Here is a 55331-nt window from a genome sequence, read left to right on the forward strand (position 1 = left end):
CACGGAAGTATCGCTTCACGTCCATCCATACGGAGCCGCTGAGGCCCCGTCCCTCCTGCCACAGTGAGGCACAACGCCCTCGGGAGGGCTGGTCGTGCGTTGCGTACGGTGTATTACTGGCCCGAATAAAGAACTGCCTTCGGACGGTACCCCAGCATTGTCACCCGGCGCCTGCGCCGAGGGTGAACACGAAGCCGAGGATTCCGTTCTCCCTGCTCCAACGGCGGGCGGCCCCGAAGGGTTCCCGCCGCCGCGCGGCAGCCGGTTCCGGGCCCCGTCCGGCCACGCCGGCCGGACGGGCACGGGCAGTGCCCTCAGCCGCCGTAGACGTGCGGCGCGAGAGTACCGACGAACGGCAGATTGCGGTACTTCTCCGCGAAGTCCAGGCCGTACCCGACCACGAACTCGTTGGGGATGTCGAAGCCGATCCACTTCACGTCGATGGCGACCTTGGCCGCGTCCGGCTTGCGCAGCAGCGTGCAGACCTCCAGCGAGGCCGGCTCGCGCGAGCCGAGGTTCGACAGCAGCCACGACAGCGTCAGACCGGAGTCGATGATGTCCTCGACAATCAGGACGTGCTTGCCCTTGATGTCGGTGTCGAGGTCCTTGAGGATGCGGACCACGCCGGAGGACTGGGTGCCCGCGCCGTACGACGACACGGCCATCCAGTCCATCGTGACGGGGGTGGACAGCGCGCGCGCCAGGTCCGCCATCACCATCACGGCACCCTTGAGGACGCCGACGATGAGCAGGTCCTTGCCCGCGTACTCCGCGTCGATCTTCGCCGCCAGCTCCGCCAGCTTCGCGTCGATCTCTTCTTTGCTGATGAGTACCGACTGAAGGTCGGAACCCATGTCCTTGTCGTCCACCCGTGCCACTCTCGCTCTGTTCGGTGTTCGCGTCAGTCGTGAGACTTCGGTGCGGGGCAGCGTCTGCGGCTCAGCCCTGCCGAATCACCAGTCTGCCACCCTGCCGTCGCACACCTACTCGCCCGGGGAGGTTGATGGCCCCCTGACCCCGCCAGGCCGTGATCAGCCGGTCGACTTCCTCGATGTGGCGGGCGAAGAGCGAACCGGCCGGTGATCCGGCGGCGATGACGGCCCGGCGCAGCACCCGGCGGCGCACGGCGGGGGGCAGGGCGAAGAGGGCGGCGATGTCGAGGGTGCCGGCGTCGTCGAGGACCGCGCCCTCCGCGTCGGCGGCCCAGGCGTCCAGGGCGTCGGCATCGTCGCGGGAGAGCTGGGCGGTACGGGCCAGGGCCTCGACGACGCCCTTGCCGAGGGCCTTCTCCAGGGCGGGCAGGCCCTCGTGGCGGAGCCGTGAGCGGGTGTAGGCGGGGTCGGCGTTGTGCGGGTCGTCCCAGACGGGCAGCGACTGGATCAGGCAGGCCTTGCGGGCGGTCTGGCGGTCCACGTCGAGGAAGGGCCGGCGGTAGCGGCCGTCCCTGCCGCTGGTCGCGGCCATGCCGGAGAGCGAGCGGGTCCCCGAGCCGCGGGCGAGACCGAGCAGCACCGTCTCCGCCTGGTCGTCGCGGGTGTGGCCGAGGAGGACCGCGGCGGCGCCGTATCGCTCGGCGGTGGCGTCCAGGGCGGCGTACCGGGCGTCGCGGGCGGCGGCTTCCGGCCCGCCGGCCGGCCGCCCGCCGCCACCGCGGTGCACGGCGCCGTGCGCCACCGGGTGGGAGCTGCCGACGTGGACGGCGACGACCTCGACCGGGTCCAGCCGCAGGGCCCGCAGCCGCAGGGCGACCTCGGCGGCGCGGAGGTCCGAGCCCTCCTGGAGGCCGTGGTCGATGGTGACGCCCCCGGCGCGGACCCCGAGCTTGGGGGCCTCGAAGGCGAGAGCGGAGGCGAGCGCCATCGAATCGGCGCCGCCGGAGCACGCGACGAGCACGAGCGGGGGCTCGTGCCGGTCCTGCGCGCAGTGGTGGGTGAGGACGTCGTGGAGTACGCGGCGGACCGCCAGGCGTATCGCGGCGACCGCTGGATGGGGACCCATGTCCGTTTCCAATCGTTCAGCTGGGAGCCTCGGGCCGGTGAGGGCTCTTCGTCACACAGAGTGCCTAGATGGTGACAGAGGCGAGCGGTTCCCCGAGCATTGCACGCCTATCCATCCGTAACGGTCCCTCAGACGGGTGATTGAAGGGGCGCGCTACTGCCACCCGGCGTGCCCAGCTCACGCCGTTCGCTTACGGTGCCCCGTCCGCCTTGCGGTGCACCCGCGCGATCCAGTCCGCCGGTTTCGCGATCTCCTGTTTGGTCGGGAGGGTGTTCGGCGAGGTCCACACGCGGTTGAAGCCGTCCATGCCGACCTCGTCGACGACGGCGCTGACGAACCGCTCGCCGTCGCGGTACTGCCGCAGCTTGGCGTCCAGGCCCAGCAGCCTGCGCAGCGCCTGGTCCAGCCGCCCGGCGCCGCTGGCCCGGCGCCTTTGGAACTTCTCGCGGATCTCGGCGACCGACGGCACGACCTCCGGCCCCACGCCGTCCATCACGAAGTCGGCGTGGCCCTCCAGCAGGGACATCACCGCGGTCAGCCGGCCCAGGATCTCGCGCTGGGCGGGCGTCTGGACGAGATCGACGAGGGAGCGGCCGCCGTCGTCCTCGCCCTCCTCGCCCTCGGGCTTGGCACCGGCCAGCGACTGGGCGGCCTCGCGCAGCCGCTCCAGGAGGGCGCCCGGATCGATGTCCGTCTCGCCGAGGAACGCCTGGATCTCGCCCTCGATGTGGTCGCGCAGCCACGGGACGGCGGTGAACTGGGTGCGGTGGGTCTCCTCGTGGAGGCACACCCACAGCCGGAAGTCATGCGGCTCGACCTCCAGCTCGCGCTCCACGTGCACGATGTTCGGCGCGACCAGCAGCAGCCGCCCGCCCTGCGCCGCGGCCGGCAGGTCCCGGGAGGCCGGTGCGAAGGTCTCGTACTGGCCGAGGACCCGCGAGGCCAGGAACGACAGCAGCATGCCCAGCTCCACGCCGGTGACCTTGCCGCCCACCGCGCCGAGCACCGCGCCGCCGGGCACCGCCGAGCGGCGGTCCTCCATCTTGGCCAGCAGCGGCTTGAGCACGGCCCGGAAGCCGGCGACGTTCGCCTTGATCCAGCCGGGCCGGTCCACGACGAGGACCGGGGTGTCGTGCGGCACGTCGCCGGTCTCGTCGGACTGTGCCATCCGCGTGAAGGCACGGACGTGCGCCTCGGAGGACTTGGCGTGCCTGCGCAGCTCGGCGACGATCGCGCGCGCCTCGTCCCGGCTCACCTCCGGGCCCGGCCGCACGAAACGGGTCGCGGTCGCGACCGCGAGATTCCAGTCGACCATCTCGGTTCCACCGATGCTCGTCATGAGTTCACCGTACGTGGGCGCATGCCCCGGGGGTAGCCGGTTCGCTGCGCTTTGCCTCCGCCCCCACATGCTCGGCTTTCCCGCCGTGGGAGTTGTCCGCCGTCGCGCCTGCGGCGGGCCGGGCCGCTGCGCGGGGCTGTCGGCGTGCGGTGACGGGCCTCCGGGGCAGGGGGTCCGGACTGCTTCGCTTTACGTCCGGACCCCCTGCCCCTCCGGCCCGTCCCCTCCCGTGGTGGGTGGGGAAAAGCGTGGTGGTGGGACCCCTCGGTGGGCCGGTTGGCCCCTTGGCGGCCGGGGTCTCTCCGGTCCTAGCGGCACCCGCAATTGGCTACCGCCGAGGCAAGTTTGTCCAAGGCGTTCTGGGCCCCCTGGGGGTCACTCGTGCCGGTGGTCATGAAGGAGAAGACGAGGAGGCGGCCGTCGGCGTCGACGACGGTGCCGGCCAGGGTGTTCACGCCGGTGAGGGTGCCGGTCTTGGCGCGTACGGCGCCGGCGCCGGCGCTCTGGCCCCGGTAGCGGTTGCTGAGGGTGCCGGTGAAGGCGGCGACGGGGAGGCCGGTGACCACGGGGCGCAGGGCGGGCAGGTCGGGTGAGGAGGCCCGCAGCAGGAGGTGGGAGAGCAGCGAGGCGGTGACCTTGTCGTCGCGGTCCAGGCCGCTGCCGTCCTCGAACACGGCGCCGGTCAGGGGCAGGTGCTGGCGGGCGAGGGCGGCGCGGACGGCCTTTCCGGCGCCGGCGAAGCTGGCGGGCTGCCGCGCGGCGAGGGCGGTCTGGCGGGCCAGGGCCTCGGCGATGTCGTTGTCGCTGTAGGTGAGCATCCGCTCGACGAGCGCGGACAGCGGCAGGGAGCGGACAGTGGCGAGCCGGTCGGCCTTCTTCGGTGCCTTGGCGGCGGCCGGGTCGCCGTCGACGGTGATGCCTCGGGCGTGGAGCAGGCCGGCGAAGGCGCGTGCCGCGTCGTGGGCCGGGTCGGCGCCGCGGGGGGCGGTGCCGTGCTCGCTGTCGTCGAGGCGCGCCTCGTCGGTCATCAGGGCGGTGACGGGGGCGATGTTCTCGTTCGGGCCGATGGGGTGCAGGGCGGGGCCCGCGTAGGCGCTGGTGTCGTAGCCGAGCGCGACCTTGGTGAGGTGGCGCTTCTTGAGGGCGCGGGCGGTGGCGTCGGCGAGGGCGCGCAGGTTCGCGGGCTGTTCCTCGGCGCCGTGCCGCGGGGCGCGGGCGGTGAGCGTGGGGTCGCCGCCGCCGACCAGGACGACGCGGTTCTTGCCGCCCAGGACGACGGTGGTGTCGATGCGGTGGTCGGGGCCGAGCGCGGAGAGCGCGGCGACGGCGGTGGCGAGCTTGACGGTGGAGGCGGGGGTGGCGGCCTTGCCCTGGTCCTCGCCGAAGACCTCGCGGCCCGCGGCGACGTCCAGGACGGAGGCCGTGCGCACGGAGCCGAGCGCGGGGTCCTTCAGCAGCGGTGCGAGCGCGTCGGCCAGGCCCGCGTCGGTGGGGACGGGGGCGGCGCCGCGGCCCGCGGAGCCGGGCGCGGGGGCGCCGAGCGCGGGCAGCACGGGCGGGGCGCTGGGCGCCGGGCCGGGGCCGGCGGCGTGATGCTCGCCACTGGCACCGTCCATCGAGCCCGCCTCCGCGCGCTCGGCCGTACGCTGACCCGAGTCCCACGGCCCCGCCGCCGCCACCGCGGTGAGCGCGACCGCCAGGCCGGTGGCCGCGGAGACCGCCGTGAGCCGCCAGGTCTGCCGGGTGTGGTGTGGTGCGGCCTGCCAGGCATGCCGCGCGGCCCCGGCCGTGCGCCTGGCCGCGTCGGCCGTGCTCTGCGCCGACCGGACCGCCGCGAGCGTCGCCGCCCGCGCGGACCGCTGCGCCGACTGCCATCTGACCTGCCATTTTCCGGTCTCCGGCACCTCGGACCAGCCCCTTTCGCCACCACACACCTGCGTGGGGGACACTTAATCACCAGACGTATGTGTTGATCATGGAGGAGCCACCCGTGGAGTTCGACGTCACCATCGAGATCCCGAAGGGTTCGCGGAACAAGTACGAGGTGGACCACGAGACCGGTCGGATCCGCCTGGACCGTCGACTCTTCACCTCGACCAGCTACCCGGCCGACTACGGCTTTGTCGAGAACACCCTGGGCGAGGACGGCGACCCGCTGGACGCGCTGGTCATCCTGGACGAGCCGACCTTCCCCGGCTGCCTCATCAAGTGCCGCGCCATCGGCATGTTCCGGATGACGGACGAGGCCGGCGGCGACGACAAGCTGCTGTGCGTGCCGGCGTCCGACCCGCGTGTGGAGCACCTGCGGGACATCCACCACGTGTCGGAGTTCGACCGCCTGGAGATCCAGCACTTCTTCGAGGTCTACAAGGACCTGGAGCCCGGCAAGTCCGTCGAGGGCGCCAACTGGGTCGGCCGCACCGAGGCCGAGGCCGAGATCGAGGCCTCCTACAAGCGCCTCGAGGCGCAGGGCGGCAAGCACTGACGACGGCCGTGGCGTCCCGGCGTGCGGCGGGCTCTCTCTGACCGCGACGCGCCGGGCTCCGCGCGCTGATTTTCGTACGCGAACGGGCGGCACCCGGTTGGGTGCCGCCCGTCGTGCGTGTCGGGGCCGGTGGGCGCTGCACCGGCCGCCGGCCTAGAAACCGCGGGTGCGCTTGGCGGCGCGGCGGCCGGTGCCGGCCTCCTCCAGGCCCGGTGCCCGCAGGAACAGCCGGGCGACCTCGGCGCCGAGGTTGACCCCCACCGCGATGGCCAGCGCCAGCGAGGCGGCCTGGACCAGGGACGTCAGGCCCTGCGGCAGGTGCCCCTGGGCGAAGTTGAGCAGGCCGAAGTACGTGGCGCTACCGGGCAGCAGCGGGCCGATGGCCGCGGTGACGTACGGCAGCGCGGACGCGTAGCGGTAGCGGGAGAGCAACTGGCCGAAGAGGCCGACCAATCCGGCCGCGATGGCGGTGGCGGGCACCGCGTTTATCCGGGCGACGTAGGTGAGCGCGCCGTACACCACCCAGGCGACGCCGCCGTTCAGGGTCGCGAACGCCACGGTGTGACGTTCCTGCTGGAGCAGCACGCAGAACGCCAGCGCCAGCAGCATCGCCGCGAGGATCTGCACCAGCGGCTCGTTGTACGACCCCAGGGACTGCTCGGGGTTGAGCCGCCGCAGGCCCGGGTTCAGCTGCAGACCGATGTAGAGCACGCTGAGCACGCCGACGACAATGCCGACGATGAGGTAGCCGACCTCCAGCAGACGCGCCGCGGCGGTGATGTAGTAGCCGGTCAGCCCGTCGTGGACGCCGGCGACCAGAGCCCGTCCCGGGATCAGCGCGAACAGTCCACCGGTGATCACCGCGGACGCCTGCACGTTGGCGTGCGCCAGGCCGAAGGCGACGCCCACCGCGGCGGGCGGCATCGCGGCGACCACGAACTGGTAGAACTCCGGCAGCCCGCGCGCGGACGCCAGCCAGGCCAGCCGGTCGCCGAGCATCGAGCCGACCGCGGCCGCGACGAACACCAGCATCCCGCCGCCGACCAGCATGGAGGCGGCACCGGACAGCAGCCCGGAGGCCACCGTCAGCGCCCAGCTCGGGTAGGGGTGGCGGTTACGGCGGATCTCGGCGAGGCCGCGGTAGGCCTCTTCGAGGGTGATGCCCTCGGAGGCGATGTCGTCGACGAGCCGGAAGACCGCGGACAGCCGGTTGTAGTCGACGCCGCGGCGGCGCACCGTGCGGCTGGCGGTGACCGGGTCGTCGACCAGCGACGGCTGGTAGGAGATCGACAGCAGGGTGAAGGTGACGGTCGGCTCGACGCGCTCCAGCCCGTAGGCGTGCGCCACACCGAACATCGCGGCCTCGACGTCCTCGGCGCCCTCGCCGCCGGCGAGCAGGATCTCCCCGATACGCAGCGTCAGGTCGAGCACGCGGGGCACGGCCGGGCCGGTCTCGTCGTCGGCCCGCTCGACGCGTTCGGGGACCGGCCGCTCCCCCACCGGCATCCGGAGCATCGTGCGCATCCGGTCCTGCCAGGGCGCCTCCTTGGTGAGGCGGACGGCGGGGATGCCGTGCGGCGGGGTGAAGGCGTAGCTCAGGGCGGTGGAGCCGGCGGGCATCGGGGTCTGGCCGGTGGTCCCGCTGGGCGGCGCGAACGCCGAGCCCTCCTGTTCGGCCGGGGTCTCCGAGCGCAGCCCCGAGGGCAGCGCGAACTCGGAGGTGGGGTGCTCGTCCTCGGGCAGCGGCGGGTAGGGCACGCCCAGCGGCGGGGTGAAGGCGCTGTGGGCCTCGTCCGACTGGGGCTTGCGCTCCTCGGAACCGCTCTGGTCCGAGGAACCGCTGCTGCCGCTGCCGCTCGTGCCGCGCTGGCCGCGGTGTGGGTCCGACGCCACGGGTCTTCGCTCTCCTCGTAAGCCTCCTGACGGATGACAAGGACACGATGCCTGATGGGGACGGGCGGCGCGTGCGCGGGGGCGCGGTTTTCGGCCCGCGGGTCGTTTGCGCTTTGCGGGTGGAGCACGGTGTCGGCTTTCCCGCCGTGGGGGTTGCTCGCGGTATTTCGCCCGCTGACGCGGTGCGCCCTCCGTGGCGCCTGCGGCGGGCGGTGCCGCTGCGCGGGGCTGTCGGGGTGCGGTGACGGGCCTGCGCGGGTGGGGTGCCGGACTGCTTCGCTTGACGTCCGGCACTCAACCCGCTCCGGCCCGTCACCTCCCGTTGGGGGTGGGTGAAAGGCCGGTGGGGGTATCGGTGGGTGGGTTTCCGTGGGGGTCAGCGCTTGGCGTGGCGGCCGCGGCGGGTGTCGGGGGCGGTCTGCGGGTGGTCCAGGGGGGCCGGGGCGGGGTCGTTCTTGGCCTTGCCGCGGGCGCGGAGGTATTCGATGGCGATCGGGACGACGGAGACCAGCACGATCGCGACCAGGATCAGCTCGATGTGCTTGTGGACGAACGCGACCTTCCCCAGCGACGCCCCGAGGAGGGTGACGCCGGCGCCCCACAGGGCGCCGCCGATGAGGTTGAAGGTGATGAAGGAGCGGTAGTTCATCCGGCTCACACCGGCGATGATCGGCGTGAAGGTCCGTACGATCGGCACGAAGCGGGCCAGGATCAGCGACTTGGGGCCGTGCTTCTCGAAGAACTCGTGCGCCTTCTCTACGTTCTCCTGCTTGAAGAGGCGGGAGTCGGGCCGCTTGAACAGCGAGGGGCCGACCTTGCGGCCGAAGAGATAGCCCGCCTGGTCACCGAGCACGGCGGCCAGCACGACCAGGGAGCACACCAGCCACAGCGGCCGGTCCAGCTTGTTCGTCGTCACCAGCAAACCGGTGGTGAACAGCAGCGAGTCGCCCGGCAGGAAGAAGCCGATCAGCAGGCCGGACTCCGCGAAGACGATGACCAGGACGCCGACCAGGCCGAATGTGGCGATCAGATAGTCCGGATCCAGCCACTGGGGGCCGAGCGCGAGAGTGTTCACGGGGTGAAGGCTCCTGGGTCGAGGGCGCCGGATCGTGCGGTGCGACGAGCGAAGCGACGAGGGTGCAGGCGCGGGTGCGGCCCCAAGCTATCAACGCCGGACGGCTCCGGGTGGTTCCAGGCGGGCCCCGGGGCCCCACCCGGGCGCCCCCGACCACTGGCCGCTCCCGGGGGACCGGGTGATGCTGACCGGAAGGAGGTGCACAGCATGGGCATCGATGAGTACGGCGGCGGACAGCGTGCGCAGTCCGACGTGCTGGTGGTGACGACCAACGACGTCCCGGGGTTTCACGTGGAACGCGTCATCGGCGAGGTCTTCGGCCTGACGGTGCGCTCGCGCCACCTCGGCAGCCAGATCGGCGCGGGCCTGAAATCGATGATCGGCGGCGAGCTGCGGGGCCTGACGAAGACCCTGGTCGAGACGCGTAACCAGGCGATGGAACGGCTGGTGGAGCAGGCCCGCTCACGCGGGGCGAACGCGGTGCTGATGTTCCGCTTCGATGTCACGGAAGCCGCGGACGTGGGCACCGAGGTGTGCGCCTACGGGACGGCCGTGGTGCTCTCCCCGCAGGGCTGAGCCCCGGGCGGGCCGGGCGGCGCGCCGTACGGGCCGGGGGCGCGCTTCCCCGGCCCGTACGGATCACAGGTGGCGGACGGCGTTGGCCAGCATCGCGTCGCGCATGTAGACCGCGAGGCCCGGCCTGATGGCCTCGTAGTGGGCGGTGAACCGCGGGTCCGTGACGTACATCTCACCGAGCCCGCTGTGCATCTCGTGGCCGCAGTCGTAGTACGCCCCGCCGATGAACCGCCGGTGCTCCTCCGCGACCTCCATGGCCGCCTCGGAGTCGGCCGGCACGCCCCGCGCGAGCAGGTCCGCCATCCTGCGGTGCAGGGCGTCGAACTCCGCCGTCAGCCGCTGCCAGTCCTCCTTGGTGTGGGCGGCCGTCCTGCGCCGCGATTCCCGGTAGGCGTCCGTGCCGCCCCAGCGTTCCTCGGCCTCCGCGGCGTGCGCGTCGGGGTCGAAGTCCCCGAAGACCTCGAACTTCTCCTCGGGTGTGAGCCGTACCTTCATCCTGCGTGCCTCCATCGCGTGTTCGACGGCCGCGGCCATCTCCTGGAGTCTGCCGATCCGTCCGGTCAGCAGCTCGTGCTGGCGCCGCAGATGCTCCTGCGGGTCGGCGTGCGGATCGTCCAGGAGGGCCGCGACCTCGTCGAGCGGAAAGCCGAGCTCCCGGTAGAAGAGGATCTGCTGCAGCCGGTCCAGGTCGTCCTCGTCGTAGCGCCGGTGACCTGCGTGGTTGCGGGCACCGGGCGGCAGGAGCCCGATCTCGTCGTAGTGGTGCAAGGTGCGCACCGTGACCCCGGCGAAGGCGGCGACCTGCCCTACCGAATAGCTCACTTCCGCTCCCTTCTCGGTACGCGCTCCACGATCCGCCCTCACCTCGCGTGAGGTGCAAGTCCGCATCATGAAAAGCCGGTGAGGCGGCGCGCGGGGGGATGAGATCCTGCCGCACATGCTGGGGATAACGGACTTGTCGACCTATCTGGTGGGCGTCGCGCTGATCATTCTGCTGCCGGGCCCGAACTCGCTGTACGTCGTCTCGGTGGCGGCCCGGCGCGGCCCGCGGGTGGCCTACCGGGCGGCGGCCGGGGTGCTGTGCGGCGACACGGTGCTGATGACGCTGTCGGCCGGCGGGGTGGCCTCGCTGCTGCAGACCAGCCCGGTACTGTTCGCCGTCGTGAAGTTCGCCGGCGCGGGCTATCTGACCTGGCTGGCGGTCGGGATGCTGCGCGGCGCCTGGGCGCTGTGGCGCGGCCGGGAGGTGCGCCGGGCCGAGCGGGACGGGGCGCCCGCGGCGCCGAAGGAGACCGTGGAGCGGCCGTACCGCAGGGCGCTGGTGGTCAGCCTGCTCAACCCGAAGGCGATCCTCTTCTTCATCTCCTTCTTCGTGCAGTTCGTCGACCCGTCCTACGCCCATCCGGTGCTGTCGTTCCTGACGCTGGGCGCCTGGGCGCAGTTGTTCAGCTTCACGTACCTGTCGGTGCTGATCTTCAGCGGCACGTTCCTGGCGGCGACCTTCCGCCGCCGCAAGCGGCTGACGGCCGGGCTGTCGGCGGGCGCGGGCGCGGCGTTCCTCGGCTTCGCGGCGAAGCTGTCGCTGGCCGGCACGAGCTGAGCCGGGCCGCGGCGGGCGGCCAGGGCGCGGCGCGGGACGGATACGGGCGGGTGGCGGTCCCTCGGGGCGGCCGCCCGCCCGTCGCGCTTCCACTGGGTGAACCCTGGAGGCCACCCACCCCCTATGCCCTTATTGTCGGGTTTCAGGAGGTGTGTCGATGCCCGTGCACGATGTGAAGGTCGCCGTCATCTACTACTCGTCGACGGGCACCATCGCCGAGCTCGCCCGGCTGATCGCGGACGCCGCCGAGCACGCCGGGGCCGATGTGCGGTTGCGGCGGGCCGCGGAACTCGCCCCGCAGACCGCGATCGACGCCAACCCCGCCTGGGCGGCGAACGCCGCGGCCACCGCCGACATCATGGAGGCCACCCACGAGGACATGCTCTGGGCGGACGCGGTGATCTTCGGGACCCCGACCCGCTTCGGAAACGTCTCCTCGCAGCTCAAGCAGTACATCGACACCCTGGGCGGCCTCTGGCAGCAGGGCCGGCTGGCCGACAAGGTCTACAGCGGCTTCACCGCGAGCGCCACCCGGCACGGCGGCCAGGAGTCCACCCTGCTCGCGCTCTACCAGACCGTGCACCACTTCGGCGGCATCCTCGTGACGCCGGGCTACACCGACCCGGCGAAGTTCACCGACGGCAACCCCTACGGCACCTCCCACGTCGGCGGCCCGGACACCCCGCCCGACGACGACGCACGCACCGCGGCCCGCATCCAGGCAGAGCGCGTGGTGACCTTCACCAAGGCCGTCAAACACGGCCTTTCACCGGCCAGTTGACGGGTAGAGGCGACAGATGACTCTGCACAAAGGCGCATCGGCATCCGACCGCAAGCACATCGGGCACCCGGTCAATCCCTTCTACGGCGAGGCCGATCCGGTCGCCGGCATGGAGGCCGCCCCGCCGCGGCACACCCTGCCCGACGGCCCGGTCTCCCCGCGCACCGCCTACCAGTTCGTGCACGACGAGCTGATGCTGGACGGCAACTCCCGGCTCAACCTGGCGACCTTCGTCACGACCTGGATGGAGCCGCAGGCCGGCGTCCTGATGGCGGAGTGCCGGGACAAGAACATGATCGACAAGGACGAGTACCCGCGCACCGCCGAACTGGAGAAACGGTGCGTGGCGATGCTCGCCGACCTGTGGCACGCGCCCGACCCGGCAGCCGCCGTCGGCTGCTCCACCACCGGGTCCAGCGAGGCCTGCATGCTCGCGGGCATGGCCCTCAAGCGGCGCTGGATGCAGCGCAACAAGGACCGCTATCCGGCCACCGCCCGCCCCAACCTCGTCATGGGCGCCAACGTCCAGGTGTGCTGGGAGAAGTTCTGCAACTTCTGGGAGGTCGAGGCCCGCACGGTCCCGATGGAGGGCGACCGCTTCCACCTGGACGCGCCCTCCGCCGCCGCGCTGTGCGACGAGAACACCATCGGCGTGGTGGCGATCCTCGGCTCGACCTTCGACGGGTCCTACGAGCCGGTGGCCGAGATCTGCAAGGCGCTCGACGCGCTCCAGAAGGACAAGGGCTGGGACATCCCGGTCCATGTGGACGGCGCGTCCGGCGCCATGATCGCGCCGTTCCTCGACCCGGACGTGATCTGGGACTTCCGCCAGCCGCGGGTCGCCTCCATCAACACCTCGGGCCACAAGTACGGCCTGGTCTACCCGGGCGTCGGCTGGGCGCTGTGGCGCGACACGGAGGCGCTGCCCGAGGAGCTGGTCTTCCGCGTGAACTACCTGGGCGGCGACATGCCGACCTTCGCGCTCAACTTCTCCCGGCCCGGCGCCCAGGTCGCCGCGCAGTACTACACCTTCCTCCGCCTCGGCCGGTCCGGCTTCCGTGCCGTGCAGCAGGCGACCCGCGACGTGGCCCGCTCACTGGCCGAGCGGATCGGCGCGATGGGCGACTTCAGGCTGCTCACCCAGGGCGACGAGCTGCCGGTCTTCGCCTTCACCACCACCGACGACGTCACCGCCTTCGATGTCTTCGACGTCTCCCGGCGGATGAAGGAGCGCGGCTGGCTGCTCCCCGCCTACACCTTTCCGCCCAAGCGCGAGGACCTCTCCGTCCTGCGGGTGGTCTGCCGCAACGGCTTCTCGATGGACCTCGCCGACCTCTTCATCTCCGACCTGGAACAACTGCTGCCCGAACTCCGGCAGCAGCCCGAGCCGCTGCAGCGCCCGGCGAACGTCGCCACGGCGTTCCACCACTAAGGGGCGCCGTTCGCCGGGCCCGCCTGAAGGGTGTCGTTCGCGGGGCCCGCCGTCTCCCGCGGGGCCGCGCCCTTCGCCGTGTCCGGATGCTCCGGCCCCTCGCCCGGCACCGGGGCGCGCGGCTCGCCCTCGCCGGCGAAGACGTACGCCCCGCCCGCGATCCGCTCGATCAGCCCGCGCGTCCACGCCGCGTCGCTGTCCGCGGCGTGCAGCCACAGGTCCATGACCTCGCCGAGGTGGCCGGACGCTTCCCCGGGCGTGCCGTACGCGGCCACCCCGCGCCGCCACTCCCGCAGCGCGTGGTAGACCGAGCCGGGCCCGGCGCGGGACCACGCCCGGTCGCCCCCGTAGTCCAGGTCGCCCCGCACCTGGTAGCCGTGCGCCCGGCCGCGCCGCCGCACGGCGCCCAGGACCAGCAGCCGGATCGCCGACATCGTCACCTCTGTCCCGTGCGCCCCCTGCCGCCAGCCTAGGGCGGCCCGGCCGCCTCCCCGCTACACCTGGGCCTTGCGCTCCTCGTCGACCAGCTCGAAGGCCGTCTTGCCGTCCAGGGACTCACGGATGATGTCGGCGTGGCCGGCGTGCCGGGCCATCTCCTCGATCAGGTGCAGCAGCAGCCAGCGCATCGACTGCCGGGCCCCGTCCGGGAACCAGGGCATCGCGGGCAGCGGGAAGGTGTCGTTCAGGCTCGGCACGGAGCGGATGAACTCCTCCGTGCGCCGCGCGACGCCGTCCCAGAACTCCAGCACACCGGCCGGCGTCTCGCCGTCCTCCAGCCGGAAGCTCAGGTGCCAGGTCTCCGGCGTCCGGGCGACGGAGCGCGGCCGCTGCTGCGCGGTCTCCAGCCAGCCCTGCTCGGTCTCCGCGGCGTGCTTGACCAGCCCGGCCAGCGACAGCTCGCTGGCGCTCGGCCGCTCGGCGGCCTGCGCGTCGGTCAGCCCCATGAGCGCCCGCCGCAGCCCGCCGCGCTGGGCCTCCAAGAAGGCCAGCAGCGCGCCGGCCTCGTCGCCGTAATCCTCGGCCAGAACGTGAGTGGGCATGAGATCCGCCTTTCCTGACATCCCTCGGCGGCCGGCTGTACGCCGTCCGCCTTCCGACATCACTCAAGGTAGGAGCCCTTGCGGTCAGCCACTGTCCGCAACTCGCGGACCGGGCCCCCCGGATCGGTCCCGCCCGCCCGGACGGGACCCGCGGCTCAGAACGGGAACCGCGACCGCCCGTGCTGGATGGAGATCCACTTGGTGGTGGTGAAGGCCTCCACCATCGCGTCGCCGTTCAGCCGCCCCACCCCGGAGCTCTTCGCGCCGCCGAACGGCACGATCGGCTCGTCGTGCACCGTGGCGTCGTTGACGTGGAACATCCCGGTCTCGATGCGCTTGGCGAACCGCACCCCGCGCTCGATGTCGGCGGTGTGCACGGCACCGCTCAGCCCGTACGGCGTCGCGTTGGTGAGCCGCACCGCCTCGTCGTCCCCGTCGAACGGAACCAGCACCACGACGGGCCCGAACATCTCCTGCCGCAGCAGCGGGGAGTCCTCCGGCAGCCCGCTCAGCACGCTGGGCGCCACCAGGGTGCCGCGGGTCTCGCCGTGCAGCAGCGCCGAGGCGCCGTCGGCGACCGCCCGCTCCACCAGCGAGGTGATCGCCTCGGCCTGCCCCTCGTTGATCAGCGGGCCGATGTGGGTCCGCGGGTCGGTGGGGTCGCCCACCTTGAGGGCCGCGACCCGGGCGACGAACTTCTCGGTGAACTCCTGCTCCACCGAGCGGTCCACGAGCACCCGGTTGGCGGCCATGCAGACCTGGCCCTGGTGCACGAAGCGGCTGAAGACGGCGGCGTCCACCGCGTAGTCCACGTCGGCGTCGTCGAGGACGACCAGCGCGCTGTTGCCGCCCAGCTCCAGCACCGTGTGCTTGAAGTGGGACGCGGCGACCGTCGCGACGTGCCGGCCGACCTTCTCGGAGCCGGTGAAGGAGATGGTCTTGGGCACCGGGTGCTCGATGAGCGCGTCGCCGATCTCGGCGATGTCGGTGACGACGACGTTCAGCACGCCCGCCGGCAGCCCCGCCTCCTCGAAGATCCTGGCGACCAGGCCGCCGCCGCACACCGGGGTGTTCTGGTGCGGCTTGAGGACGACGGCGTTGCCGAGCGCCAGGGCCGGCGCGACGGACTTCAGGGACAGCAGGAAGGGGAAGTTGAAGGGGCTGATCACGCCGACGACGCCGACCGGCAGGCGGTAGAGGCGGTTCTCCTTGCCGTCGATGGGCGAGGCGAGGATGCGGCCCTCGGCGCGCAGCGCGAGCTGGATCGCCTCCCGCAGGAACTCCCTGGCCAGGTGGAGTTCGAAACCCACCTTGGTGCGGGTGCCGCCGACCTCGGCGGCGATGGTCTCGGCGAGTTCCGCCTCGCGGTCGTCGATGATCCGCAGCGCCCGCTCGAAGACGGTCCGCCGGGTGTACGGATTGGTGGCGCCCCACTCCCGCTGGGCGCGCTCGGCGGCGCGGTATGCCTGGTCGATCTCCTCGACCGTGGCGACGGGTATGGAGGTCAGCTTCTCGCCGTTGTACGGATTGAAGTCGACGATGTCCCAAGAGCCGCTTCCGGAGCGCCACTCGCCGTCGATGAACTGATACGCCAACTCGTCGAAGTAGGACATGTCATCCCGATCTGGAGAACAGGGCGCTCAGGGCGCCGCATTGGGGGGTGCTGACTCCTGATGGTGCGCCATCCTACCGACGCGTCACATCAGTTGGAGCAGACCACGCAAGAGGTCCCTGGTCTCGTCCGGATTCGGCCCCTCTTCCTGGAGGCGGTCCATCACCCGCGCGTACTGGGCCACTTCTTCGGGCTTGTCCACATAGAGCGCGCTCGTCAGCTGCTCCAGGTAGACGACGTCGGGCAGGCCCGACTCCTGGAAGCCGAGCATCGTGAAGGCGCCGCTCTCGCCGGCGTGCCCGCCCAGGCTGAAGGGCATCACCTGCAGCCGCACGTTGGGTCTCTCGGAGATGTCGATCAGATGCTTCAACTGCTCGCGCATCACGGACCGTTCGCCGTACGGGCGGCGCAGCGCGGCCTCGTCGAGCACACAGTGGAACTGCGCCGACCGCTCGGTCACCAGCAGCTTCTGGCGCTCCATCCGCAGCGCCACCCGGCGCTCGATCTCGGCGGGCCCGGCGTCCGGCATGCCCCGTCTGACGACGGCCTGGGCATAGCCCTCGGTCTGCAACAGCCCGTGCACGAACTGGACTTCGTAGACACGGAGGAGGGAAGTGGCTCCTTCCAGTCCCACATACGTCTGGAACCAGCCGGGCAGCACATCGGTGTAGCTGTGCCACCAGCCGGCGACATTCGCCTCGCGCGCCAGCGACAGCAGCGCCTCACGCTCCTGGGCGTCACCGACGCCGTACAGCGTGAGCAGGTCCTCCACATCCCGTGCCTTGAAGCTCACGCGGCCCAACTCCATGCGGCTGATCTTCGATTCGGACGCACGGATCGAGTAGCCGGCCGCCTCACGGGTTATCCCGCGCGATTCACGCAGCCGACGGAGCTGCGACCCGAGCAGGATCCGCCGCACCACCGACCCGCTCGACTCACTTGCGGACACCTCTCAGACCCTCCTGTGACCCCACCCCGTCCAACAGTGGGCCGCAGTCTGCCACGTCCGGGCTTCGTTGAGTGCTCATCCGGTTACGGATGTGTGAGGCCCCCGCAAGCCCTCCACAGGAGTGGACGGGAAGAATTCGGAACGAAACGGTCCGGTCTGGCGCAATCGCGGCACGTGCACGTGCATCTGCCCTTGCATCTGTCCCGCGCATTGGGAACCATAGGCGTCGCACGCATGCACGCTCGTGAAAGATCCGCCAGATCCGGCTGACCGGCCAGGGTCATGACGTCCGCGAACGCCAGGAGTGCCTCGCATGGGGACCAAGGTTTTGACCATGCTCGAGCCGTTATGGCAGGGCTTTCCTCCCGTCGACCCCTTGGCAGTCTCCGGCTCCGCGTCCCGCACCCTCCCACCGCGCTACGAATCGGTGCGCTGCGCACGGGCGTTCACGCGCGAGACCCTGCAGGGCTGGGATCTTGACGATCTCTTCGACTCGGTCGCCCTCGTGGTCTCCGAGCTCGTCACCAACGCCCTGCGGCACGCGATCCTGGCCGCTCCGGAGCACCACGACGCCACCCCGCCCGCCCGGCTGCATCTGATGCGCTGGTCCTCCCGGCTGATCTGCGCCGTACGGGACCCGAGCGACGACTCACCGGTCGCCGGCGAGGCCGATTCCGCCGCGGAGTCGGGCCGGGGGCTCTACCTCGTGGACTCCTTCAGCGACAGCTGGGGCTGGCATCCGCTGGCCGGCGCCGCCCACGGCAAGATCGTGTGGGCGCTCTTCCGGCTGCCGTAGCCGTGCCGCACACCGGGCGCGCCGTCACGTACGGGCGCCCGGTCGCCGTGTGCGGGCGGGGACCCGCGACGGCCGCCGGGACACCCGCGGGCGCTCAGTCCCGTACGAGGTGGTCGAACTCCCCGTCCTTGATGCCGAGCAGCATCGCCCGGACCTCGGCCGGCGTGTAGACGAGCGCGGGGCCGTCCGGGAAGCGGGAGTTGCGCACCGCGATGTCACCCCCGGGCAGCTTGGCGAACTCCACGCAGGAGCCCTGGGAGTTGCTGTGCCTGCTCTTCTGCCACGCCACATCGCGGAGATCCGTGGCGGCCATGCCGTTGTATGCGTGGAGCACAGGGGTCTCCCGGTGATAAATGGTGTCAACTGCCCGGGAGCATAGCTGCGTTCTCGTGCGGATGCATGCGCAGATGCACGTGCACGACAGCCGGTGCAGAGCCGGTCACAGCTCGTCGAGCACCCCGGCCGCCCCCTCCCCCGGCGCCGCCCGCCGCCCCTCGCACCAGGTGGGAACGGGCCCACCCCCCGGTACGGATCACCGGGCCCGGAGCCCTCACGGACAGGGAAGAGACGTGCGCCACGCACCACGGGTTCCCGGCCCCGGGCGGACATCCGGCCCGACGCGCCCGCCAGGCGTTCGCCGTACAGCCGTGAGGTCCCCTGCGCCTCATGCACAGGGGACCTCACGCCCGTCACCGGAGGGCACCGTCACCAGGGGCGGCTCAGCAGGCGGCCGTCACCGTGACGCGTACGGGAGCAGCGCCATCTCCCGTGCGTTCTTGATGGCCCGGGACACCTGCCGCTGCTGCTGCGCGCTGATCCGGGTGACGCGCCGGCTGCGGATCTTGCCGCGGTCCGAGAGGAACTTCCGCAGCAGTTCGGTGTCCTTGTAGTCGATGTAGGTGACGCCCGCCGCGTCCAGCGGATTGCGGCGGGGCGGGGGTGTCCGGCGCGGGTCGTGCCGACGGGGCATGGGAGCTTCCTTGTGCGAGGTGGGGGCGTACGGATGCGGACGGGCCGGGGAGGCCGGCTCACCTGCGGGCGGGGCGGTCGCGGCCGCCTCACGAAACGGGGTCGAGGAGGGCGTCGAAGGCGGGCGGCAGCCGCTTCCAGGCCGACCGGCCGCCGGCGTACTCGGCGTCGGTGAGCAGGCAGGACTCCAGCAGCGAGGCGAGGGCCGCGCGGTCCAGGTCCGGCGAGGTGAAGACCAGGTGCTGGGTGCGGTCGCCGTGCTCGGGGTGCCAGTCCAGCGCGGCGGCGGCCCGGCGCATCGGCGGCACCATCTCCCAGGCGGCGTCCGGCAGCGCGGCCAGCCACGGGCCGGTGTTCTCCACGCACAGCGCCCCGCCGGCCGCGTCCCACGACAACAGGGTGTCCGGGCGGTCGGCCAGCCAGAACCGGCCCCGGCTGCGCGCGGCGGCGCAGGTCAGGTCCTCCAGCGCGCGGTAGAGCCGCTCGGGGTGGAAGGGCCGGGTGTGCTGCCACACGAGCGTGCCGACCCCCTCCGCCTCGGCCTCCTGCGGCAGCAGCGCACAGGCCGGGTGCTGGCGGGCGGCGGCAGCCCCCACATCGAATCCGGCCATCGCGGCGGCCGCCAACTCCCCCGACGCGACCGGGATCTGCCGCGCCGTCGGATGCAGCTGGTCGAGCAGCGCGAGGTCGGCGGGCTCCGCCGCCTCCTCCCCCGTGGCGATCGCCAGCACGGGCGCGTATTCGAGCTGGCGCGCCCAGGTGTCGGCGACCGTGCGCTGGTCGGAGGCCGCGGCGGCGAGACCGGCCTCGGCGAGGTCGTCACCGCAGCCGAGGTAGGGCAGCAGCAGCGCCGGGTCGACGGCGGTGATCACCCCCGTCAGCGCGAAGTTCTCACTCCCGCACGCGGTGACCACCTCGGCCATCGCCTTGGGCTCGACCGAGTCCCACAGTTCGACGACGGCCAGCCGGCAGGTGCGCCCGGCGGCCAGCCGCTCCAGCTCGGGCACCAGGTCCTCGCGCAGCGCACAGCAGGCGCAGTCGTTGACCAGCGGCGCCGAACCGGAGTCGAGGGTGCCGCCCGCGTCGCGGACCGTGCGCCGCACGGTGCCCTCGGCGGCGGAGGCGAGGTCGTGGTGGAGGGCGACGCTGCCCGGGACGGTGTGCAGCAGCCGCTCGACGGCGGCCTGCCGCGCCTCGGCGTGCAGGCCGCCGACCAGGACGACGTGGAGGCGCTCCATCAGCGGGCCCCGCGCGAGCCGTAGCGGCGCTCGAACCGCTCGACGCGACCCGCGGTGTCCAGCACCCGGGCGGTGCCCGTGTAGAAGGGGTGGCTCGCCGAGGAGATCTCGACGTCGATGACGGGATAGGTGCGGCCGTCCTCCCACTCGACCGTCTGCTCACTGCTGGCGGTCGAACGGGTCAGGAAGGCGACGCCGGCGGCCCGGTCGCGGAAGACGACCGGGCCGTAGGCGGGGTGGATTCCGGGCTGCACGGTGCTCAGCGCTCCTCTCGGAAGGTCACGTGGCGGCCGGCCACCGGGTCGTACTTGCGCAGTTCCAGGCGGTCGGGGTCGTTACGGCGGTTCTTGCGGGTCACGTAGGTGTAGCCGGTACCGGCGGTGGACCGGAGTTTGACGACCGGGCGTAGTTCGTTGCGGGCCATGGGGCTAGTATACGGAAATGGTTTCCATTTTCAATAGGCTCCGACCAGGGGCCCCGACCGGAAGGACCGCACCATGTCCGCCCACTGCCAGCTGACCGGCCGCGCGCCGGGCTTCGGCAACTCCGTCTCCCACTCGCACCGGCGCACCCCGCGCCGCTTCGACCCCAACATCCAGCGCAAGCGCTACTGGCTGCCCAGCGAGGGCCGGCACATCCGCCTCACCCTGAGCACCAGGGGCATCAAGACCGTGGACACGATCGGCATCGAGGCGGCCGTCGCCCGCATCCGCGCCCGGGGGGAGAAGGTCTGATGGCCAAGCAGAGCAAGATCGCCAAGAACGAGAAGCGCCGCGCCACCGTCGCCCGCTACGCGGCCCGGCGCGCCCTCCTCAAGGCCGTGATCCGCAGCCCGCACACGCCCGAGGAGGAGCGCACCGCCGCCCGGCGCGAACTCTCCCGCCAGCCGCGGGACGCCAGCGCCACCCGGATGCGCAACCGCGACAGCGTCGACGGGCGCCCGCGCGGATACCTGCGCGCCTTCGGGCTCTCCCGCGTACGGCTGCGCGAGCAGGCGCACGCCGGGTACCTGCCGGGGGTCCGCAAGGCGAGCTGGTAACCGCGCCGCCGGCCGTCCGGCCCCGGGGCACCCCCTGGACCGGACGGCCGGAACCTTCGGGTAATACTGGACAGAACGTCCGCCGGCCCACCCGACGAAAGCGAGCGCGCCCATGCTCCGCAACGCCTTCGAACCCTGGCACCTGATCCTGATCATCGCGGTGCTCGTGCTGCTCTTCGGCTCGAAGAAGCTGCCCGACATGGCACGCGGCCTGGGCCGCTCGATGCGCATCCTCAAGTCCGAGGCCAAGGCCCTCAAGGACGACCGGGCGACCGAGCCGGCCGAGGCGCCCCGCGCGGAGTCCGCCGCCCGCCCCTGAGACCGGGCCCGCCGCCGGGCAGGGACCGCCGGTCCCTCAGTGGTCGCCGCCCTCGTCGATCAGCCGCCGCACCTCGCGGTCGATCAGCCCCAGCCGGGCCTCGGCGACCAGCGGCACCGCGCGGCGCTGCCGCCGCGCCTCGGCAAGATCGATCTCGACGGTGATCAGCGAGGGCTCCCACTTCGGCGCCTGCGCCACCACCGCGCCCCGCGGGTCCACCACCCGTGAGCCGCCCCAGAACGCCGCGCCGTGTTCGTTGCCCACCCGGTTCACGAAGACCACCCAGCACTGCAGCATCTTCGCCGTGTAGGACAGCAGGGTGTCCCAGTACAGGCCGGTGTCCATCGCCTCCGGGTCCAGGCTCGCCGCGCTGTTCGTGGGGATGAACAGCACCTCGGCGCCGTCCTGCACCGCCAGCCACGGCAGCGTCGGCTGCCAGGCGTCGTTGCACACCAGCGTCGCGCCCCGCCCGCCGCTCCTGGCCCGCTTCAGCTCGTACGCGCGCAGCGACTGCCCCGGGCTGACGTGCTTGCGCTCCTCCCAGGCCAGGTAGTTGGGGAGGTAGAGCTTGCGGTGGGCGTGCACCAGCGCGCCGGCCGCGTAGTGCGCCGCGGTGTTGTACGCGCGCAGGCTGGTGTGCTCGTGGAAGCCGACCAGCACATCGGGGCCGAGGGTGCTGAGCTCCAGCAGCCGCTCGTCGTTGGCCTCCAGGGACTCGTCGCGCTTGAGCGCCCCCAAGTGGTAGCCGTGCAGGCTCAGTTCGGGGAAGACGACCAGATCCGCGCACTGCGCCGCCGCCTGCTCGATCTGCTCACGGGCGATGGCGAGGTTGGCCGCCACCTCGCCCAGGACACAGTCCGTCTGCGCCAGCGCAACGAGCATGGCCCCACCTCATCGACGCATTGCTTTTGCGGCTTTCACCCCAATTTTGCCAGAGGCCGCGGCAAGCGGCACGGTCCCGCGGCGCTGCCGGCTCCGCCCCGCTTCGAACGCCCCGCCCACCGTTTCCCACCCCTGAGCGAAAGAACGATCCTTCCCGTGCCGGAGAAGGCCCTCACCCGTTGATCCGCACGATCCGTCGTACGTCCCGCAGGGCGCCTTCCAGCCGCAGCGCCGCCCTGGCCCGCGGTCGGCCGGCCGCGGTCGGGCCGACCGGCGATGCCGACGGGCGGCCCGACCGGACGCCGGCTCATCGGCGCCGCGTACCGGACCTGCGCAGCAGCAGCGCCCCGCCCATCAGCAGCCCGCCGCCCGCACCGGCCAGCATGGCGAGTTCGCCGGGCCCGGTGGACGCCAGGAGCCCGGGGTCCGCCGGCATCCCGGCGCGCTTCGCGGCGCCCGCCCGCGCGGACCGCGGCGCGGGCACCGTCCCGGACTCCACCGCGGGCCCGTGGGCATGCCGGGGCGCCGTCCTGGCCGGCGTCCTTTCCCGCTGCGGCGCCGGGGCCGCGTGCTTCGGGGCCGGCCCCGGGCCCTGCCGGTGGGACACCAGGGGCGGCGGTGCGCCGGTCCCGGGCCGCCGGGCGGCCGCGAGCGCCGCGCCGTTCCCGCACGAGGCCCCCATAGCCGGGTTGAGGGCCGCGCCCGCGTCGGCCGAGTTGCCGCACACAGTGACCGGGGTGTCCACGGCCACCTGGATGTGGTTCCCGGAGAGCACCCCGGGAGAGTGCGCCGTGCCACCCCCGGCGCCGGCATCCGCGTACGCCACGCCGCCGCCCGCGCCGAGCGCGCCCGACGCCGCCGCTGCCACGACCGCCCACGTCTTCAGGCTCTGTCGCATCCCTCGTCCTCCTCGGCAGTCAGTGCAATACGCCCCGGCCGCCCGCGCCACGCACACGACCGGGCGGCCGGCAGCACATACGCGGCGCCGGCCGCCCGGGGGCACAAGCGGTGAACGGCCGGGGCCGTCGGCCGTCAGCGGTTGCCGACGCCGTTCCCGGACAGGACCGGGATGTCGTCGAGGATGTGCGACAGCGGCTCGTCGCCCTTGGCCTGCGTCGAGTTGTGGGCGCACTGCTGGTTCTGCGGCGACGACAGGATGTTGAGGTCCTGGGCCTGGATCGGGGAGAGGGCCTGGACGTTGACCTTGCCCAGTCCGAGGCACAGGTCGTTCAGCGAGCCCTGGACGAGACCGAGCTGGGTGCTCAGGTCACCGCGCGTGGTGGAGTTGCCGTAGACCGACGCCGCCCCGTTTCCGTTGACCGTGGTGGTGCCGTGCTGGTCACCGATCGCCATGGCCTCAGGAGCGGCCGCAGCGGACATACCGATCAGCGACGCCGCCACAGCCGCGCCCGCCATCATCTTCTTCATCACGCAAACCCTTCGGAGAAGAAGCTCCCGACACGGGAGCCCGGTTTGAACAACCCGCTGTGGCGGTTCGAGTTCTGCACCATCACCCGAATAGCCGCTACCGGGACCTCCGGAATTCCCGGTCCGCGCTTTCCGCTGCCGCTCTCGCCTCCATACGCGTACCGACAATGCGACTTATCGCGCAGGGGCACCCATTCGCGAGCACGAAACAGGGCCCGCGACGCCGATGAACGACAGTCGCGGGCCCTGCTCTCGATACGGACGGCATGCCAATACCCTGGCAGCCCCATCAATCTCACCAGGGCATTGGCATGCTTCCCTCCACACACATTGCTAACGATCCGGCGCACCGGAATTGCGTCACGAGCGAATAACATTTCCGCGCCGGCGCCGGACAGCTGAAACCCGGACCGCCCGGAAGAAGGAGGACCGGGCGGCCCGGGTGCTGGTCGGCCGGTCAGCGGTTTCCGGCTCCGTTGCCGGAAAGGACCGGGATGTTGTCCAGGATGTGCGACAGCGGCTCGTCGCCCTTGGCCTGGGTGGAGTTCTCGGTGCACTGCTGGTTCTGCGGCGACGACAGGATGTTGAGGTCCTGCAGCAGGAGCCCGCCGGCACCCTGGAGGTTCGCCTTGCCCAGCGCCAGGCAGGGCTTGTTCAGGGAGCCCTGGATCAGGCCGATCTGCGGGCTCATGTAGCCGTACGTGGTGGAGTTGCCGAAGTACTCCCGCGCACCGTTTCCATTGACGGAAGACGTGCCGTGCTGGTTACCGATCGCCATCGCCGCGGGGGCCGCGGCCGCGGCTACACCGGCGATGGAGGCAGCCGCTGCGGCGGTCGCCAAAACCTTCTTGATCATTTTGGTCCTTCGTGTTTCGGGATGCCCTTGGGCCGGGCAGTCTGCCCAACTCACAGGGATGATTTTGGTTGCCCTCATTCACTCAAATGAGCCGACCGGTTCAATCCGCTTTTCCGATCGGGATCGCGACCGGAAGGCGGAGCGGAAATAGCCGGGACGCGGCAAAGCGCCGGTCCCCATCACATCCGGCGTCGAGTGTCGCGGAATACCGATACCGTGCCGGACTCGCCGGAGCGGCCGAGGAGCGGTGAAGTCCTCACCTGCGTCACCGCGCCCGGGGCGGCCGGTTTCGCCGTCCGTCCGCCGCCGGCGCGCCCGGTACTCACGCGAGAGGAAGGCCGCCGAGCAGCGGGGTCTTCTTGGTCGCTCCGGTAACGCCACGGAGCAGCTTCTTCGGGTTGGTCGACTTGACCTTGCCCTGCGCGGTCTTGACCGTGCTGACCAGCGGCATGAGCTGGTGGCCGTCCAGTTGCTTGTTGCTCAGCGCATCGTTCAGCCCGCCGTTGAGGCTCATGGTCGGGGCTCCGGGCGGGGCGGCGAACGCGGGCGCGGCCACACCCAGCGCCATGACGGAACCAGCGACAACCGCAGCGGACTTGGCGTACTTCACTTTCAACTGTCCTTTCCGGGGCGGTGCTTGACGGTTCCGCGACACAAGGGCCGCGCGAGCATTCGCTTCGACTGCTCGGGTCACCGCATTCACGCTGATTAACGAGTTCTGCCGCAAGGAGAAACTGAAGAAGTCCGCGCTTCTCGGCAATGCCACTCGAAAGGCGCGGCCGTATGACCCGTCGTGCAGGAACCGGACAGCGACCGGCCCCGATGCACAGGGGGAAGCGCACCGGGGCCGGGTCACATGGACACGGCTCGAATTCCTTCGAGTCAGTGGTTCAGGCAGGTGTTGCCGAACGCCGGGTTCAGCAGCGCAACGATGTTGACGGTGTTGCCGCAGAGGTTGACCGGGATGTGCACCGGAACCTGGATGGCGTTGCCGGAGAGCACGCCGGGCGAGTTCTTGGCACCGCCCGCGGCACCCGCGTCGGCGAACGCCGGCACAGCCGAGCCCACCGCCATGATGGTTCCGGCGGTGATCGCTGCGAACTTTGCGTACTTCACTTTCAGCCCTTCCTTGCAGCGGGTCCGTGGCGCACACGACCGTCGTGTCGCACGGGCGCTGTTCTGCTCGCCCGTAACACCGCTGCCGATATTGGTAACGATTTCTCCTCGTGCACGAAACTCTTGCCGGGAGGTTTTTGGCCGGATCGCCCGAACGATGCAGGACCGTTCCGGGGATTGCCACCGCGCATACGACGCGGAAAAAACACCGGAGTTCGCACAGACGGGGCACCCGTCGAATACGAATTCCTACCGAAAAGGGTCCGGGACGATCCGTCCCGGAGATTCGCAACGGGGTGCCGCAGGTCCCGGACCGCTCTGGAAGAGAGAGCCGGCGGTCCAGGCCCGCGGCCGATGGCCGGCTCAGCGGTTGCCGACACCGTTCCCGGACAGGACCGGGATGCTGTCGAGGATGTGCGACAGCGGCTCGTCGCCCTTGGCCTGCGTCGAGTTCTCGGTGCACTGCTGGTTCTGCGGCGAGGCCAGGATGTTGACGTCCTGCACGTTGGCCAGCACCGCGGCGAGCTGGGCGTTGACCTTGCCCAGGCCCAGGCACGGCTTGTTGAGCGAGCCCTGGACGAGCTCCAGCTGCGGGCTCATCTTGCCCACGGTGGTGGAGTTGCCGAACGCGCTCTTGGCGCCGTTGCCGTTCACCGTGGAGGTGCCGTTGTGGTTGCCGATCGCCATCGCCTGGGGGGCGACGGTTGCCGAGATGCCGACGACGGACGCGGCTACAGCCGTCGTGGCCAGGACCTTCTTGATCACGATTTACCCTTCTCGAAGCGGAGTGCCCGTATCCGGAGCGCACTGGTCAACTCGCTTCGGGGGGTGCGGTTTCGCCGTTTCACCCGAATGCCGCGAAGCCATGGATACATATCACCGCGCCCGCGCCAAGTCCGCCTGCCGGCAGACTTTTTGGCATTTCAAAGGCCGGTACGAAGAATTCGTACCGGCCTTTGCGGTCACGGTCCGCGGGGAGGCGGACCGGGACTCAAGTGCGGTGCGGCACTCAGGCGTTGACGCAGGTGTTGCCGAACGCCGGGTTCAGCAGCGCAACGATGTTGACGGTGTTGCCGCACAGGTTGACCGGCACGTCGACGGGAACCTGGATGAGGTTTCCGGAGAGCACACCGGGCGAGTTCTGGGCGACACCCGCCGCGCCGGCACCACCATGGGCACTGGCCGCACCGGCTCCGCCCATGACGGCGATGCCCGCGGCGGCGGACAGGACGGCGGCCTTGGAGACAAACTTCACGGTGAACCTCTTCACTGAGCAGCATTCAGGTTTCTGTACGCGTATCGCTACGCGCGCCGCTTAGAGCGACAAGCTGCTCAACTCATCAACCGGGGCAAAGGTAGCGGTTCAATCGGGTGAAAAGCCGGCGCCCTGCCCGAGGGGACATCGTCGCCTCGGTGCCGCCGCTCTCCCGGGAGGCTTGGGATACCTCTTCCGCGACGACGGGAAACGTCAACTCGGCTGCGAAGAGCGTTAATTGCTAGCTGATTCGGGTGCCCGGGGCGGTGAACTCGCCTTTTCCCGGCGGCAGAAGGCGTCGCCGCGGGATCGGGGCCGGCGGCCGGGCCGGCAGCCGGCTTTCGGTGGGGCGGGGGCCGTGTCGTCGGCGCTGGTCAGGGCGATTGTCAGACCCCGGTGGAAGACTCGGGGCATGAGATGGGCGGTGGTGGAGACGGGTGACGGGGGCGCTCGGCTCTGCCCGCTCGCCCCGGACGGCCGGCCCGCGGGACCGGTGATGCGCGAGGAGTCACTCGCCGGGGCCGTGCGCTCACGGCCCGAGGTCGAGCGGTGGGTGTGGCGGTCCACCGCGGAGATCTACCGGCGGCTGCTGACGGCGGGAGTGCGGGTCGAGCGGTGCTACGACGTGGAGGCCGCCGAGGCGCTGCTGATCGGCCATGAGGAGGGGCAGTCGGGCCAGCCGCGTTCGCTGGCCGCCGCCTGGGCGCGGCTGCACGGCCTGCCCGTCCCCGAGGACGCGCCGGTCCGTACGGCCGAGACCCAGCCGTCGCTGTTCGAGCCGGGTCCGGTGCCGCTGCCGCCCGGCACCGACGAGCTGACGGCGCTGCTGGAGGTCTACGCCGCCCAGGTCGCGCGTACGGAGCGGACGGAACGCCCGGACCGGATGCGGCTGCTGCTCGCCGCGGAATCGGCGGGCATGCTGGTCGCCACGGAAATGGGGCGGGCCGGGGTGCCCTGGCGCGCGGACGTGCACCGCGAGCTGCTCGACTCGCTGCTGGGGGAGCGGTATCCGGGCGGCGGGGAGCCGCGCCGGATGGCGGAGCTGGCCGATGAGGTGTCCCGGGCGTTCGGGACGGGCGCGCGGGTGCGTCCGGATCTGCCGGGCGAGATCATCAAGGCCTTTGCGCGCGCCGGGATTTCGCTCACCTCGACCCGTAAGTGGGAGCTCCAGCAGATCGATCACCCCGCGGTGGCGCCGCTGCTGGAGTACAAGAAGCTCTACCGGCTGTACACCGCCCACGGGTGGGCCTGGCTCCAGCAGTGGGTGCACGACGGCCGCTTCCGCCCGGAGTATCTGCCCGGCGGCACGGTCTCCGGCCGCTGGACCGCCAACGGCGGCGGTGCGCTGCAGATCCCCAAGGTGATCCGGCAGGCCGTGCGTGCCGACCCCGGGTGGTGCCTGGTGGTCGCCGACGCCGCCCAGATGGAGCCCCGGGTGCTGGCGGCCGTCTCCCGCGACCGGGGCCTGATGGAGGTGGCCGGCAGCGGCGAGGACCTGTACGCGGATCTGGCGGCCCGTGCGTTCGGCGGCGACCGCGCCCGGGCCAAGCTCGGCCTGCTGGGGGCGATTTACGGCCAGACGTCCGGCGACGCCCTCAAGCACATGGCGGACCTGCGCCGCCGCTATCCGGCCGCGGTGGCGTATGTGGACGAGGCGGCGCGCGCGGGCGAGGAAGGCCGGCTGGTGCGCACCTGGATGGGCCGCACCTGCCCGCCCGCGTCCGTGGCGCCGCCCGACGAGGCGGGGCTGCCCCAGGAGGAGCCGTCGCCCGCCTACGGCGCCGGTTCGGCGGCCGCCCGCGCCCGCGGCCGGTTCACCCGCAATTTCGTCGTCCAGGGCAGCGCCGCCGACTGGGCGCTGCTGTTGCTGGCCGCGCTGCGCCGCTCGCTGGCGGAGGGCGGGCTCCGCGCCGAACTCGTCTTCTTCCAGCATGACGAAGTGATCGTGCACTGCCCCGCGGAGGAGGCGGAGACCGTCGCCGCGGCGGTCACGGCGGCCGCGGCGGCGGCCGGGCGGATCGCGTTCGGGGAGACACCGGTCCGCTTCCCGTTCACCACGGCGGTGGTGGAGTGCTACGCGGAGGCGAAGTGAGCGGAGCGGCGGATCCGGGCGGGCCGGGGCGGGTCCGGGTGTGGCGGGACGGGTGCCGGTGCGGTGCCGGAGCCGGTGCGGGCGTGCCGCGGGATCTTGGGAGCAGAAGGTGTGCAGGTCCGTACCGAACGAGGAGCATCCCGTATGAGCGTCCAGCCCGAGGCCGGCCAACGGAGCACGATGCGGGTGCATCCCGAACTCGTCGCGGCCTACGAGGCGTTGCCGCGCTTCTCCGATCCGTATGAGGACATCGAGGCCACGCGCGAGGGGTTCCACGCGATACTGGCCGCTTTTCCCGCCGACCGTACGGGCGTGCGCAGCGAGCGGTTCGGCATCGGGCGGGCCGATGGCAGCGCGCTGACGGTGGAGGTCTACCGGCCGGAGGGAGCGGAGGGTGCCGGTCCGGACGCTACCGGGGGTGCCGGCGCCCCCGGGGGCGCGCTGCCCGCTGTGCTGCACTTCCACGGGGGCGGGTTCGCCCTCGGGCGGTCGCTGCCCGGGCAGGACCGGGTGGCCATCGAACTCTGCCGCGAGCTGCCCGCCGTCGTCGTCACCGTCGAGTACCGCCTCGCCCCGGAGCACCGCTATCCGGCCGGGGTGGAGGACTGCTACCGCGCGCTGGAGTGGGTGGCGGAACGAGCCGCCGGGCTGGGCGTCGATGCCTCGCGGATCGCGGTGGCGGGCAAGTCGGCGGGCGGTGGTCTCGGCGCCGCCGTCGCCCTGATGGCCCGTGACCGCGGCGGACCGGCGCTCGTCCACCAGTCGCTGTGCGTCCCGGACCTGGACGACCGGGTGGGGGCGGACGAGTCCGAGGACGCGGCGGGAGCCCTGGATGCGCGGGTGCTCACCGGGCGCGGGGTCCGGGAGTCGTGGCGGCACTACCTTCCGGAGGGGACGGCACAGGCGGAGGCGTATGCCGCGCCGGCCCGCGCCACCGACCTGTCGGGGCTGCCGCCGGCGCATGTCCTGGTCTGCGATCTCGATCCGATGCGGGATGCGGGCCTGGCCTACGCGCGGCGCCTGATGGACGCGGGTGTGCCGGTCACGGTCCGCAATGTGCCCGGTGCCTGGCACGGCTTCGAGCTGTTCGCGCCGGACACCCGGGTGGCGAAGGAGATGACGGCCCACTGGACGGGGCAGCTGCGGGAGGCGCTCCATCCGGCGTCCCCGGCGGTGGTGTGAGACCGCTCAGTCCGTCCCGCCGGGCGCGGTCGGGGCGCCCGGGGGCTCGACGGTCGAGATCAGGCCACGGGTGATGCGCACCATCGTCGCGACCAGCAGCTCGCGCGGGTGGTCGGGCCGCTCCAGCCACCACAGGGCGAGTCCGTACAGCGCGCTGCGGATCGCCTCGCCGAGCGGCTCCAGTTCGGCTTCGGGGAGGCCGGGCGCGAACTCGCGCAGCAGCGCCGTGTCCGTCTCCCGCTGCCTGCGCTGCAGCTCGTGGTGGAAGGCCGCCACCTGCGCGTCCCCCGTGGTGTCGCGGAACATCATGCGCCAGGTGTACGGGTGGCTCTGCACATACCCGAACCAGGCGTCGTACATCGCCGTCAGGCGCGTGGCCAGATCGCCCGCGCCGTGCAAAAGTTCGTGGACCGGGGCGGCGGCCAGCTCGTCGCGGTGGCGCTCCAGCAGGGCGAGGTGCAGCTCCTGCTTGGAGTCGAAGTGGCGGTAGAGCATCGGCTTGCTCAGGCCCGCTCCGGCGGCGATGTCCCCGATGGTGGTGCCCGCGAAGCCGCGCTCCGCGAACAGCCGGGCCGCGGTGTCCTCGATACGCGTCCTGGCCTCGGCGCGGGCGGCACGGCCCCGGTCGATCTCGCTCATGCGCTCCCACCCTGCGATCTGGCTTGTTCCGGCTGGTGATGTCGGCTCGACCCGGCGGCCCGATTGCAGGATACTAGGTCGTGTACCGCTTGGTATACGCAGCAGTAGACCTACTCGCAGACCGCTGGTGGACCTCACTCGGCGGGACCAGGTACGGGGGCTCAACGTGATCGTTTCCGCCCATGTCGCCGACGTCGGTGTCCGCGCCACGCGCGCCGTCCTCCGCGAACGTCCACGGCCGGAGAGCACTCCCGGCCTCCGGTACGCCCAGACCACGCTCACCGGCGTCATCGCCTCCGGCCCACCCGTGGTGCGCCCCGGCCGGGCCGCGCTGCTCGCCGCGTGGGAGGACGATGCCGCACTCGACCGCTTCCTCGCCGCGGACCCGTTGGCCGGGCGCCTGGCCGACGGCTGGCACGTACGGCTGCGGCCACTGCGGCTCGCCGGGTCCTGGCCCGGGATGCCCGTCGAGATCGAGCCGGGTGCCGCGCGCGACGAGGAGGACGGGCCGGTCGTCGTCCTCACCCTCGGGCAGTTGCGGCTGCGCCGCGCCCTGCCGTTCCTGCGTGCCAACTCCCGGGCCGCCGGCCGGGCCGCGGCCGACCCCGCGATGGTCGCCTCGGTCGCCCTCGCCAGACCGCCCCGCTTCGTCGGCACGTTCTCCGTCTGGGAGAGCACGTCGGCGATGTGCCACTACGCCTACGGCGCCGACCGGCCCGCGCACCGGGAGGCGGTCGGGGAGCACCAGGAGAGGCCGTTCCACCACGAGGCGGCGTTTCTGCGGTGCCGGCCCTACGGCGCCCAGGGCCTGTTGGACGGGCGGGAGCCGGTGGCGGCGGCGGCGCGGGCTTCGTAGGGGTGCGGGCCGGCGGCCCGGGAGCGGGCGGTCCAGGTGGTCCCGCGGCCGCCGCGGGGACCGGTTGCTCGCGATCTGTGCCCCGGACGTGTGAAGGGGCGCGTGTGGCCCACTCGGGCCGCCGGACGCTCGGCGCGTTTGCGCCGCTGACCGGCTCCGGGCTCGCCATCTGCGGCGAAGAGCTTCCCGGGAGGAGCGGGACGGGTTTCAATCCCTGGGACGGCGAGATGAGTTGGCGGAGGAGAGGAGCGGGCGGAATGAGTGCCGAGAACGGGACGAGCGCGGGGGCGGATACGGGGACGAGGGCGGGCGCCGGAGGGGGTGCCCGGGACGGCCTGGCGGGCGGGAACGGCCTGGAGCGCGTCAATCCCCCGCATCTCGCGCCGCCGACCGGGTTCAGCCATGCCGTGCGCGCCGACCCGGGCACCATGGTGTTCCTCGCCGGGCAGACCGCGCTCGACGGGGCGGGCCGGATCGTCGGGGACGGCATCGTCGAGCAGTTCGAGCGGGCGCTGACGAACCTCCTGGATGTCGCGGAGGCGGCGGGCGCCGGCCCGTCCGACCTCGTCAAGCTCACCGTCTTCGCGGTCGATGTCGGCGACTACCGCCGCCATGCCCGCGAACTCGGTGGGGTCTGGAAGCGCCTGGTCGGCGGCGACTATCCGGCGATGGCCGTGATCGGCGCCACCCGCCTGTGGGACGAGACGGCCCTGGTCGAGATCGAGGGCATCGCCGTCGTCCGCTAGCGGGCACGGCGCCCTCCGCCCACGGGCCGCGCCCCGGTGCCAGGACGCTCACAGGCCGGCCCCCGGCCCCCTGACGCGCGCCGTCCCGAACACGCGCCAGGGGCGCCCGCCCCGCCGGTCTCCCGGTGGAACGAGCGCCCCTGGCGCTGTTCATGGACGTACGCTGCCGTCGCCCACCCGCTGACGCGTCCTCCCGTTGCGAACGGACCGCTCCGCACGCACCGCTCCGCACGGACCCTTCCGAACGGACCGCTCCGGACGGGCCGCGCCCCCGGACGAACCGTGCCCGGAGGGCGGTCGGTCACTTGCGCTCGCGGGCCATCCCCACCGGGTCCTTCTTGAAGGCCCAGGTCATCTTGGGCTCCATGGCGAACCGGAAGATCCGCTGCACGGGCGGGGTGCACAGCACGGTGATGACGGTGCCCGCGATGAGCGTCAGCAGGACGGCGCCCCACGGGGTCTGCATCCAGTCCGCGTCGTACCAGCCCCAGAAGCGCGACCCCTTGGCGAGGAAGCCGTGCAGCAGGTAGCCGTAGAGGGTGCCCGCACCCAGCGCCGTGCACCACATCGTGCGCCCGGGAATCCAGGCGAAGAAGCAGGCCACCAGCACCAGCGAGCAGCCGAACATCGCCAGCGTCATCACCGCGCCGCTCCACCACGGGGCGGCCAGTTCCTGCGCGGCGTCGCGGTGGTAGAACCACGCGGCGTTCATCCGCGGCGCCGCCCAGTACGCGAAGACCAGCGCGGCCGCGAAGACCGGTACGGCCAGGATGCGCGCCTTCTTACGGCGTACGAGCTTGAAGTGCTCCGGCCGCAGCGACAGCCCGATCACGAAGAACGGCAGGAACTGCAGCACCCGCTGGAGGTCCAGGTCGTCGCCGATGTCCGGGGAGACGGACGCGAGCACGGCGATGGCCAGGGCCAGCGGCACCGGCCAGCGCACGATCTTCCACAGCGGGGTGGTCAGCCGCCAGATGAACAGCGCGGCCAGGAACCAGGTCAGATACCAGGGATCCATCAGGCTGATCGGATAACCCGGATCGTCGTCCGCCCACCGCTTGAAGAGCGTGTACGCGACTTCGAAGAGGATGTAGGGAACGGCGACCCCGGTAATCAGCCGCTGCAGCCGGTCCTTGCGCATATCGAAGCTGCGCGAGAAATAGCCGGAGATGATGATGAAGGCCGGCATATGGAAGGCGTACACGGTGATGTAGAGCGCCGCTGCCGCGCGGCTGCCGTCGCGCAGCGGCTCCCAGGAGTGGCCCATCGCCACGAACACGATGGCCAGGTACTTCGCATTGTCGAAGAACGCGTCGCGCGGCTTCGCCTTGGCATCCGTCGCGGCGGCCTTCTTGGCGCGGTCCGCGCCCCGGCCCTTGGCATGGCCGGGAGCCCCGCCGCGCGAAGTGCCGTGCGGGGACGTCGGCTGACGGTCCGTCGGCGATCCGGAGGCGGTCGCCGTGGCGGTCGCCGCCGTCGCCGGCGCCATGGTCGCGGTCGCGGCGCCGGCCCCGGCCGCGCCGGCCGGGCTCAGCTCATCGTGCGGCATCCGCCGTGGCGGGGGAAGCGGCACCCGCCGTTCGCCGTATGCCGGAAAGTCGTTTTTCAAGGAGCCTCCCGGAACGTTCCCAGAGGAGGAGCTGGACGCTGGCCCGCACCGGGCCGCAAATCGGAACCCAAAAGCCAAATCCTGCGTCTTAGTTCTTTTACGGGGAGTGTGGCGGCGTCGAACATCCCAGGCACCTTAGCCCCGCGGCGGGAATCACGTAAATCCCCGTCTGCGGCGGCCACACGCGACGCATCCGCCCTCCACAGCTCCTTCACGCACCGTGGACGGCCGCGCGGCCCGGATCACGGTCCGGCGCCCCGCGGGATACGGACAATGCCCCTCGAATCCCCGACCCCTGCCCGCTATTCAATAACACCTTCGACCCCTCGGGCGCGCACCGACCGCGCGCTGGTGTTCTTCGCCACGTCCCACACGTAGACCTGCAGCGGGCGCCCGTGCGGTCCGCGCAGCCGGTGCACGGTCGCCAGCCAGCGTGAACTGATCGCGGACGCACGGGGGTTGATCTGGTCGGCGAACCGCGCGTAGCGGACCAGGTCGTCCGGGCCCGGCGCTCCGAGGATCCCCGTACGGACCTGCGGTGCCGCCGCGTGCACGGCCTTGACGCACGGCACGGAGAAGCTCTGGACCACCAGCCGGCTGCGGACATGGGCCCGGTCCAGCCAGCCCCGCACCCGCAGTTCGCGCAGGACCTGCGCCTCGATGCCCGGGTACTTCTCCGGGGCCTTGATCTCCAGCAGCAGGCGCTGCCCGTTGCGGTCGAGGCGGCGCAGATAGGCGGCGAGCGTCGGCACCCGCTCCCCGGCGAACCGCTTGCCGAACCAGCTGCCGGCGTCCAGCCGCGCGATCTCGGCGGCCGTGAAGTCCCCCACCCGCCACGGCGCCCGCCCGGGAAACACCTTCCGGGCGTCGGTGGTCCGCTCCAGCGTGGCGTCGTGCAGCACCACCAGCCGGCCGTCCTTGCTGCGCTGCACGTCGTTCTCCACCCATATGAGCCCGCGGCGGTGGGCGGCGTCCACGGCGGCGAGGGTGTTCTCGGGTGCGTAGCGCGAGGCACCGCGGTGGGCGATCACCAGCGTCGCGGCGGTACCGGGGCCGGCCCGCGTCCCGCTGCTCACGGCGACATCCGCGTACTCCTCGGGGCCGGACGCCATCGCGGACGACACCACCGCGGCCGTCACCAGGTAGGCGACCCCGACGGCGGGTATCCGCAGCGATCTCCTGAGCATCCGGCAGCCTCCTGGTCCGCGCAGCCGCGGACGGCCCCGTCCGCGTCAGTTCGCCCCCTTGAGGCCCTTCCTCCCGTCCAGGAATGCAGCTTTCTCCTCAACATGCCCGCACCGCCCGGCGGCCGCCACGCGAGAATCCGCGCCGGCGCGGTGGCCCGGTCGCGGCGTCGACCGCGTTTCCCCAGGTCAGCGGGGTCGGGTGGGCGGTCGGAGGGGGCGTCCGGCTGCCCTCTTGGAGGGGCCTCCATCCGTGCGTACGCGGGCCGGCCGTAGGTACGCACCCGTCCCCGTCCCGCCCCGTCCGCCCCCGTATGTAGATCACGTAACAGCCGCCGATGGACGGCTGTTACACGGCTGACAGGCCACCGAGAAGCGCCGCTCATAGCTTCTGACGCGCCGAACGATCCCGATCAACGGAGCGAGAGCCATGAACCGCACCACGAACCCGACCCGGCGCCACAGGACGGCGATAGCCACCGCGCTGGCCTGCGCCGCCGCCCTCGGCACCCTCGCCACCGCCCACGCCGCGAACGCCGCGGCCCCCTCGGCGCACACCGCGCACCAGGCGCGTGCCGCCCACACCGCCGCCACCCCCTACGTCATCAACCACTACGGCGAGGAGAACGCGGACAAGGGCCGCGCCGAGCGCCGCCCCGCGCACCTGGTGCTCTCCGAGTTCACCTCGGCCGGGGACCTCCACTGGAAGCAGTGGGGCGCGAAGAAGGCCGTCGCCACCGGCGAGGTCACCGGCAACTGGTGCCTCGACACCTGCCTCGACAAGCCGCTGAAGGCCACCCTCACGCTGTCCGCCCCCAAGGCCGTGCACGGCAGGAAGGTCTTCTCGTCCTTCACCCTGAAGCTGGCCGGCGGTTCCGGTAAGTACGATGCCGAGGACCTCCAGGGCAAGCGACCGCTCGCCACCGGCTGACGGAGAAGGCCCCCGATGAACAAGCCCGCGGCCGTCGCCGCCGCCCTCGCGCTGGTGCTGACGGCCGCGGGCCTCACCGGGTGCGGCGCCCCCGAGAAGCCCCACGTCGAGGGGCCGGCGCCCGGCCCCGGCCAGGTCTCCGGACCGGTCTATCTCTCCGACACCCTGGGCCATCCGCTGACCCGCCCCACGCAGTTCGCCGTCACCGAGTTCTCCTCGGTCTACCGGCTGAGCTGGCGCTCGTGGGGCAGGCCGAAGGCCGTCGCCACCGGGCGGGTGCGGGGCATGTGGTGCATCCCCCACTGCCCGGCGAAGGGGTACCCGGCCACCATCGAGGTCGGCCGCCTGCAGCGCCGTGAGAACGTCTCGTACTACACCCACGCCGTCGTACGGTCCCCGCACCGCCTCCCCGAGGCGGCGGCCGAACTGGGCGACATCCACCTCCCCCTTCCCGAGCCCTAGGAACGCAAGCGATGACCGATGTGCTGCTGGTGGAGGACGATCCCCTGCTGCGGGAGGCGACCCAACTGTCCCTGGAGCGCTACGGGTACCAGGTGCGCACGGCCGCCGACGGGCATGCCGGGCTGGCGCGGTTCCGGGAGTGCGCGCCCGATGTCGCGCTGCTCGACGTGATGCTGCCGCGGCTCGACGGGGTCAGCGTGGTGCGCCGCATACGGGAGGTGAGCCGGCTGCCGGTGCTGATGCTCTCCGCCCGCACCGACCCGGTGGACGTGGTCCTCGGTCTCGAGGCGGGGGCCGACGACTACCTCACCAAGCCGTATGACATACCGGTGCTCGTCGCCCGGATACGTGCCGCGCTGCGCCGCACCACGGACTTCGCCGAGCCGGTCGCGTACGAGGCGGAGACGCTGCTGCGGTTCGGCGATCTCACGGTGGACACCGCCTCCATGGACATCCACCGGTCCGGGCGGCTGCTGGAACTCACGCCCACCGAGCGCAGATTGGTGCTCGAATTCGCGGCCGAGCCCGGTGTGGTGCTGTCGCGGACCACGCTGCTGGAGCGGGTGTGGGACTACGCGTGCGGCGGCGATCCCCGGGTCGTCGACGTCCATGTGCAGCGGCTGCGCGCCAAGATCGGCCACGGCCGGATCGTGACCGTCCGCGGCTTCGGCTACAAGCTCGCCCTCTGACCGCCATGGGGCTGCGCACCAAGACCGCCCTGGTCATCGCCGGCACGGCCGCGATCGTCGCCACCCTCATCGGACTGCTGGTGCACCAGCTCACCGGGGAGGACCAGCGGCGGAACGCGGCCCGCGCGGCCGACGCCCGGCTCGTCGAGGCGGTCGGCGACTACGCCGCAGGCACCGACGGCGGCGCCCTGGTCAACCCGCCGGACCTGCCGGCGGCCCTGCGCCGGACCGTCACCGGCCGTCCCGTGCGGGCCACCTTCCTGCAGCGCGACGGCGGTTCCGGGGCGCCGGTGCTGTGGGCCGCCACCCGCAGCGGCCACGACGTCCTCGCCGTGCGGCGCTCCTACGCTCCGCAGGCCCGCGCGCTCGCCGACCTCGACCGGGTGCTGCTGGGCTCCGGCGCGTCCGTGACGGCGCTCGGCTGTGTGCTGGGCGTGGTCGCGGCGGCCGGCGTGGGACGGCGGATCGCCGCGTCCGCGGACACGGCGCAGCGGATCGCGGACGGCGATCTGACGGACCGGGTCCGCCCGCGGGGCACGGACGAGATCGCCCGGCTCGGCGCCGCCGTCAACACCATGGCCGACGCGCTCAGCGCCCGGCTGGAGGCCGAACGGCAGGTCACCGCCGATATCGCCCATGAGCTGCGCACGCCGGTGGCGGGGCTGGTGACCGCCGTCGGGCTGCTGCCGCCGGGGCGCCCGGCCGAGCTGGTCAGCGGGGGCGTGGACACCCTGCGCAGCCTGGTGGAGAACGTCCTGGAGGTGGCGCGGCTCGATGTGCCGGGCGTCGAGCTGGCCCAGTGCGAGGAGATCCGCACGGGCGCGCTGGCGCACCGGGCGGCCGCGTCGGCGGGCGGGGACGTCGAGGTGGTGGTGCGCCGCGAGGTGGCCGTGACGACCGACCCGCGCCGGGTCGAGCGCGTCCTGGCCAACCTGATCACCAACGCCCGGCTCCACGGCGCCCCGCCCGTCACGCTGGAGGTCGACGGGGCCGCCCTGCGCGTCCGCGACCACGGCCCCGGCTTCCCGGCCGAACTCCTCAGCCACGGCCCCCGGCGGTTCCGCACCGGCGCCCGCGAACGCGGCGCCGGCATCGGCCTGGGCCTCACCATCGTCAGCGGCCAGGCGCGGGTGCTGGACGCCAGGGTGACGTACGAGAACCCGGCGGACGGCGGGGCGGCGGCGGTCGTGGACCTGGCTCCCGGGAGCCCGTAGGCGGCCGTGAGGGTGTCGGGGGCGCGAGGGATTTCCCGGAAAAGCGTATGGCGCCTCCCTTTTCCAACGCCCCTGGGCGTCCTCCGCAATGGCTTTGCGGAGGACGCACAGGGACTTATCGAGGCCGCGACCGGATTCGAACCGATGTAAATCGCTTTGCAGGCGATCCCCTCAACCACTCGGGCACACGGCCACCACAGGCAGCACGAAACAAGGAGCATGGAACGTTGCAGGCACTCCAGATTTCCGGAATGCAGGATTCCGCCTTTCGGCTTCCCCTGCGGTGCCGCCGAAATACTGCCGCAATACTAGCGAGAGCATGTTCCGTTCCGTCAACAGCCGTCCGGATGGCGAACAAGAGGAAGACGGAAACCGGCCGCCCCGCAGGATTCCCGAGACGGGGTGTCCGGCCACATAAACCGCCTCGACCTGCGGTTACCGATAGGTGTAGCCGACATCCGGCCACAACGATCTCCTTGCCCTTGCGATTTCCGGAGCGCCGCTGGTACTTCTTTGGCACGCGCTGACGACGCAACGTCAATTCATCTCGTAGCTGGCTTCTGTGCGCGCATGGGGGGAGCGTCCGCAGGGGGGCGAGCCAGCAGGCGACTCCCGTACTCCCAGATGTGCGCGGCTACTTCTTCAGGCACCTGTGGGGGTTAGTCATGACCGCGTTAACTCATTCATGGTTCAAGGACATCGACCTGAAGCGCCTCGCCGAACAGGCGGGAACTCCGGTCTTCGTCTACAGCGAAGCGCAGTTCCGGAAGAACCTCGGCCGGGTCAAGGACGCCGCCGCGGCGGCCGGCCTCGGCGAAAGGGTGGAGCTGTACATCCCGTTCTTCCCCAACTCGAATCCGCATGTCCTGGAACCGCTGAAGGACGTCGACGGCGTGGGCATCCTCGTCCAGCTGCCGAGCGAGTACCGCATCCTGCGCGAGTTCGGGTTCGAGAAGTTCATCGTCTCCCCGGGACACGTCTCCGACCGCGAGATCGCCTTCTGGGACGAGACCGGGCACCCGACGTTCCTGGCGAGCCTCGACGAGGTCGCCTACTCGCTGCGCACCGACGCCCCGACGATCAGCGTCCGGATCGACAGCCTCGACTCCGGCAAGCCCGGCATCAAGTACGGGGAGCTGGGACAGCTCGCGGCCCTGCTCAAGGAGTACGAGCGCGACCTCGAGGGCCTGGAGGTCTACTGCGGCAGCGGCAACTCCCTCGAAGAGATGGTCGGCATCGTCGAGCAGGTCTTCAGCATCTACCTGGAGCACTTCCCCACCGCCCGGTCGATCAACTTCGCCGGCGGCCACGGCTTCGACTACGACGCCTGGACCGAGTCGGAGAAGCACTTCGACTGGCACGAGTACTTCCGGCGGATCGCGCAGTCCGCGGCCCGCATGGAGATACCCGAGGACGTCACGTTCCTCTTCGAGCCGGCCCGCGACGTGCTGGCCGACACCGGGGCGCTGCTGCTGGACATCGAACGCGGCGTCATCACCACGCCCGTCTCCAGCATCCTGGTCACCAACGGCTGCCGGATGCTGATGCCGTCGGCCCAGCTCCGGGACCGCAACCACAACGTGGCCTTCCTGGACTCCGCGATGCGGGAGATCACCGGTGGGGCCACCACGAGCGCCGCGGTGCGCGGGCGCACCATTCTGCGCAACGACTACATCCTCCCCGGTGACGTCCAGGTGCCCGAGGGCGTCGGCGCCGGCTGCCACCTGGTGATCCTCGACGTGGGGGCCTACTGCGCCACCCAGCACATGGAGTTCCTGAACGTCCCGCCGGCCGCCGAGGTGCTGATCGCCGCCGACGGGACCATGAACCTGGTCACCTCGGCCGGCGGCGAACTCGACAAGTGGCGCCACCTCCTGACCGAGAAGACGCCGGTCAAGCAGTAGTCGCCCGGCGACGGCACGCGGCGTGGGCCTCCCGCGCACGCCGCGGTGCCGCGCCCCCTGACGCGCGGCCCTCACCGCGCCCCTCCGTTCCCGCCGCTCCACTCCACCGCCGCGCCGGCCGCCCGCCGCCGCCCAAGGAGAAAACGATGTCCGCGCAGATCGCCGAGACCGGTGAACCGGCACAGACCGCCGCACCGCAGGCCCCCGAGACCGTCCCGTTCGACCTGTTCCGCACCTGGCTCGACGAAGCCGGCGCCGCCGAGGTCAACGACCCCAACGCCATGGCGCTCGCCACGGCCGACGCGGACGGGCTGCCCGACGTCCGCATGGTGCTGCTCAAGGACCACGGCCCCGAGGGCTTCGTCTTCTTCACCAACAGCCGCTCCGGCAAGGGCGCCCAGCTCGGCGCCAACATGCAGGCGTCCGCGGTGCTCCACTGGAAGACCCTGCGCCGGCAGGTGCGCTTCCGCGGACCGGTCGAAGGCGTCACGGACGCGGAGGCCGACACCTACTTCGCCTCCCGCGCCCGGGACAGCCGCATCGGCGCCTGGGCCAGTCAGCAGTCCCGGCCGCTCTCCGGCCGCGCCGAACTCGACGCGGCCGTACGGCGGGAGACCGCCCGCTTCGAGGGCGAAGAGGTGCCCCGGCCCCCGCACTGGACCGGCTACCGCATCCGCCCGGTCTACGTCGAGTTCTGGTCGGACCGGCCGTTTCGCCTGCATGAGCGGCTCGTTTTCAGCAGGGAGAAGCCCGACGGCCCCTGGGACCGCGGCCACCGCTACCCGTGACCACCCACCGCTCCACACACCCCTGGGACAGCACCATGTACTTCACGCACGCCGACGCCATCTGGAACACCCACCCGGACCTGCGGGCCCTGGTCGTCGTCGCGGACAACGTCCGTGCCGCCAAGAACGACAGCGACCGCCTCGGGGACCTCGCCAAACGGGTCGAGGAGCGCCAGGCCGCCGCCGGCGAGGCCGAGATGCCGGAGATCGCCGCCTGGCGCGAGGCCTTCTCGCGGATGGGGCTCAAGCCGACCCAGTACCGGTGCGCCTCCGAGGCCCTGCTGCGGCGCTACCGCAAGTCGCACGACATGCCGTCGTTCCACCCCCTGGTCGACTACCTGAACTTCGTCTCGATGGCCTACGGCATCCCGATCGCCGCGTTCGACTGCGCCCACGTCACCGAGGGCATCACCGTCCGGCCGGCCGACGGGTCGGAGACCTACCAGACCTTCCAGGGCGAGACCGAGCACCCGGCCCCGGGCGAGGTCGTCTTCGCCGACCCGGAGGGCAACGCCCACGCCCGCCGCTGGACGTACCGGCAGAGCGCCCGGTCCGTGGTGTCGGCAGAGACCGACCGGGTGCTGATGGTGATCGAGGCGCACCACGCGTCGGCCGCGCAGGACCTCGCCGCCCTCAAGTCGGAGCTCGACCTGGGCCTCGCGGGCCTCGGCGTCCGCGTCACCGACACGACGGTGTTCGACCCCGCGCAGCGACGGCTGGAATTCTGAACTACTCCCCCGAGGACGAGCCAACGTGAGCAGCACACATCCGATACCGCCCGCTTCCGGCCAGGTCAGCGGCCTGGAGCAGGTGCGCACCACCCTGGCGGCCGCCTGCGCGCGAGCCGGGCGCCCGCCACAGTCCGTGACGCTCGTCGCGGCCTCCAAGACCGTCTCCCCCGAGGCCCTGGTGCCGGCCCTCGACGCCGGCCTCATGGTCTACGGGGAGAACCGGGTCCAGGAGGCCCAGGAGAAGTGGCCCGGCCTGCGGGAGAGGTTCCCCGGGCTCGAACTCCACCTCATCGGCCCGCTGCAGTCCAACAAGGCGCGGGACGCGGTGGCGCTGTTCGACGTCATCCACTCCGTCGACCGGCCCTCGCTGTGCCGGGCGCTGGCCCGGCAGTGCGCCGCACAAGGCCGGCGCCCCCGGTTGTTCGTCCAGGTCAACACGGGTGCCGAGCCCCAGAAGGCGGGCGTATTGCCCGACCGTGCGGACGCCTTCGTCGACGCCTGCCGGGAGGTGCACGGCCTCGACGTCATCGGGCTGATGTGCATTCCCCCGGTGGGCGAGCCGCCGGAACCGCACTTCTCCGCGCTGGCGGAGATCGCCGCCCGCAACGGACTGGACCACCTGTCCATGGGGATGAGTGGCGACTACGCCACCGCCGTCGAGTACGGCGCCACGCATGTGCGGGTGGGCAGCGCGATCTTCGGCGCACGCGCCTACCCGGCCCCGCAGCCGACGCATCCCTGACGCCGAAGGATCACGATGCCACGCCCCGAGCGCTTCGATGTCCTCTTCGAGCCGGTCCGCATAGGCCCGGTCACCGCGAAGAACCGCTTCTACCAGGTGCCCCACTGCAACGGCATGGGGCGCGCCTTCCCCAGCTCCATGGCCGCGATGCGCGGCGTCAAGGCCGAAGGCGGCTGGGGGGTGGTCTGCACCGAACAGTGCGACATCCACTACTCCGGCAACCACCAGCGCGAACTGCGCCTGTGGGACGCCAAGGACATCCCCTACCTCGCCCGCGCCACCGACCTGATCCACGAGCACGGCGCCCTGGCCGGCGTCGAGCTGGCCCACAACGGCGCGCACGTCAGCAACCTCGAATCGCGCGCCGTCCCGATCGCCGCGAGCGTCGAGGCCACCCGGGGCCTGTTCCCCGGCACGGCGCGCGCCATGGACAAGAACGACATCCGGGCCTTCCGCCGCTGGCACCGCGCCGCCGCGGTCAACGCGCAGCGCGCCGGCTTCGACATCGTCTACGTCTACGCCGGGCACGACATGACGCTGCCCATCAACTTCCTCTCCCGGCGCCGCAACCAGCGCACCGACGAGTACGGCGGCAGCCTGGAGAACCGTGCGCGGCTGCTGCGCGAGCTGATCGAGGACGCCAAGGAGGCGGTCGGCGACCGGTGCGCGGTCGCGGTCCGCTTCAGCGTCGACGAGATGATGGGCGAGCGCGGGATCACCGCCGACGGCGAGGGCTACGACGTCGTCGAGATGCTCGCGGAACTGCCCGACCTGTGGGACGTCAACGTCAGCAACTTCGACAACGACGGCGCCACGGCCCGCTTCAGCGACGAGGGCTACCAGCAGCAGTACGTGAAGTTCGTGAAGAGCGTGACCACCAAGCCGGTCGTCGGCGTCGGGCGGTTCACCTCGCCGGACACCATGGTCTCGATGATCCGCGGCGGCACCCTCGACCTCATCGGCGCCGCCCGCCCCTCCATCGCCGACCCCTTCCTGCCCCGCAAGGTCGAGGAAGGGCGCTTCGACGACATCCGGGAGTGCATCGGCTGCAACATCTGTGTGGCCTTCGACCGGGCCGGGGCCCCGTTCCGCTGCACCCAGAACCCGACCACCGGCGAGGAGTGGCGCCGCGGCTGGCACCCCGAGCGCATCGAGCGGCGCACCACCGACGACACCGTCCTCATCGCGGGCGGCGGACCGGCCGGGCTGGAGGCGGCCCGCGCCCTCGGCCAGCGCGGGTACAGCGTGATCCTCGCCGAGCGCGGCCGCGAGCTGGGCGGTCGCGTCACCCGCGAGAGCCGCCTGCCGGGCCTGGCCACCTACGCCCGGGTCAGGGACTGGCGGCTGCAGCAACTGCGCTCGATGCGCACCGTGCAGCTGCTGCCCGGCAACGAGGTCACCCCCGAGCTGGTCCACGAGGCCGGGTGCTCGCTCGTCGCCGTCGCCACCGGCGCGGTATGGCGGCGGGACGGGGTGGGGCGGCACCACACCGCCGCCGTTCCGGGGCTCGACCGGCTCCCGGTGTTCACCCCGGACGACATCATGGACGGCCGGCTGCCGTCCGGCCGGGTGGTGCTCTTCGACGACGACCACTACTACATGGCCAACGTCCTCGCCGAACACCTGGTGCGGCACGGCTGCGAGGTCACCTTCGTCACCCCGGAGAGCATGGTCGCCGCCTTCACCCAGCAGACGGCCGAACAGCGCCGGATCGCGCGCCGGATGCTGGAACTGTGCGCGTCCGTGCGGCCGTTGACCTCGCTCGCCCGTACCGAGGCGGGGGCCGCCCACCTGGCCTGCGTCTACACCGGCCGGGAGACCGAGGTGCCGGCCGACGCCGTCGTGCTGGCCACCGGCATGGTGCCGCGCGACACCCTCTACCAGGAACTGCGGAACGAGGATCCCCAGGCCCTCGCGGCGTCCGGCGTCCGCCGCGTCGTCCGGGTCGGCGACTGCCTGGGTCCCGGCATCATCGCGGCCGCCGTCCACAGCGGCCACGAGTTCGCGCGCACCCTGGACACCGGCCTCACGGACTGGACGCCCTTCCGGCGGGAGAACGTGGCGCTCGACTGGGACCAGGCCATGCCGCCCGCAAGCAATGCCGTCGTCCGGTCGGAGGCGTGATGGAACGGTTCAGAGCACTGCTGGACAAGACCGCCACCGGCGGCACCCTCACCCGCGACGAGTCGGCGCACGTCTTCGGCCGGATGATGTCGGGCGAGGCCACTCCCTCGCAGATGGGCGCCCTGCTCATGGCGCTCAGGGTGCGCGGCGAGACGGTGGACGAACTCGCCGGCGCGGCCGCCACCCTGCGCACCCAGATGCGCCGGGTGGCCGCGCCCGAGGGGACCGTCGACGTGCTCGGCACGGGCGGCGACGGATCGGGCTCCTACAACATCTCCACCTGCGCGGCGTTCATCGTCGCCGGCGCCGGCGTGCCCGTGGCCAAGCAGGGCAACCGCGCCCTGTCCTCGCGCTCCGGTTCGTCGGACGTCCTGGACGCCCTCGGGGTCCGTACGGGGCTGACGCCCGCGGGGGTCGAGCGCTGCCTGCGGCAGGCCGGGATCGGGTTCATGTTCGCCCCGGCACACCATCCGGCCCTGCAGCACGTCGCCGCCACCCGCGTCGAACTGGCCACCCGCACCATCTTCAACCTGCTGGGCCCGCTGCTGAACCCGGCCGGCGTACGGCACCACCTCGTCGGCGTCTTCTCCCGCCGCTGGACCGAGCCGATGGCCGAGGTCCTCGGCGAACTCGGCTCGACCCGCGCCTGGGTGGTCCACGGCTCCGACGGACTCGACGAGATCACCACCACGGGACCGACCACCGTCTCCGAACTGCGCGACGGCACGGTACGGACCTTCCGGATAGCGCCCCAGGACGTCGGCCTGTCCCCGAGCCGCCCGGAGGACCTCCGCGGGGGTGACGCGGCGAGCAACGCCAAGGCGCTGGTCGCGGTGCTCGACGGGGACCGGAGCCGCTACCGGGAGGTGTCGGTCCTCAACGCCGCGGCCGCGCTCGTCGCCGCCGACCGGGCCGCCGATCTCGCCGCCGGGGTGGAACTGGCGGAGGAATCCCTCGACTCCGGCCGGGCCAGGGAGTGCCTCGACCGGCTCGCCGCAGCATCGAGCGCGACAGGAGAATGAAGTGACCGACCTGCTGACCAGGATCGCCGCCTACAAGTTCGACGAGATCGCCGCCGCGAAGAAGGCGGTGCCGCTGCCGGCGCTCCGGCGCGAAGCCGACGCCGCTCCCCCGCCGCGCGGCTTCCTGGCCGCCATCGAGCGGCGCCGCGCCGAGAACGCCTATGCGCTGATCGCCGAGATCAAGAAGAAGAGCCCGTCGAAGGGCCTCATCCGGCCCGACTTCGACCCGCCCGCCCTGGCGCGCGCCTACCAGGCCGGCGGAGCGGCCTGCCTCTCGGTCCTCACCGACGCCCCCTCCTTCGAAGGGGCGCGGGAACACCTCGCCGCCGCCCGCGAAGCGACCTCGCTGCCGGTGCTGCGCAAGGACTTCATGTACGACCCCTACCAGGTCGTCGAGGCCCGCGCCTGGGGCGCCGACTGCATCCTGCTGATGCTGCCGGCCCTCGACGACGAGACGGCCGCGACGCTGGAGGACACCGCCTTCGAGCTGGGCATGGACGTCCTGGTCGAGGTCCACGACGAGCAGGAGCTGAAGCGGGCGGCCGCGCTGCGCTCCCGCCTGATCGGCATCAACAACCGCAACCTCAAGACCCTGGAGACCTCCCTGAGCACGGCGGAGGCGCTGGCGCCGAAGGTCCCCGCCGACCGGGTCGTCGTCGGGGAGAGCGGCCTGGGCACCCCCGCCGACCTCGGCCGCCTCGCCGCGGCGGGGGTGCACACCTTCCTCATCGGGGAGAGCCTGATGCGCTCCGCGGATGTCGAGTCCGCGACACGCGCCCTGCTGGCCCGCTAGCCAGTAGCGTTCCTCCCGCCGGCGGGTTCGAGCCGGCCACGAGAGCACCCCTGCGCCGCCCGTCGAGAACGCGTCCCCGAAGGGCGCCGCCGGGCGGCGCCGTACCGAGCAAGGAGCACGTCCCATGAGCATCGAATTCCTGATCACGTCGTTCGTCATCGTCGTCTCACCCGGAACCGGAGCCCTCTACACGATCGCCACCGGCTTATCCCGGGGCTTCCGCAAGAGCGTGGTGGCCGCCTTCGGCTGCACCCTCGGCATCGTGCCCCACCTGGCTGCGGCCATCGCCGGCCTCGCGGCGATCCTGCACACCAGCGCGGTGGTCTTCGAGACCTTCAAGTACCTGGGCGTGGCCTACCTGCTCTACATGGCCTGGAACACGCTGCGCGAGCAGGGCACCCTGAAGGTGGAGGACCAGGAGGAGGAGCACTCCTCGCTCCGGGTCACCGGCACGGCGATCCTCATCAACTTCCTGAACCCCAAGCTCTCGATCTTCTTCCTGGCGTTCCTCCCCCAGTTCGTCCCCGCCGACGAGACGAACTCCGTGCCGCGCATGCTGGAACTCAGCGGCGTGTTCATGCTGATGACATTCGTCGTCTTCGCCGTCTACGGAGGCTTCGCCGCCGCCGTCCGCGACCATGTCATCTCGCGTCCGAAGGTGATGGCCTGGATGCGCCGCACCTTCGCCGCGGCCTTCGTGGGCATCGGCATCCAACTGGCCTTCGCCAGCCGCTGACGACAAGGAATTCCCCCGTGCACACCCCGCTCTTCATCAAGGTGTGCGGCCTGCGCACCGAGCAGGCCGTCGACACCGCCGTCCGGGAGGGCGCCGACGCCATCGGCTTCGTCTTCTCGGACAGCCCCCGCCAGGTGGACGCCTCCACGGCCCGCGCCCTGGCCCGCCGCGCCCCGGAAGGACTGCTGACGGTCGGCGTCTTCCGCAACCAGCCGCTCGACGACGTCCGTGCCCTGGCCGAACGCTCCGGGGTGCGCGCGGTGCAGCTGCACGGCGACGAGGACCGCGGCTACTACGACGCCCTCGGCGCGGCCGGCTGGACGACGATCCGCGGCACGGCCGTCCGCGACCGGGTCCCGCGCCGCGGCGAACTCGGCGAGGACCTGCTGCTCCTCGACGCCGCGGTGCCGGGCGCCGGCGTCCCCTGGGACTGGTCCGGCGACCGCTTCACCCCGCCGGAGGGGAAGTGGCTGCTGGCCGGCGGCCTCACCCCGCACAACGTCCAGGACGCCGTACGGGCCACCAGTCCCTGGGGCGTCGACGTCTCCAGCGGCATCGAGAGCCGCCGCGGCGTGAAGGACCCCGCCCTGATCACCTCGTTCCTCCGGGCCGCCCGCACCGCGGACCGGCCCCGCCCGCGACCGGAAGGAAGACCCGCGTGACGATCCGCCTGTACGACACCGGCACCCGGCAGATCCGCGACTTCACCCCGCTCGTGCCGGGCCGCGTCTCGATCTACCTGTGCGGTGCGACCGTGCAGGCCGCCCCGCACATCGGGCACATCAGGTCGGGGCTCAACTTCGACCTCATGCGCCGCTGGTTCACCCACCGCGGCTACGACGTGACGTTCGTCCGCAACGTCACCGACATCGACGACAAGATCATCACCAAGTCCGCGGAACAGAACCGCCCCTGGTGGTCGCTGGGCTACGAGAACGAGACCGCCTTCAACGCGGCCTACGACGCCCTGGGCTGCCTGCGCCCCACCTACGAACCGCGTGCCACGGGCCACATCCCCGAGATGATCGAGATGATGCACGGCCTGATCCAGCGCGGCAACGCCTACGCCGCCGACGGCAACGTCTACTTCGACGTCCGGTCCTTCCCGCCGTACCTCCAGCTCTCCCACCAGGAGCTGGACAACCTCCGCCAGCCCTCCGCCGAGGGCGAGACCGGCAAACGCGACCCCCGCGACTTCGCGATGTGGAAGGCCGCCAGGGAGGGCGAGCCCAGCTGGGACACCCCCTGGGGCCGCGGCCGCCCCGGCTGGCACCTGGAGTGCTCGGCGATGGCCCACAAGTACCTGGGCACCGCCTTCGACATCCACGGCGGCGGCCTCGACCTGGTCTTCCCCCACCACGAGAACGAGATCGCCCAGGCCCAGGCGTACGGCGACGACTTCGCCCGCTACTGGACCCACAACGCCTGGGTCACCATGAGCGGCGAGAAAATGGCCAAGTCCCTGGGCAACTCCGTCCTGCTCACCGAGATGCTCACCCGCTGGCGCCCGATCGTGCTCCGCTACTACCTGGGCACCCCGCACTACCGCTCCATGATCGAGTACAGCGAGGAAGCCCTCCACGAGGCCGAGTCCGCCTTCGCCCGCATCGAGGGCTTCCTCCACCGCGCCGTCGAGAAGACCGGCCTCGTCGAACCGGCCCCCGAGGTCCCACCCGCCTTCGCCGAAGCCATGGACGACGACCTCGGCGTCCCCCAGGCCCTGGCCCTCGTCCACACCACCGTCCGCCAGGGCAACTCCGCCCTGACCACCGACGACAAGGACTCGGCGGCGGCCCGCCTGGCGGAGGTACGGGCCATGCTCGGCGTCCTCGGCCTCGACCCCCTCGACGCCCCCTGGTCCGGCACCGGCACCAACCGCCCCACCGACCTCCACGGCGTCGTCGACTCCCTCGTCCACCTCGTCCTCGACCAACGCCAGGCCGCCCGCACCCGCAAGGACTACGCCACCGCCGACACCCTCCGCGCCCAACTCCACCAGTCCGGCCTCACCATCGAGGACACCCCGTCGGGGGCGCGGTGGTCGGTGGGCTGACCCGGGGCGCGCACGACCTGCCGGCCGAACCGGGCCGACCTCGGCCGGCAGCACGTGCCCGCGTCTCGCAGAGGATCCTGACTACCGCGCCGGCCTGTGCCCCACTACCTCGGCCAGGTCATAGCGAGGCAGGCTCTTCGGCAGGGCCATCACGCGATAACCACGGCCGCCGTTGTCGAGCCGGGTGCGTCCTGGCTCCCCCTCGGAAACCCACTTCAGCGTGATCGCGAATCGCACGTCCCGGTCCACGTTCTTCACGTGGAAGGCGAGCTGCTCAGGATCACCGGACGACACCTTGTACGGGAAATCGCGACTCCGCACCACCGCGCCCTGAGCGGTCCGTTCCACGGTCGGCTTCAGCGCAACGGGCGTTGCCCGCAAGTCGACGTCGAAGGCTCGTTCATCCATCCCTCCGCCACAGTCGGTCGCCTTGACCACTGCGCCCCGCTCAGGAAGAGAGCGGGAGGACAGCACGGACACCTGGGCCCCCGTGACGACGATCGCCTGCCCCGTCTTGGCCTGCAACGTGACATGGACCGTTGGCCAGAGTTCGGCGGTCGGAATCATCACCCCGCCGCGACGCACCTGTTCCGGAGTCCCCAACTCCTTCAACTCACCGTCGTCGAAATATCGCGGGGCACAGCCATCGATGCTGGGCGCATACGCCGTCAACCCCGGGGGCTCCGACAGCTCGCCCGTCAGCCAGTCCCAACCCCCCTGCGCGATCAGCACGGCAAGGCTCGTCAACACCGTCACCAGCGCGGCGATCCACACCTTCTTGTCCCGCAACGACCCGCCTTCCGGCCCGTCCGCACCCTGCGGCGCACCAGCCGGCCGCCCCGCTCGTGCGAGCCGGGCCCGGCGTATGGCCGTCCCGCTCCCCCCACGCCTGATCCGCGGTGCTGCCACGCTTCCCCCTGGCTATCAGGACACCAACCGAGACCGCCCGCACCGCGCGCCTCGGCCCTACCTCCAACTGCGGTGAGCCTAGCGCCGCTTCCCACCTGCCATTCCGTCAGGTGGAACTACTCGCTGGGCCCGGAACCCCGCCCTGGCTGCACCGCGGGTACAAGCAGTCAGGCAGACCCAGCCCCCTCCTCGCCCCACAGCCGAGAGCAGCAGCCACCGACACCGAGCAGCACGCCACGGCCGAAACCCGACAGCACACCGACCGAGACCGGCTGAGACGGGCTGAGTACTCACTCGCGACACCGGTGACCTCATCCACCCCAGCCGACCTGATGGCCACACAACGGCCACACACAAGGCGGCAAAGATCACCGCATTCCGCCCCCACAAAGCCCCTAACAACGCAGAAGGCCAGGTCACGGACTGCGTGACCTGGCCTTTCCACTGAGCCGCCTTCGGGATTCGAACCCGAGACCTACGCATTACGAGGGGGTGCGGGATCGTGACGGGCCATATCGGGTGATCGCGTCAGGTCCCATTCTGCCTGGTCAGGAGCTTACGCCTGGTCGATCACTGCCATGTCGTCCAAGGTGATACTGGTGCGTCCGCTCACGCATCGCTCACGCGCTCGACACGTCTAGTGCTGAACTCGCCCACTTAAGCGTCCGCGTCTCTGGACGACATTGCGCGCGGACTGACTCCGATTCGTCCGCGACGACCGCGGTCTCCGGCCGGTCTTCACCGCCAGCCAGCGGATTCGCCTGCTGGACCACGGCCCGTGCTCCCTGTCGTGCACGTCATACCGACACGGTCATCGGACGGACAGACATGGACGATCGAGGCCGTGCCGGAGTCGAGGCGCAGGAGCACTATGACCTGGCACCCTTCGTTCATCCTGGACGCGACGACGTGCCCCCGGAGGCTGGAGAGTTGTGCGCCTCCGGTGTTGCGGCGGACCGTCAACATCCCTAGACCTCCGTCCACCGCGAAGTCCCTCGACGTCGGCGCTAGCCTCAAACCGATGTACCAGGTGAGCCAGTTGTGCACGATGACCCCGCTCCCGCGGAGGACTTCGTGGTCCACGGTGAGCCGCACCCCGACGATGTTTCCCGACTCGCTCACCACCATGTGAGGGGGCTTCCTGGGTTCCTTCTCTTCCATCGGGACCGCGCCCCGCTCGACGAGGTCTATGCACCCGTCCTCGGTGGCGCCGATCCTGTCGCTGATGAGGCACTGGAGCAGTCTGGCGGTGCCTACCGGATAGGCCCGGGCTGTGAGCGCGAACAGTCGATCCTTGCTCAGCGCGCCGTGTTCGCGGAGGGTTCCGATCATCGCGTCGAGGGCGTTCCCATACTGACTCGTCTGCGGGAGTGGCCATTCCGAGAGGGCCCAGTTCCCTTCTGGCCGCAGCAATCGGAACCTGCCGTCCCGCCGCATGGATTCAGCGATCGCCCGCTCGCCCTTCCCACCGATGGCGGCGCTGATCGCATCCGCTCGTCGCGGCTCACCCTCGCCGGCCAACCACAGGTAAGCCGAGTCCCGTCCCTTCGCACGACGTCGCACCCAGTCCCCGTTGACGTCGGAGACGAGCGGACTACGGGGGTGGCTGAGGATCGAGTTCAGGGGGACGGAACGCGGAATCCCGAGCGAGCAAGCCGTCTCTCTCAGCTCCGCGGCACGGAATGGTGCCCGACCGATGACCTCGCTCAGCGGACCGTCGAGGGCATCCGAGCGCGTGGCCCAGATGCCATGCGCTCTTCCCGCCCACGTGCGGCACTCTTCGATACCGTCCGCCGCGCGCAGCAGCGCGTGGCGGACGACGCCTTCGGGGTCATCGAAGATGTCCACGAGGGATTCCTCTGCCACGGCCCCATGGCCTTCCAACCTCGCGAGGACTTCTTCTCGCCACCCCGCGATGACTATGTCCGCCATCGCCGTGAGCGACTGCTCGGCGAGTCCGATGACCTGGCGGACGCGCTCGCGGGTGATTCCATGGGATTTCCCGATCGACTCCAGCCGCTCCCCGGAGTGCCGCTTGGTCAGGACGTCACGCTGACGATCGTCCAGACAATGGCCCCAGATCGACGCGAGCGCGCCCCCCTGCGTCATCTCGCTCATTCTCCCGTCGCGTGTTCGATCCTGAGCCCACACCTCTCGCCGAGCCGCAGATTGGCGTGCTTCTCCTCGATGGGGATGGGCGCGACGAACGAGCTGACCACGCAGACGGTCCAAGGGGTGGGATCACCGTCGGCCTCCGCCCGCAGGGCTGCCCACACCAGATGCTTCAGATCACGCTGCGGCCCCCAGGTGAAGTGGGTGTCCTCCTCTCCGTTCCGCAGCGTGACACGCAGCGGCTTGATGCGGCGTGTCCCAAGGTCCGCGACCCACTCCGACCCCATGGTCTGCTTGACCAGGGTGTCCACCCCAGCTCGCGGGTTGCTCACCACCTTCGCGTACTTGCCGATCCCGTAGACGGCCCTTGAGTACTCCTTCATCGGGCAGTCCTTGAGCCAGTAACGGACGCCCTCCGAATCCTTCAGGTAGAGGGCTAGGCGCTCCCCGATCTCGTGCGACCGCACCCACCGGTTGTAGATCTCGGTCCGCTCCCGGTCTGTCAGGTACGTCCAGCCCTTGTCCGCCGCCTCCTCGTACAGACGACGGACGATCTCCATCTCGATCTCGCGCGGTATGGCCATCTCAGTGGATTCCCCCTCGATCCGGGAACTGCAACTTCACTTCGTCGGCGGCCGTCTCTAGGTCCGCCGCGTCTTCGATCCAGTGGTCCAGCAAGCTGCCGACCGTCTCGTCGTTGAACTCGATGCGCGACTCGCCAGTCGGGGCCCTGTTCATGACTTCGGTGTCGGCAGCCTCCAGGTTTCGGCGCAGGTCGAGCGTCGCCGCGACCCGGCGGATATCCGTCACGAAGTCGAGTACCTTCAGGGCGCGCTTTCCGGGGCTGAGACGAAGCCCGCGGCCCAGCTGCTGGACGAAGATCCGCCTACTGTGCGTGACACGAAGGAATCCGATCAGGTTCACGTCGGGGACGTCGACGCCCTCGTTGAAAACGTCGACGCAGGTGATGACGGGGACCCGCCCCAACCTGAACTCGTTCAGCAGTACCTGCCGACGCTGACGTGGCAACCCGCTGTGGAGGAAGGACGCGTTCTCCCACGCTTGGTCGGAGGCCGCGAGCAACGCGGCGACGCGCTCGGCGTGCTCGATCGTCTGGCAGAACAGGATCGCCCGGGGGTCGCGCGTTTCCCTCCAGGCGGTTCTGAACCTCTCGATGATTTCCTCGTCCCGCTGGGGGAGGAATAGCTTCCGGTTCAACTCTTTGATGGAGTAGCCGTGTTGGCTTACTTCCTTCACCGCGTCCCAGTCGATGTTGTCGACGAAGAGTCGGTAGTCGACCGCCGCGAGGTAGCCGTGGGCCATACCATCGGCGATACCCATGGTGTGGCTCGCCGGTCCGAAGCGCGCGGTGATGTCGAATTTGTCTCCGCGCCACGGGGTCGCTGTGACACCGAGCTTGGCCGCATCACCACACAGATCCAGTAGCTCCGCAAACCGTCCGTTCTCCCCGACGTGGTGGGTCTCGTCGATCATCACGAGTTCCGGGCGGTGCCCTTTCCGGACCGCCCCGAGGACGGACTCGACGGTCCCGACGAGCACTCCGTCCAGGGAGGTCGGCCGCGTGTCCCCGGTGAGCAGCCGGGTCGGCGTCCGCTTGTCCAGGTGTCGCCAGAGGGCTCGTTCGAGCTGCTCGACCAGGTCCTTCATATGTGCCGCCACGAGGACCGGGGCCCCGGGGGACCTGCTCAGGTACCTCGCGATCGTCTCTCCGCCGACGACTGTCTTCCCTAGGCCCGTGGCGAGCACGAGGAGGGCGGTGCCGTGCCGTGTGAGGTCCTTCTCGATCGCGTCGGCGGCCTCGCGCTGGTAGGGCCTCAGCTCGATGCCGCCGGGGACGCGGTCGGGCATGCGCTCCCAGATCGTGGCGAGCGTGGGGCCATTCCACACGGCGATTTCGATCCCCACGGAAGCCAAAGCGGTACGCCTCGCCTCCGCGGTACGGTTTAGCGCCGTGTTCGTCACCAGGACGGACCGATCCGCGCGATAGCGGGTACGGGCACGCTCCAGGTCGTCGACGCCTTCCCTCCCGATCGTCCCTCGGGACGACCACTTGCACTGGAGTACCCACTGCTCGCGGTCCCTGACCGCGAGCAGGTCCGCGCCCTCGTCTCCGGCCCCGTCGACCACCCGTACGTCGCTGAATCCGAGGTGCCACAGCGCCCGCTCGATGGCGTGGGGCAGGCCGCGTGGGCCTCCCGCGAGTAGTTCCTCCGCTGAGAGGAACCCACCCGCGCTCACCGCTCCTCCACCAGTTCGTCGGCGAGCAGGCGGGTGCTCAGGCGGGTGCGCTGCAGTTGGTCCGGGCTCGCCGATCCGCCGCTGAAACCGGTCAGTGTCGCCACGTCGGTCAGGTAGCCGGCGGTCCGCGCCAGGCTGAGTCGGCGGGCCGATGGGGAGGAGACCGTCGTGTACGGGCCGGCGAAGACGTGACCGTCCATGAACGCCTCCGGCCAAGATTCGAGGAGCTTCACGATAAAGAGGGCGGGCGCGTGCGGGATGAAGTCGGCGGTCTCGCCGAGACTGTTCGTGCCCGACACTCGGCCACTCGCGATCATTTCGTTCTCGATCGCGGTGACTTCGTCCGGGTCGAGGAGCTGGAACGCCCGGCCGGGGTCCTGGCCGACCTTGGCTGCCATCCGCTCCCGGATGTCCGCCATCAACTCACGCGCCTCGGCCGTGACCGCCTCCACGCGGACGATGCTGTCGGGGAGGCACTCGACTCGGAGCGCGGCCACGAGGCTCGACAGGGTGAGTTTGCTGTCGGCCTTGACCCTGAGGACCGTGGCGATCTCCCCGAGGAGGAGTTCGGATTCGTCGATCCCGTGTACCGCGAGGCTCTGGTGTCGCGGGTCGAGAAACGCCGTTACCTCGCGCCCGCCCCGCTGGACCAGGAGGACCGGGGTCTCCTGCCCGTGGTCGTCACGCAATGACCCGTTCTTGAGCCGCCGGGTGTCGACGCTCAGGAACGCTCCCATGCTCGGCAGGCCGAAGTCCTTCGAGAGGCGTGGGACGGACTCCGAGTCCGACGTGTAACGGGCGATGCGCTCCTGGGTGGTCTCCGGCCTCGGCGTGTCCGGTGCCGTCACCGGCCGCGGCGCGGCGGGTTCCGAGGCC

60 protein-coding genes and 1 tRNA gene (2 of these 61 running past the window's edge) are annotated in these 55331 nt (G+C 71.4%); 27 read left to right on the top strand and 34 right to left on the bottom strand.

Annotated elements, in window-relative coordinates; translation table 11 throughout:
* From ftsH to dacB, 5 genes are all read right to left on the bottom strand, one after another.
* Positions 1–25, bottom strand: the 5' portion of a protein-coding gene (ftsH, locus tag K7396_RS16060; RefSeq protein WP_086718892.1) for an ATP-dependent zinc metalloprotease FtsH. Its footprint begins 1988 nt before the window's first position; the window shows 25 of its 2013 coding nt (coding positions 1–25); it begins with the start codon at positions 23–25; its stop codon lies off the left edge, out of view.
* A gap of 289 nt (positions 26–314) precedes the next feature.
* Positions 315–854, bottom strand: coding sequence for a hypoxanthine phosphoribosyltransferase (gene hpt / locus K7396_RS16065; protein WP_030077134.1), 540 nt, complete (start codon positions 852–854; stop codon positions 315–317).
* 85 nt (positions 855–939) lie between these two features.
* A complete protein-coding gene (tilS, locus tag K7396_RS16070) occupies positions 940–1998 on the bottom strand; it encodes a tRNA lysidine(34) synthetase TilS (RefSeq protein WP_086718893.1) in 1059 nt (352 codons plus the stop codon).
* Between the two features lie 190 nt (positions 1999–2188).
* Positions 2189–3337 (bottom strand): zinc-dependent metalloprotease, encoded by a 1149-nt coding sequence (locus K7396_RS16075; RefSeq protein WP_086718895.1) that lies wholly within the window; start codon positions 3335–3337, stop codon positions 2189–2191.
* A 308-nt stretch (positions 3338–3645) separates the two neighbouring features.
* Positions 3646–5241: a D-alanyl-D-alanine carboxypeptidase/D-alanyl-D-alanine endopeptidase gene (dacB, locus tag K7396_RS16080; RefSeq protein ID WP_086718896.1), complete on the bottom strand. Its 1596-nt coding sequence runs from the start codon at positions 5239–5241 to the stop codon at positions 3646–3648.
* Between the two features lie 86 nt (positions 5242–5327).
* On the opposite strand from dacB, the gene K7396_RS16085 reads away from it, so the two are divergent.
* Positions 5328–5822, top strand: coding sequence for an inorganic diphosphatase (locus K7396_RS16085; protein WP_030077125.1), 495 nt, complete (start codon positions 5328–5330; stop codon positions 5820–5822).
* 153 nt (positions 5823–5975) lie between these two features.
* Here the strand turns inward: K7396_RS16085 and K7396_RS16090 are convergent, their stop codons facing one another.
* Both K7396_RS16090 and K7396_RS16095 read right to left on the bottom strand, forming a co-directional pair.
* On the bottom strand, positions 5976–7715 hold the full coding sequence (locus tag K7396_RS16090; RefSeq protein ID WP_086718900.1) for a threonine/serine exporter family protein: 1740 nt from the start codon (positions 7713–7715) through the stop codon (positions 5976–5978).
* A 376-nt stretch (positions 7716–8091) separates the two neighbouring features.
* Positions 8092–8790 carry a DedA family protein gene (locus tag K7396_RS16095; protein ID WP_152104639.1) on the bottom strand — a complete coding sequence of 233 codons (699 nt, stop codon included), beginning with the start codon at positions 8788–8790 and terminating at the stop codon, positions 8092–8094.
* 207 nt (positions 8791–8997) lie between these two features.
* Here K7396_RS16095 and K7396_RS16100 point away from each other — a divergent pair, with 207 nt between their 5' ends.
* Positions 8998–9366 (top strand): YbjQ family protein, encoded by a 369-nt coding sequence (locus tag K7396_RS16100; protein ID WP_086718289.1) that lies wholly within the window; start codon positions 8998–9000, stop codon positions 9364–9366.
* Positions 9367–9429: 63 nt separating this feature from the next.
* Here the strand turns inward: K7396_RS16100 and K7396_RS16105 are convergent, their stop codons facing one another.
* Complete coding sequence (locus K7396_RS16105; protein WP_086718288.1) at positions 9430–10188, bottom strand: MerR family transcriptional regulator; 759 nt, start codon at positions 10186–10188, stop codon at positions 9430–9432.
* Positions 10189–10303: 115 nt separating this feature from the next.
* On the opposite strand from K7396_RS16105, the gene leuE reads away from it, so the two are divergent.
* The 3 genes from leuE to K7396_RS16120 all read left to right on the top strand — a co-directional run bounded on the left by leuE (position 10304) and on the right by K7396_RS16120 (position 13179).
* Positions 10304–10966, top strand: coding sequence for a leucine efflux protein LeuE (leuE, locus tag K7396_RS16110; protein ID WP_086718287.1), 663 nt, complete (start codon positions 10304–10306; stop codon positions 10964–10966).
* Positions 10967–11123: 157 nt separating this feature from the next.
* Positions 11124–11747, top strand: coding sequence for an NAD(P)H:quinone oxidoreductase (gene wrbA, locus K7396_RS16115; RefSeq protein WP_086718286.1), 624 nt, complete (start codon positions 11124–11126; stop codon positions 11745–11747).
* 16 nt (positions 11748–11763) lie between these two features.
* Positions 11764–13179 (top strand): glutamate decarboxylase, encoded by a 1416-nt coding sequence (locus tag K7396_RS16120; protein ID WP_086718285.1) that lies wholly within the window; start codon positions 11764–11766, stop codon positions 13177–13179.
* Here the strand turns inward: K7396_RS16120 and K7396_RS16125 are convergent.
* The 4 genes from K7396_RS16125 to K7396_RS16140 all read right to left on the bottom strand — a co-directional run bounded on the left by K7396_RS16125 (position 13176) and on the right by K7396_RS16140 (position 16780).
* Positions 13176–13613, bottom strand: a complete 438-nt coding sequence (locus tag K7396_RS16125; protein ID WP_223660013.1) for a hypothetical protein — start codon at positions 13611–13613, stop codon at positions 13176–13178. The two genes, K7396_RS16120 and K7396_RS16125, sit on opposite strands and share 4 nt — an antisense overlap.
* A gap of 60 nt (positions 13614–13673) precedes the next feature.
* Positions 13674–14219, bottom strand: coding sequence for a DinB family protein (locus K7396_RS16130; RefSeq protein ID WP_086718284.1), 546 nt, complete (start codon positions 14217–14219; stop codon positions 13674–13676).
* Positions 14220–14374: 155 nt separating this feature from the next.
* On the bottom strand, positions 14375–15832 hold the full coding sequence (locus tag K7396_RS16135; protein WP_086718283.1) for an aldehyde dehydrogenase family protein: 1458 nt from the start codon (positions 15830–15832) through the stop codon (positions 14375–14377).
* Between the two features lie 84 nt (positions 15833–15916).
* On the bottom strand, positions 15917–16780 hold the full coding sequence (locus K7396_RS16140) for a helix-turn-helix domain-containing protein (RefSeq protein ID WP_086718282.1): 864 nt from the start codon (positions 16778–16780) through the stop codon (positions 15917–15919).
* A 313-nt stretch (positions 16781–17093) separates the two neighbouring features.
* On the opposite strand from K7396_RS16140, the gene K7396_RS16145 reads away from it, so the two are divergent.
* Positions 17094–17576: an ATP-binding protein gene (locus K7396_RS16145; protein ID WP_086718281.1), complete on the top strand. Its 483-nt coding sequence runs from the start codon at positions 17094–17096 to the stop codon at positions 17574–17576.
* Between the two features lie 94 nt (positions 17577–17670).
* Here the strand turns inward: K7396_RS16145 and K7396_RS16150 are convergent, their stop codons facing one another.
* The 5 genes from K7396_RS16150 to rpmG all read right to left on the bottom strand — a co-directional run bounded on the left by K7396_RS16150 (position 17671) and on the right by rpmG (position 20207).
* Complete coding sequence (locus K7396_RS16150; RefSeq protein ID WP_086718280.1) at positions 17671–17910, bottom strand: DUF397 domain-containing protein; 240 nt, start codon at positions 17908–17910, stop codon at positions 17671–17673.
* A 399-nt stretch (positions 17911–18309) separates the two neighbouring features.
* Positions 18310–18546, bottom strand: a complete 237-nt coding sequence (rpsR, locus tag K7396_RS16155) for a 30S ribosomal protein S18 (protein ID WP_086717258.1) — start codon at positions 18544–18546, stop codon at positions 18310–18312.
* A gap of 88 nt (positions 18547–18634) precedes the next feature.
* The gene (locus tag K7396_RS16160; RefSeq protein WP_086717259.1) at positions 18635–19783 is read right to left on the bottom strand and encodes a CobW family GTP-binding protein; all 1149 of its coding nucleotides are present in this window, start codon (positions 19781–19783) and stop codon (positions 18635–18637) included.
* A complete protein-coding gene (locus K7396_RS16165) occupies positions 19783–20037 on the bottom strand; it encodes a type B 50S ribosomal protein L31 (RefSeq protein ID WP_086717260.1) in 255 nt (84 codons plus the stop codon). The genes K7396_RS16160 and K7396_RS16165 overlap by 1 nt, the downstream gene beginning before the upstream one ends.
* Before the next feature lie 5 nt (positions 20038–20042).
* Positions 20043–20207 (bottom strand): 50S ribosomal protein L33, encoded by a 165-nt coding sequence (gene rpmG, locus K7396_RS16170; protein WP_052861459.1) that lies wholly within the window; start codon positions 20205–20207, stop codon positions 20043–20045.
* 73 nt (positions 20208–20280) lie between these two features.
* On the opposite strand from rpmG, the gene rpmB reads away from it, so the two are divergent.
* The 3 genes from rpmB (at position 20281) to tatA (ending at position 21141) form a co-directional block, all read left to right on the top strand.
* Complete coding sequence (rpmB, locus tag K7396_RS16175) at positions 20281–20517, top strand: 50S ribosomal protein L28 (protein WP_086717261.1); 237 nt, start codon at positions 20281–20283, stop codon at positions 20515–20517.
* Complete coding sequence (gene rpsN / locus K7396_RS16180; RefSeq protein ID WP_086717262.1) at positions 20517–20822, top strand: 30S ribosomal protein S14; 306 nt, start codon at positions 20517–20519, stop codon at positions 20820–20822. The genes rpmB and rpsN overlap by 1 nt, the downstream gene beginning before the upstream one ends.
* Before the next feature lie 112 nt (positions 20823–20934).
* Positions 20935–21141 (top strand): Sec-independent protein translocase subunit TatA, encoded by a 207-nt coding sequence (tatA, locus tag K7396_RS16185; protein ID WP_086717263.1) that lies wholly within the window; start codon positions 20935–20937, stop codon positions 21139–21141.
* A gap of 36 nt (positions 21142–21177) precedes the next feature.
* Here the strand turns inward: tatA and K7396_RS16190 are convergent, their stop codons facing one another.
* The 8 genes from K7396_RS16190 to K7396_RS16225 form a co-directional block, all read right to left on the bottom strand.
* A complete protein-coding gene (locus tag K7396_RS16190) occupies positions 21178–22023 on the bottom strand; it encodes a nitrilase-related carbon-nitrogen hydrolase (protein WP_086717264.1) in 846 nt (281 codons plus the stop codon).
* Positions 22024–22330: 307 nt separating this feature from the next.
* A complete protein-coding gene (locus tag K7396_RS35815) occupies positions 22331–22921 on the bottom strand; it encodes a chaplin (RefSeq protein ID WP_086717265.1) in 591 nt (196 codons plus the stop codon).
* A 134-nt stretch (positions 22922–23055) separates the two neighbouring features.
* Entirely contained in the window at positions 23056–23451 is a 396-nt protein-coding gene (locus K7396_RS16200; protein ID WP_086717266.1) for a rodlin, read from the bottom strand.
* Between the two features lie 457 nt (positions 23452–23908).
* Positions 23909–24307 carry a rodlin gene (locus K7396_RS16205; protein ID WP_086717267.1) on the bottom strand — a complete coding sequence of 133 codons (399 nt, stop codon included), beginning with the start codon at positions 24305–24307 and terminating at the stop codon, positions 23909–23911.
* Between the two features lie 322 nt (positions 24308–24629).
* Positions 24630–24917: a hypothetical protein gene (locus K7396_RS16210; protein ID WP_086717268.1), complete on the bottom strand. Its 288-nt coding sequence runs from the start codon at positions 24915–24917 to the stop codon at positions 24630–24632.
* A 272-nt stretch (positions 24918–25189) separates the two neighbouring features.
* Positions 25190–25423, bottom strand: a complete 234-nt coding sequence (locus K7396_RS16215) for a chaplin (protein ID WP_086717269.1) — start codon at positions 25421–25423, stop codon at positions 25190–25192.
* A gap of 363 nt (positions 25424–25786) precedes the next feature.
* Positions 25787–26188, bottom strand: coding sequence for a rodlin (locus tag K7396_RS16220; protein ID WP_086717270.1), 402 nt, complete (start codon positions 26186–26188; stop codon positions 25787–25789).
* 244 nt (positions 26189–26432) lie between these two features.
* Complete coding sequence (locus tag K7396_RS16225) at positions 26433–26624, bottom strand: chaplin (protein WP_086717303.1); 192 nt, start codon at positions 26622–26624, stop codon at positions 26433–26435.
* 466 nt (positions 26625–27090) lie between these two features.
* Here K7396_RS16225 and K7396_RS16230 point away from each other — a divergent pair, with 466 nt between their 5' ends.
* Together K7396_RS16230 and K7396_RS16235 are read left to right on the top strand one after the other, a co-directional pair.
* Positions 27091–28770 (top strand): bifunctional 3'-5' exonuclease/DNA polymerase, encoded by a 1680-nt coding sequence (locus tag K7396_RS16230; protein WP_086717271.1) that lies wholly within the window; start codon positions 27091–27093, stop codon positions 28768–28770.
* Positions 28771–28914: 144 nt separating this feature from the next.
* Positions 28915–29952: an alpha/beta hydrolase gene (locus K7396_RS16235; RefSeq protein ID WP_174886930.1), complete on the top strand. Its 1038-nt coding sequence runs from the start codon at positions 28915–28917 to the stop codon at positions 29950–29952.
* Between the two features lie 6 nt (positions 29953–29958).
* Here the strand turns inward: K7396_RS16235 and K7396_RS16240 are convergent, their stop codons facing one another.
* Positions 29959–30591 (bottom strand): TetR/AcrR family transcriptional regulator, encoded by a 633-nt coding sequence (locus K7396_RS16240; RefSeq protein ID WP_086717272.1) that lies wholly within the window; start codon positions 30589–30591, stop codon positions 29959–29961.
* Positions 30592–30757: 166 nt separating this feature from the next.
* Here K7396_RS16240 and K7396_RS16245 point away from each other — a divergent pair, with 166 nt between their 5' ends.
* Positions 30758–31447 carry a spheroidene monooxygenase gene (locus K7396_RS16245; protein ID WP_086717273.1) on the top strand — a complete coding sequence of 230 codons (690 nt, stop codon included), beginning with the start codon at positions 30758–30760 and terminating at the stop codon, positions 31445–31447.
* Between the two features lie 257 nt (positions 31448–31704).
* Positions 31705–32193 carry a RidA family protein gene (locus K7396_RS16250; protein WP_086717274.1) on the top strand — a complete coding sequence of 163 codons (489 nt, stop codon included), beginning with the start codon at positions 31705–31707 and terminating at the stop codon, positions 32191–32193.
* 301 nt (positions 32194–32494) lie between these two features.
* Here the strand turns inward: K7396_RS16250 and K7396_RS16255 are convergent, their stop codons facing one another.
* Both K7396_RS16255 and K7396_RS16260 read right to left on the bottom strand, forming a co-directional pair.
* Positions 32495–33742, bottom strand: coding sequence for an acyltransferase family protein (locus K7396_RS16255; RefSeq protein ID WP_223660016.1), 1248 nt, complete (start codon positions 33740–33742; stop codon positions 32495–32497).
* Between the two features lie 362 nt (positions 33743–34104).
* Positions 34105–34989, bottom strand: coding sequence for a glycerophosphodiester phosphodiesterase (locus K7396_RS16260; protein WP_086717275.1), 885 nt, complete (start codon positions 34987–34989; stop codon positions 34105–34107).
* Between the two features lie 427 nt (positions 34990–35416).
* Between K7396_RS16260 and K7396_RS16265 the strand changes: the two genes are divergently transcribed.
* From K7396_RS16265 to K7396_RS16280, 4 genes are read left to right on the top strand one after another with little or no spacing between them, the layout of a single operon-like run.
* Positions 35417–35917: a hypothetical protein gene (locus tag K7396_RS16265; RefSeq protein ID WP_086717276.1), complete on the top strand. Its 501-nt coding sequence runs from the start codon at positions 35417–35419 to the stop codon at positions 35915–35917.
* A 15-nt stretch (positions 35918–35932) separates the two neighbouring features.
* The gene (locus K7396_RS16270) at positions 35933–36379 is read left to right on the top strand and encodes a hypothetical protein (protein ID WP_086717277.1); all 447 of its coding nucleotides are present in this window, start codon (positions 35933–35935) and stop codon (positions 36377–36379) included.
* An 11-nt stretch (positions 36380–36390) separates the two neighbouring features.
* Positions 36391–37068 carry a two-component system response regulator CseB gene (gene cseB, locus K7396_RS16275; protein ID WP_086717278.1) on the top strand — a complete coding sequence of 226 codons (678 nt, stop codon included), beginning with the start codon at positions 36391–36393 and terminating at the stop codon, positions 37066–37068.
* Between the two features lie 5 nt (positions 37069–37073).
* The gene (locus K7396_RS16280) at positions 37074–38282 is read left to right on the top strand and encodes a sensor histidine kinase (RefSeq protein WP_086717279.1); all 1209 of its coding nucleotides are present in this window, start codon (positions 37074–37076) and stop codon (positions 38280–38282) included.
* A gap of 121 nt (positions 38283–38403) precedes the next feature.
* Here the strand turns inward: K7396_RS16280 and K7396_RS16285 are convergent.
* Positions 38404–38475: transfer RNA gene (locus tag K7396_RS16285), tRNA-Cys, on the bottom strand.
* A 472-nt stretch (positions 38476–38947) separates the two neighbouring features.
* Between K7396_RS16285 and K7396_RS16290 the strand changes: the two genes are divergently transcribed.
* The 10 genes from K7396_RS16290 to cysS all read left to right on the top strand — a co-directional run bounded on the left by K7396_RS16290 (position 38948) and on the right by cysS (position 49175).
* Complete coding sequence (locus K7396_RS16290) at positions 38948–40186, top strand: hypothetical protein (RefSeq protein WP_208629107.1); 1239 nt, start codon at positions 38948–38950, stop codon at positions 40184–40186.
* Positions 40187–40332: 146 nt separating this feature from the next.
* Positions 40333–40974: a pyridoxamine 5'-phosphate oxidase gene (gene pdxH / locus K7396_RS16295; RefSeq protein WP_086717281.1), complete on the top strand. Its 642-nt coding sequence runs from the start codon at positions 40333–40335 to the stop codon at positions 40972–40974.
* Entirely contained in the window at positions 40971–41702 is a 732-nt protein-coding gene (locus K7396_RS16300; protein WP_208629108.1) for a B3/B4 domain-containing protein, read from the top strand. The genes pdxH and K7396_RS16300 overlap by 4 nt, the downstream gene beginning before the upstream one ends.
* 25 nt (positions 41703–41727) lie before the next feature.
* The gene (locus K7396_RS16305) at positions 41728–42447 is read left to right on the top strand and encodes a YggS family pyridoxal phosphate-dependent enzyme (RefSeq protein ID WP_208629109.1); all 720 of its coding nucleotides are present in this window, start codon (positions 41728–41730) and stop codon (positions 42445–42447) included.
* A gap of 15 nt (positions 42448–42462) precedes the next feature.
* Complete coding sequence (locus tag K7396_RS16310) at positions 42463–44571, top strand: oxidoreductase (protein ID WP_086717282.1); 2109 nt, start codon at positions 42463–42465, stop codon at positions 44569–44571.
* Positions 44571–45593, top strand: coding sequence for an anthranilate phosphoribosyltransferase (gene trpD / locus K7396_RS16315; RefSeq protein WP_086717283.1), 1023 nt, complete (start codon positions 44571–44573; stop codon positions 45591–45593). The genes K7396_RS16310 and trpD overlap by 1 nt, the downstream gene beginning before the upstream one ends.
* Position 45594: 1 nt before the next feature.
* Positions 45595–46386: an indole-3-glycerol phosphate synthase TrpC gene (gene trpC / locus K7396_RS16320; RefSeq protein ID WP_086717284.1), complete on the top strand. Its 792-nt coding sequence runs from the start codon at positions 45595–45597 to the stop codon at positions 46384–46386.
* A 124-nt stretch (positions 46387–46510) separates the two neighbouring features.
* A complete protein-coding gene (locus tag K7396_RS16325; protein WP_086717285.1) occupies positions 46511–47122 on the top strand; it encodes a LysE family translocator in 612 nt (203 codons plus the stop codon).
* Between the two features lie 17 nt (positions 47123–47139).
* Entirely contained in the window at positions 47140–47784 is a 645-nt protein-coding gene (locus tag K7396_RS16330; RefSeq protein ID WP_086717286.1) for a phosphoribosylanthranilate isomerase, read from the top strand.
* Entirely contained in the window at positions 47781–49175 is a 1395-nt protein-coding gene (cysS, locus tag K7396_RS16335) for a cysteine--tRNA ligase (protein WP_086717287.1), read from the top strand. The genes K7396_RS16330 and cysS overlap by 4 nt, the downstream gene beginning before the upstream one ends.
* An 81-nt stretch (positions 49176–49256) precedes the next feature.
* On the opposite strand, the gene K7396_RS16340 is transcribed toward cysS, so the two are convergent.
* The 5 genes from K7396_RS16340 to K7396_RS16360 form a co-directional block, all read right to left on the bottom strand.
* Positions 49257–49964, bottom strand: a complete 708-nt coding sequence (locus K7396_RS16340) for a hypothetical protein (RefSeq protein ID WP_086717288.1) — start codon at positions 49962–49964, stop codon at positions 49257–49259.
* A gap of 858 nt (positions 49965–50822) precedes the next feature.
* Positions 50823–52202, bottom strand: coding sequence for a sigma factor-like helix-turn-helix DNA-binding protein (locus K7396_RS16345; protein ID WP_086717289.1), 1380 nt, complete (start codon positions 52200–52202; stop codon positions 50823–50825).
* Entirely contained in the window at positions 52199–52780 is a 582-nt protein-coding gene (locus tag K7396_RS16350) for a hypothetical protein (protein ID WP_086717290.1), read from the bottom strand. Before K7396_RS16350 ends, K7396_RS16345 begins: the two co-directional genes overlap by 4 nt.
* A 1-nt stretch (position 52781) precedes the next feature.
* Positions 52782–54455, bottom strand: coding sequence for a DEAD/DEAH box helicase (locus K7396_RS16355; protein WP_086717291.1), 1674 nt, complete (start codon positions 54453–54455; stop codon positions 52782–52784).
* A protein-coding gene (locus K7396_RS16360) for an ATP-binding protein (protein ID WP_086717292.1) crosses the window boundary here: on the bottom strand, positions 54452–55331 show its 3' portion. 1460 nt of this gene lie beyond the right edge of the window; 880 of the gene's 2340 nt are visible here — the last part of the coding sequence; its start codon lies off the right edge, out of view; the stop codon is at positions 54452–54454. Before K7396_RS16360 ends, K7396_RS16355 begins: the two co-directional genes overlap by 4 nt.

It is taken from the genome of Streptomyces angustmyceticus, assembly GCF_019933235.1.
GTDB classification, from domain to species: Bacteria; Actinomycetota; Actinomycetes; order Streptomycetales; family Streptomycetaceae; genus Streptomyces; species Streptomyces angustmyceticus.

Coding starts and splice junctions, on each gene's coding strand:
- hpt (WP_030077134.1), bottom strand. CDS start 854: ATGGGTTCCGACCTTCAGTCGGTACTCATCAGCAAAGAAGAGATCGAC.
- tilS (WP_086718893.1), bottom strand. CDS start 1,998: ATGGGTCCCCATCCAGCGGTCGCCGCGATACGCCTGGCGGTCCGCCGC.
- K7396_RS16075 (WP_086718895.1), bottom strand. CDS start 3,337: ATGACGAGCATCGGTGGAACCGAGATGGTCGACTGGAATCTCGCGGTC.
- K7396_RS16100 (WP_086718289.1), top strand. CDS start 8,998: ATGGGCATCGATGAGTACGGCGGCGGACAGCGTGCGCAGTCCGACGTG.
- leuE (WP_086718287.1), top strand. CDS start 10,304: ATGCTGGGGATAACGGACTTGTCGACCTATCTGGTGGGCGTCGCGCTG.
- wrbA (WP_086718286.1), top strand. CDS start 11,124: ATGCCCGTGCACGATGTGAAGGTCGCCGTCATCTACTACTCGTCGACG.
- K7396_RS16120 (WP_086718285.1), top strand. CDS start 11,764: ATGACTCTGCACAAAGGCGCATCGGCATCCGACCGCAAGCACATCGGG.
- K7396_RS16125 (WP_223660013.1), bottom strand. CDS start 13,613: ATGTCGGCGATCCGGCTGCTGGTCCTGGGCGCCGTGCGGCGGCGCGGC.
- K7396_RS16130 (WP_086718284.1), bottom strand. CDS start 14,219: ATGCCCACTCACGTTCTGGCCGAGGATTACGGCGACGAGGCCGGCGCG.
- K7396_RS16135 (WP_086718283.1), bottom strand. CDS start 15,832: ATGTCCTACTTCGACGAGTTGGCGTATCAGTTCATCGACGGCGAGTGG.
- K7396_RS16145 (WP_086718281.1), top strand. CDS start 17,094: ATGGGGACCAAGGTTTTGACCATGCTCGAGCCGTTATGGCAGGGCTTT.
- rpsR (WP_086717258.1), bottom strand. CDS start 18,546: ATGCCCCGTCGGCACGACCCGCGCCGGACACCCCCGCCCCGCCGCAAT.
- K7396_RS16160 (WP_086717259.1), bottom strand. CDS start 19,783: ATGGAGCGCCTCCACGTCGTCCTGGTCGGCGGCCTGCACGCCGAGGCG.
- rpmG (WP_052861459.1), bottom strand. CDS start 20,207: ATGGCCCGCAACGAACTACGCCCGGTCGTCAAACTCCGGTCCACCGCC.
- rpmB (WP_086717261.1), top strand. CDS start 20,281: ATGTCCGCCCACTGCCAGCTGACCGGCCGCGCGCCGGGCTTCGGCAAC.
- rpsN (WP_086717262.1), top strand. CDS start 20,517: ATGGCCAAGCAGAGCAAGATCGCCAAGAACGAGAAGCGCCGCGCCACC.
- tatA (WP_086717263.1), top strand. CDS start 20,935: ATGCTCCGCAACGCCTTCGAACCCTGGCACCTGATCCTGATCATCGCG.
- K7396_RS16190 (WP_086717264.1), bottom strand. CDS start 22,023: ATGCTCGTTGCGCTGGCGCAGACGGACTGTGTCCTGGGCGAGGTGGCG.
- K7396_RS35815 (WP_086717265.1), bottom strand. CDS start 22,921: ATGCGACAGAGCCTGAAGACGTGGGCGGTCGTGGCAGCGGCGGCGTCG.
- K7396_RS16200 (WP_086717266.1), bottom strand. CDS start 23,451: ATGAAGAAGATGATGGCGGGCGCGGCTGTGGCGGCGTCGCTGATCGGT.
- K7396_RS16205 (WP_086717267.1), bottom strand. CDS start 24,307: ATGATCAAGAAGGTTTTGGCGACCGCCGCAGCGGCTGCCTCCATCGCC.
- K7396_RS16225 (WP_086717303.1), bottom strand. CDS start 26,624: ATGGGCGGAGCCGGTGCGGCCAGTGCCCATGGTGGTGCCGGCGCGGCG.
- K7396_RS16230 (WP_086717271.1), top strand. CDS start 27,091: ATGAGATGGGCGGTGGTGGAGACGGGTGACGGGGGCGCTCGGCTCTGC.
- K7396_RS16235 (WP_174886930.1), top strand. CDS start 28,915: ATGAGCGTCCAGCCCGAGGCCGGCCAACGGAGCACGATGCGGGTGCAT.
- K7396_RS16240 (WP_086717272.1), bottom strand. CDS start 30,591: ATGAGCGAGATCGACCGGGGCCGTGCCGCCCGCGCCGAGGCCAGGACG.
- K7396_RS16250 (WP_086717274.1), top strand. CDS start 31,705: ATGAGTGCCGAGAACGGGACGAGCGCGGGGGCGGATACGGGGACGAGG.
- K7396_RS16255 (WP_223660016.1), bottom strand. CDS start 33,742: ATGCCGCACGATGAGCTGAGCCCGGCCGGCGCGGCCGGGGCCGGCGCC.
- K7396_RS16260 (WP_086717275.1), bottom strand. CDS start 34,989: ATGCTCAGGAGATCGCTGCGGATACCCGCCGTCGGGGTCGCCTACCTG.
- K7396_RS16265 (WP_086717276.1), top strand. CDS start 35,417: ATGAACCGCACCACGAACCCGACCCGGCGCCACAGGACGGCGATAGCC.
- K7396_RS16270 (WP_086717277.1), top strand. CDS start 35,933: ATGAACAAGCCCGCGGCCGTCGCCGCCGCCCTCGCGCTGGTGCTGACG.
- cseB (WP_086717278.1), top strand. CDS start 36,391: ATGACCGATGTGCTGCTGGTGGAGGACGATCCCCTGCTGCGGGAGGCG.
- K7396_RS16280 (WP_086717279.1), top strand. CDS start 37,074: ATGGGGCTGCGCACCAAGACCGCCCTGGTCATCGCCGGCACGGCCGCG.
- K7396_RS16290 (WP_208629107.1), top strand. CDS start 38,948: ATGACCGCGTTAACTCATTCATGGTTCAAGGACATCGACCTGAAGCGC.
- pdxH (WP_086717281.1), top strand. CDS start 40,333: ATGTCCGCGCAGATCGCCGAGACCGGTGAACCGGCACAGACCGCCGCA.
- K7396_RS16310 (WP_086717282.1), top strand. CDS start 42,463: ATGCCACGCCCCGAGCGCTTCGATGTCCTCTTCGAGCCGGTCCGCATA.
- trpD (WP_086717283.1), top strand. CDS start 44,571: ATGGAACGGTTCAGAGCACTGCTGGACAAGACCGCCACCGGCGGCACC.
- K7396_RS16325 (WP_086717285.1), top strand. CDS start 46,511: ATGAGCATCGAATTCCTGATCACGTCGTTCGTCATCGTCGTCTCACCC.
- K7396_RS16345 (WP_086717289.1), bottom strand. CDS start 52,202: ATGAGCGAGATGACGCAGGGGGGCGCGCTCGCGTCGATCTGGGGCCAT.
- K7396_RS16350 (WP_086717290.1), bottom strand. CDS start 52,780: ATGGCCATACCGCGCGAGATCGAGATGGAGATCGTCCGTCGTCTGTAC.